The following is a 53723-nucleotide window of genomic DNA, read 5'->3' on the forward strand; positions in this document are numbered from 1 at the left end:
AGGAGCATCCGCGCGCGTTCGACCCGGCTCGCCGGTTCTGTCCGCGAACGCGCAAGCCTCATTAACTCCGCCAGGTCGCTCTCCGTAAACGCCAACTCGATCACTCGACGTGGAGCCGCCATGATCAACCTATCTCGTTCAGCAAATCGCTGAACAAGTGTATAAACGCAGCAGTGCTCCGACGGAATCCACCGCATATGAGCGGATTCAAGGAATCTGAGCACTAGGTCGAGGAGAGTGACGATGCGCCGCTACACGATTGCGCTTGTTTTGAGCGCTGTGCTGCTTTCGCCGGCAACGCGCGCCGACGAATTTACGACGACGGACATCGACCGCTGGCAGGGCGAATTTGATTCCGTCGCGAAGAAAGGCCGCGAGCTTTGGACCAGTGGAGCTGTAGGCACGAACGGCGTGGCCTGCGCGCAGTGCCATCCCAACGCCGCAAACACCCATCCGGAGACTTATCCGAAATTCCAAAAGCAGCTTGGCAAGGTCGCGCAGCTGTTCGAAATGGTGAACTGGTGCATCAGAAACCCGCTGCAGGGAGCCGCGCTTCCGGCCGACGATCCGAAGATGACGGCGTTCATCGCCTATATCCATAAGGAGCGCAAAGGGGTCGCGATCGACGCCGGCAGGCACTAGAGCGCGCCGCGAAAAAGTGGAATCCGGTTTTTCGCAGAAGAGCGCGCTCTGAACTTTTGGAATCGATCACCGCGCCAATAGGGCGGCCGGCTGGAACCATCTCGCCGGCCGCACGTTTGCATAGGAATTATTTCGAGCGCTCGCGCCTTTAGCGTGGCCGTCCAACAAGAGATTTTGAGGATGGTTCAGGAACTCATCGACCGCATTTACGAATGTTCATTTGCGCCGGACATGTGGCCGGATGTCCTCGACGAGCTTTCACATCTGGCCGAAGCGCAGGGAGGCGTGCTGTTCGCGGCGCGCGAACGAGTCTCACGATGGACGGCGTCTCCAGCGATTTGCGAGCATGTCGAGAACTTCATGCGCGGCGACTGGTTGAGCAATTGCACGCGCGGCGGCAAGCTGTTCAGCCGGCGCCATCCGGGCTTTCTCACCGATGATGACGTCTATACGGCGGAGGAGCTCGAACGCGATCCCAACTACTCTGAATTCCTGCGGCCGCGCGGGCTCGGATTCAGCGCCGCGACGGCGATCTCGCTGCCGACCGGCGACACCGGCATCATCTGCCTCGAGCGCGCGCATAATCGCGGACCGGTCGAGCCCTCGATCATCCGCCAGCTCGACGAACTGCGCCCGCATCTGGCGCGCGCCGCGTTCCTCGCCACGCGGCTACAGCTCGAGCGCGCGCGAGTCGCCGGCGAAACCTTCGCGCTCATCGGCCTTCCTGCGCTCGTGCTAGACGACGACGGGCGCGTCATTTCGGCCAACGACCCGAGCGGCGGACTGAGCAATTATGTCCGCTGGCGCGCGCATGACCGCGTGTCGCTCATCGACGCCGCCGCCGACGGTCTCCTGCGTCAAGCGATGAATGCGCTCGATCACGACCGCGTCGGCGCGCCGAGATCCTTCGCGGCCCGCTCAGGCGACGGCGCAAGTCCGATGATCGCCAATCTTGTGCCGATCCGCGGCGCAGCGCGGGACATTTTCGTGCGCTGCGCGGCGGTTCTGGTGATGACGCCGGTCGGCTCGCCCCAAGCCCCGGCGACCGAGCTGGTTCAGTCGCTCTACGATCTCACGCCCGCCGAGGCGCGCGTCGCCCGCGGCCTTGTCGCCGGCAAGAACCTCGAAGACATCGCGGCCGAGCAGTCCGTGTCGCGCAACACTGTGCGCACCCATCTGCGCGGCGTGATGGAAAAAACCGGCTGCAACCGGCAGGCGGAAGTGGTCGCGCTTCTTAGCGGACTGGCCGCGCTCGGCGGGCCAAAGGACGAATAAGCGTATACAATTGATTTAAATTAATTTTAGACCGGTCTCATCCATTTGGATGATGCCGGCCCGTTTTCTTTGTCTTAACGTTTTCCTTGAACGTCGGGGGGGCGGACGAAATTTCCGCGGACGCTTCAAAAACTCGGGGTTCCATACTACGCGCTCAATTTTCAACCCGCCATTTGAGTAATTCTACGAACAGCCCTTTCTGACTCAAATTTGGTGGGCCCTTGCGAGGCCCTTCTTCGCGCCTCTAAAAAAAGTACCCGTCATCATCAATTCGAATGACGCGCAGGAACGAATTTTATCGTAACTTTTTAATGAACGTTGAGAGGCTCAAGCCCTTGGACGAGGGAGCCCGCTCTCATTGTTCTCTTATCTGGCGCTCACTTTTAAGCTGTTTTGCATTCCAGACGTTTCCTCCTTCACTTTTCTCCCATGGCTTAGGGGCCGTTGCGCGGCCCCTTTTTTTTGCCCGTCTCAAACGCCTGTCGGATAGTTCGGGCTTTCGCGCGTGATCGCTACGTCATGCACATGGCTTTCGCGCAATCCGGCGTTGGTGATGCGAACAAATTGCGCGCGCTCCTGAAACTCCTTGATCGTCGGGGCGCCGACATAGCCCATCGCGGCGCGCAGGCCGCCCGCCAACTGGTAAAGAATTGGCGCGATCGGGCCGCGATAAGGCACCTGCCCTTCGATCCCCTCAGGCACCAGTTTGAGCTGTTCCTTCACATCGCCCTGAAAATAGCGTGTCGCCGACCCGGCGGTCATCGCGCCCACCGATCCCATGCCGCGATAGGCTTTGAACGAGCGGCCCTGATACAAAAACACCTCGCCGGGCGATTCCTCGGCGCCGGCGAAGAGCGAGCCGATCATGACGACGTCCGCCCCCGCCGCGATCGCCTTCGCAAGGTCGCCTGAATATTTGACGCCGCCGTCGGCGATCACCGGCACGTCGGCTCTACGCGCCTCTTCAGCCGCCTCCATGATTGCAGTGAGCTGCGGCACACCCACGCCAGCGACAATTCTTGTCGTGCAGATCGAACCGGGTCCGATGCCAACCTTGATGGCGTCGGCCCCGGCGCCGATCAGCGCCTTGGCGGCTTCGGCGGTGGCGATGTTGCCGGCGATGATCGACACCTTGTTCGACGCTTTCTTCACCCGCGCCACCTGATCGATCACCGCCTGCGAATGCCCATGCGCCGTGTCGATCACCACGCAGTCGACGCCGGCGTCGATCAGCTGAAGCGCGCGCTCGAAGCCGTGGTCGCCGACGGTCGATGCTGCAGCGACGCGCAGCCGTCCCTCGTGATCCTTGCAGGCGTATGGGTGAAGCGTCGCCTTCTCGATGTCCTTGACGGTGACGAGCCCGACGCAGCGATAATCTTCATCGACGACGAGGAGTTTCTCGATGCGATGTTCGTGCAGCAGCCGTTGGGCTTCCGCCTGCCCCACGCCTTCCCGCACCGTGACGAGCCTTTTCGTCATCAGTTCAGCCACCGGTTGGCTGCGGTCCTGGGCGAAGCGCACATCGCGATTGGTGAGAATGCCGACGAGCCTACCCATGCCGCCGTCGCCGGCGCGCTCCACGACCGGAATTCCGGAAATGCCGTGGCCCGCCATCAGGGCGAGCGCATCGGCGAGGGTTTCGTCGGGGAAGATGGTGATCGGATCGATCACCATGCCGCTTTCGTAGCGCTTGACCTTGCGCACTTCCGCCGCCTGCGCGGCCGGCGACAGGTTTTGGTGGAGGACGCCGATGCCGCCCGCCTGCGCCATGGCGATGGCGAGACGCGCCTCGGTGACCGTGTCCATGGCCGCCGAGACGATCGGCAGATTGAGCGAGATTTCGCGGGTCAAGCGGGTCGTAACATCGACGCCGGACGGCATCACCCTCGAATGGCCTGGCCGCAGCAGCACGTCATCGAAGGTGAGCGCTTCGGTCAACGTGATGGGCGATATGGCCATAGGCGCCAACTCCTTTGCGCGGCGGCGCGAGCGCGTCAGCCGTGAATGGAAAAATGACGGCCTGCGCCGTCAGGGGTTGGCGGGTGCTCATAGCATTATTCAGGCCGAAGGCAAATGACAGGCGCCACGGGCGGATTGGAGGGCCAAGAGCGGATCATCGTCGGCGCGATTCTGATAAGCCTTGTTTATGCGCTCCATGGCGCCCTAAAAAGCGCCCGACGTCCTCCTCGCGCCCGATTTCGCCAATGCTCTTCCTGCGCTCGCTCGTTTTTCAGATTCTGTTTTTCCTGAACATGTTCGGGCTGATGATCATTTGGCTGCCGGCGATGCCGATGCGGCGCCAGATCAATCAGGAGCTCGGGCGCACTTGGGGGCGCGCCAATCTCTGGCTGCTCGACAAAATCTGCGGACTGAAGATCGATTGGCGGGGACTCGAAAACATCCCGAAAGGAGCGGTGATCGTCGCTTGCAAGCACCAGTCGATCTGGGAAACCTTCGTCCTGCCGATCAAATTTCCCGACTTCAGCTACATCTTGAAGCACGAGCTGATCTGGCTGCCTTTTTTCGGTTGGTATCTGCTGGCCGCCGAGCAGATCGCCATCGATCGCGCCAAAGGCGGCAAGCTCATGCCGCAGCTGATCGCCAAATCGAAGAAAATCTTCACACAGGGACGTCAGCTCTTCATTTTCCCTGAAGGCACCCGCCGTCCGGCCGGAGCGCCGCCGCAATACAGATTCGGCGTCGCCCAGCTTTACGCCGCGACCGACACGCCGGTGTTGCCGGTTGCGGTGAATTCGGGGCTCTTTTGGCCGCGCCGGTCGTTCATCGTCCGGCCGGGAACGGTGGTGATCGAATTCCTGCCGCTGATCGCGCCAGGAATGGTGGCGCGCGATTTTTTCAATCGGCTGACGGGGGAGATCGAGGAAACGTCCAATCGGCTGATCGATGAGGCGGTGGCGAAGGACCCGTCGCTCGCGGCGATCGTTGAAAAGGGTCGCGCGAAAGAGGCGACCGCGCGAATGGTGAAGGAGGCGCCGGAAAGTTGACCGGCCCTTCCGCTTCGTCAAGCCGGCGCGCCACCGTCTTCGCGCGGTGATGATTTTCGCCGCGAAAGCGATTGAGCAAAAATGAGCCGCCGAAATGAAATTCTCAAACATGCCGACAAAGACGCCAGAGGCATCGAGCTCGGCCCCTATTTCTCGCCCCTCGCCTCGAAGCGCGACGGCTATAATTGCCTCTATCTCGATGTTTTCGACACGGAGACTATTAGGCGTCGCGCCGCCGCCGATCCTTTTCTTTCGGCCGAGCAGGCCGCTCAGGTCGAATCCTCGATCTCGTCGGCGACGCCATGCGCATCGACGAAATATGCCGCGACGCGGGGGAGACCGAGCCTTTCGACTACATCATCTCCGCGAATAATTTCGAGCATCTTCCCAATCCGATAAAATTTCTGCAGGCCTGCGGGCGCGTCCTCAACTCGGGCGGCTTTCTCTCCATCGTTGTTCCCGACAAAAGCGGATGCCTTGATTTCTACCGGCCGCGGACGAGCCTGACCGCCTGGATCGAAGCGTTTTTCGAGGAAAGGGAGCGTCCGACCTGCGCTCAGATCTTCGAGCAGGTCAGCATGATCGCGAGAGGCGCCGGCGAGGAGGCGTCCGCCGCCTCGTTCAGCTTTGTCGCCGAACGGAATTTGCGCGAGGCTTTCGAAGACTGGGCGCGACAGCGAGTGGAAAACGACGAAACCTATTTCGACGTTCATTGCTCCGCCTTCACGCCAAACAGCTTCAGACTGCTCCTGACCGACGCCTATTTCCTCGGCCTGTCGCCCTTCATCGTCGAAGAAGTGATCGACGATAAAGTGCAAGGCGGATCTTACGCGCATTTGCGCCTCGACTCATACAAGACCTTCTCCGAGCCGGAGACCGCCGCGCATTACGCGCGCCGCCAGGACATTCTTCAAAAGGTCATCGAGGACGAGGCGAGCGTCATCGAGAACGAGCGCAGCTGTCAGATTTTCGAGAGCATGTCGCAGCGTTACGGACGCGCCCGACTCGACCGCGCCTTTGCGATGGCGAGAGCCTTCGAATTATTGCTGCGCAGGCGCGACGTGAAGCTCGTCAAGCCCTATCTCGCCCTGAAGACTTCCGTCCTGTTCGATCCTGCCTTCTATGCCGAGCGCGTTTGGTTCGCGGGCGACGCCGCCATGCATTATCTCCTGCATGGGGCGAATGAGGGCCTCGATCCGGGACCCTTTTTCTCGACGAACGGATATTTGCGACAAAACCCGGACGTGGCGCAAAGCGGGATGAATCCGCTCGCCCATTACGAACTCTTCGGTCGCAAGGAAGGCCGCAAGCCCGCGCTGCGGTAGTTCCCCGCCGAGAACACGCCCTGCGCTTATCCCCCCGCCGTCCCTGTCAGCGCTTGCGGCGCCGCGCTCAGCGGGTATTCCGCCTCGACGATATAGGGACCGCCGCCGACTGAATCGCGCGACGAATAGAGCACGAAGCGCTCGGCGGTGAAGCGCAGCGGCGGGAAATAGCCGCGCGTCCCGAGATAGGCGGCGACGGCGCCGGCGCTGGCGCCGCGCAGCCGCGCCAGCGTCACATGCGGGATGAATTTGCGCGGCTCCGGCGGCGCGCCGATCCGGCGCAGCAGGCGCTCCTGTTCGGCCTGCATCTCGATCAGCGCCGGCTCCGGTCTTGCGCGCGCGACGATGGCGCGCGGCTTGTCGCCGCCAAAGGACGTCAATTGGTCGAAAGTTACCGTGACTTCCGGTCGACGGATGAACGAAAGCGCATTCGCCGCGTCGCGCGCGAAAGCGTCATCCACATCGCCGATGAAGCGCAAGGTGACATGATAATTCTCAACGTCGATCCAGCGGGCGCCGGGGATTCCGCCGCGCAGCCGCGCAATGCTTTCCGCGATTGGTCGGGGAATCTCCAAGGCCGTGAACAGTCTGGGCATGACATCCTCCCCAAACGGAATCGCGCCGTCTCATTGTGCGCGCGAACTCTTGCTCGCCCCCATCGAGATGAGCGTTTTTTCGACATAGGGCGCAAGCTTTTTCACGATTTTCGCCACGCCGGCGCCGTTTGGATGAACGCCGTCGGAAATGAGCAGTGCGGGCGAACCCCAGACGCCTTCCAAGATGAAGGGCACGAGCGGCACCTGATGTTTGGCGGCAAGCTCCGGAAACATCGAATCGAAATCCCGCTTGTAAGCTTGCCCGTGATTGGCGCTCGACGCCATCGCCGTCAGGATCGGACGAACGCCTTTCTGCTGTAGCACGGTAAGAATTTGATCAAGATTGGCCCGCGCCGTCTTGGGGTCGTGCCCGTTGAGCATGTCGTTTGCGCCCAGTTCGACGATGGCGATGTCGAACGGGCCGGCGCCCAGCGTATAGTCGAGGCGCGCCAACCCCGTCGTCGTGGTGTCGCCGGAAACGCCTCCTTGCACGACTTCGACGTCGAACCCATCGTCGCTCAAGCGCCTCTTGAGCTGCGCCGGAAGCGAATCCTCGGCGGCGATGCCGGCGCCAGCCGTCAGACTGTCGCCGAACGCCAGAATCCGGACCGGCTGGGCCTGCGCCGGCGCAACCGCGAGCGTGAAGAGCGTCAGAACGGCGAGAGCCGCGGCTTGGAGAGGACGGCGGAAAGCGCCATAAGGCGAGTGGACCAAGGGCGTCGAATGCGGCGCATCAATCAAGGTTTTGCTCCGTGCGGCGACAAATTATCGAGGTTGAGGGCGTCGATCTCACTTTAGGCGAAGGCGCCGCCCGCGTGCATGTGCTCAAGAATGTCAGCCTGAGCGTGGCGCAGGGCGAGACGGTCGCTCTTTTGGGACCCTCCGGCTCCGGCAAATCGACGTTGCTCATGACCCTCGCCGGACTGGAGCGACCCGACGCCGGAAGCGTCAGGATCGACGGGCGCGATCTGGGCGCGCTTTCGGAGGACGCGCTGGCACGTTTCCGCGGAGCAAACATAGGAATCGTTTTCCAGTCTTTCCAGTTGATCCCGACCATGACGGCGCTGGAGAACGTCGCCGTTCCGTTGGAATTAGCCGGCAAATCCGACGCTTTCCAGCGCGCCGAGGCCGAGCTTGCGGCGGTCGGACTCGCTGAGCGCCTGTCCCACTATCCGGCGCAGCTTTCGGGCGGCGAGCAGCAGCGCGTGGCGCTCGCTCGGGCGCTGGCTCCCGACCCGCTTATACTTGCGGCGGACGAGCCTACCGGCAATCTCGATTCCGAAACCGGCGCCGCGGTGATCGACCTGATTTTTGCGCAGCAACGGCGCCGCGGCGCGACGCTGGTGCTCGTCACCCATGATCCCGCGCTCGCCGACCGTTGCAACCGTCGCGTGCTGCTGCGTTCGGGCCGCGTCGAGGCGAACGAGCGGGCTGCATCATGAGCGCGCTACGCTTCAGCGCCCTGCCCTTCGCCCTGCGCTTCGCGCTGCGCGACCTGCTCGGCGATCCGCGCGGCTTTGGCGTCTTCATCGCCTGCATCGTCATCGGCGTCGCCGCAATTTCCGGCGTGTCGGGCCTGTCGCGGTCGCTGGCGCAGGGGCTCGCGCGCGAGGGCCGAACGATTTTGGGCGGCGACGCCTCGTTCAGCCTCGTTTCCCGGGCGTTTTCGCCAGAGCAGCGCGCGTTTTTCGAGGCGCGGGGACGGCTGTCCGAAGTCTCGCTGATGCGGGCGATGGCGAGGCGCGACGACGGCGAAGCGGCGCTGGTGGAAATCAAGGCCGTCGATCCGCAGACTTATCCCGCCTTCGGCGCAGTCGCGCTCGAACCCGAGATGCCTTTGGCCGAAGCGTTGGCGGAGCGGGATGGGCTGCCCGGCGTCGCCGTCGATCCCACGCTGCTCGCGCGCCTCGACGCCAAGCTCGGCGAGACGGTGACGATCGGCGTTTCGCGCTTTTTGCTGCGGACGATGCTGCGCAGCGAACCCGACAAGCTCGCCGGCGGGGTCGGCTTCGGTCCGCGCGTGATGATGAGCCGCGCGGCGCTCTCGGGCGCGCAATTGGCCTCGCCGGGCGCGATCGTCAGAAATGTCATCCGGGTCACTCTCAATGGCGCAGGCGATGCGGACGCGAAAGCTTTCGCCGCCGACGCCGCGGCCGCCTTTCCGCAAGCCGGATGGGAAGCGCGCACCCGCGACGCCGTCTCGCCGCAGTTCTCGCGCAATCTCGACCGCTTCGCGCAATTGCTGACGCTCGTCGCGCTCACCGCCCTTGTCGCCGGCGGCGCGGGCGTGGCGAACGCCGTGCAGGGCTTCGTCGAACGCAAGCGGGCGCAATTCGCGATTCTCAAGGCGCTCGGCGCGGAAGGGTCGCGCGTGTTTAAGATCGCCCTCGCCCAGGTTCTGGTGGCGGCGGCCTTCGCCATTTTGATCGGGCTCGCCATCGGCGCGCTCATTCCCTGGGCCGGGGCGCAGGCGCTGCGCGAACTCGCCGATCTGCCGGTATCCGCCGCGCTCGACGCACAGGGGGCGTTCTTTGGCGCGCTCTACGGATTGCTCGTTGTGTTGATCTTCGCGCTCGTCCCGCTGGGCCGCGCGCATGCAACGCCTGTCGCGGCGCTGCTGCGCGACGATTCCAGGGGCGCGACTCTCACGCGCTATCGCCTGGGCGCGGCGGCGGCGGCGATCGCGCTTGCCGCTTTGGTCATGACCGCATCCTTCGACGTGAAGCTCGGCGCGGCCTATGTCGCCGCCGCCGTTGCGGCCTTCGCCGCGCTGCGCGGCGCCGCATGGCTCGCCATGCGACTGGCGCGCGCGCTCCCCCGTGCGCGAGATGCGCGGCTGCGGTTCGCGCTGGCCAACATCTGGAGGCCGAAAAGCCTGACGCCGGCGCTGATGATCTCCATCGGCCTGACGCAAACGCTGCTCATTGCGCTCGCGCTCGTCGAAGGCGCCATTCACAACGAGCTGGCGCGCGCTGACGCCGGAGAAATTCCCAACTTCTTCTTCATCGACATTCCGAAGGCGCAGACCCAGGCCTTCGCCGATTTCGTTTTGGCCAAAGCGCCCGGCGCGCGCGTCGAACATGTGCCGATGATGCGCGGGCGCATCGTCGCCGTGAAAGATAAGCCCGTCGACAAGATCGCCGTCGCCGACGACGCCAAATGGGCGCTCGAAGGCGACCGCGGCGTGACGTTTTCCGCGACTGTTCCGGCGAACTCTACGCTGGCGGAAGGGGAATGGTGGCCGGCTGATTACGCCGGGCCGCCGCTCGTCTCGCTGGAGCAGAGAATCGCCGAGGGTTTGGGATTGACCATCGGCGACGCGATCCGGGTCAATGTGCTCGGCCGAGAGATTACCGCGAAGATCGCCAGTCTGCGCAAAGTCGACTGGCGCAGCTACGCCATCAATTTCGTCATGGTGTTTTCACCCAATGTCTTCGACGGCGCGCCATACACCGAACTCTTCACCGTCGCTTACGGCGCGCCGACGGTCGAGGCGCGCGACGCCAGCGACGCCCGCCTCACGCGCGAAGCGGCCAAACGCTTTCCGAGCGTCGTTTCGGTGCGCGTCAAGGATGCGCTCGCGGCGATCGACAAGATCGCCGGGCAGTTGGCGCTGGCGGCGCGCGCCGCGGCGGGACTCGCCATCGTCACGGCGATCCTGGCGCTGGCGAGCGCGCTTGCAAGCGGCCAACGCGCGAGGGTCCACGACGCAGTTGTGCTGAAAACCCTCGGCGCAACCCGGCTCTGGCTCGCCACAGCCTATGCGCTGGAATTCGGGCTGGTGGGTCTCGCCGCCTCGCTGATCGCGCTCGCCGCCGGCGCAGGCGCCGCCTACGCCATGACGACGATCGTGATGAAGATCGATTTCGCCTTCCTGCCCGGAACCGTGGCGGCGACGACGCTGGCGGCGCTCGGCGTCACGATCGGCCTTGGCCTCGCCGGGACTTGGCGCGTACTGTCGCGAAGGCCGGGGCCGGAATTGCGCGAGTTGTGATGGCGATGCGCAATGAACGCATATCATCGCGGCAATATGAGCGCTTAATCGAAGTCCGCGTCAGGCGTCTACGAGACGGAATTTGAATTCGAGGACCGCCGCGCAGCTCAATGTTTCATCCGGCCCTTTGCGCGTCACGCTGATCCCGGCGTCCTGCATGGCGATGATCTCATCGACCTTAAAGGCGCGGCGGGGGTAGCCTTCGGCGGCTTTGGTCAAGGCGGACGGCATGGTCGGCTCCTTTAGGCGATGATATCCAGTCGGCTCCTGGCGGAGAACGCAGCGTCCCCCAAGGCTTGCCCTCCCGGCCCGTCCGGCCTAAAAGCAAGCGCGCGCCGACGTCTCCGCATGTCTGGCGCTTCTTGGCTTGCCGCGCGCCTTTCCGCGCCCAGCCATGTCAACCCGAAAGCCCGATCGCCCGTGCCCGAAAAGAGCGTTCTCTCCTGGCCGAATTTCGCCGTGTCGATTCTCGGCGGCGTCGCCGCGGCCGTGATCTTCGCCGTGGTGGCGCGGGGCGGCCTCGGCGGAATCCTTCTGGCGCATCTTGCGCCTTTGACGATCATGATCGTCGCCTTCGCTTTCGGTCTCATCCATGGTGCGACGTCGGCGATCCTCGCCTCGGTGATCCTGTCCCTGTGGCTCAATCCGGTGATCGGAATGGCCTATGCGCTGTTGATCGCGGCGCCGGCCTGGAGCGCCGTTTATGCGGCGTCGGGAGCGCCGCGCGGCGGCCGGGACAGGCTGACGAGCAATCTGCCGGGCTGGGCGGCGCTCGCGCCGGCGGCCTTTCTGGCGACGGCGATCATCTTCTGGCTGATTGTCGCAAGCGTCATCTTCGGCTCGCTTGACGAGGCGCTCAACCCGATCCGGGCGCGCGCCTTCATCTTGCTCGACCTCATGGTCAAGGAACGCGACCTTGGCGATAAGATCGATCCGACGACGCTTTCCGCTTCGGTGGCGCGCGCCGTTCCAGCGTTTCTCGCCGGCTACGGCCTCTTGATCCACGTCGTCAATTTGTGGCTCGCCGCACGGATCGCTCAAGCCTCCAAGCTGCTCGGCCGCCCCTGGCCGGACATCGCCAAGGAATTCCGCGTTCCAAAGGCGATTGGCGGCCTCTTCCTGAGCGGGATCGCGCTAACCTTCTTCGATGGGCCCGCCGGACCGATCGGGATGGTGCTGGCGACGACCACGGGATTGCTTCTCGCGTTCCAGGGACTCGCCGTCGCGCATATTTTCCTGCGCGGTTCGCGCTCGAGCGCCCTTGTCCTGGCGATTATCTATTTCACCCTCGGATTCCTGGGCTGGCCGATCCTGTTTTTCGCCGCGCTGGGATTAGCCGACCTCATCTTCAACTATCGGGCCCGGATGAACGACGCCGGCCCGGCCGCCATGCAAAAACCGGATTGACTTTCACCCGGTTTTTCTCGACATAGCCCGCAATCCCGGAGATATAGGACAGATGGACGTCATTCTGCTTGAACGCGTGGCCAAGCTTGGCCAGATGGGCGACACCGTGCGCGTGCGCGACGGCTATGCCCGCAATTTCTTGCTGGCGCGCGGCAAGGCGCTGCGGGCGACGGAAAACAACAAGAAGCATTTCGAGACGCAGCGGGCCCAGATCGAGGCGCGCAATCTCGAAGCCAAGAAGGAAGCCGCCGCCGTCGCCGAGAAACTGAACGGCCAGAGCTTCACGATCATTCGCCAGGCGGGCGAGAGCGGCCAGCTCTATGGTTCGGTTTCAGCGCGCGATATCGCCGAAGCGGCCACCGCCGGCGGGTTCTCGGTTAACCGCGATCAGATCGTCCTGGTGCACCCGATCAAGACATTGGGTCTTCATCAGATGCCCGTGCATCTGCACCCGGAAGTCGACGTGAGCGTCACCATCAACGTCGCCCGTTCGGAAGAAGAGGCCGAGCGTCAGTCGCGCGGCGAGAGCGTCACGCTCAAGGAAGAGACGTCGATGGACGATCTCGGCCTTGAAGTTGGCGCGGCTCTGGCCGAAGCCGGCGACGTCGAGATGTAAGCTTTCGCAAATTGAAACTGTCAATCGGCGGCCCTTTCGGCCGCCGTTTTTCTTTCGGCCAGCCTCACCTCCGATTCTCGCGTCAGCGCAAGCGCGATGCTTCGCACAGTCGAAGATTATTTTTCTCGTGTGGATATGACTCGTAACGCCGCGCTTTGGAGAGACGCGCGCAAATGGATGTGGCGACGCCAGCACGTTAATGTATTGTTAACTTCCCCCCGACGAGTCGCGCGTCGCGTTCGCGACCAAGGGCTGTCTCGCAAAGTCAACAAAGACCGATGCCACCAATCGAACAATTGGCGGGCCGGCGTGCGATTCAGATCGCGCAGCCGGATGCGCCCGCCTATCGCGCGCCGCCACACAATATCGAAGCCGAACAGGCGCTGCTCGGCGCCATTCTCGTCAACAATGACGCTTTCGACAGAGTCTCGGACTTTTTAAAGCCCGAGCATTTCTCGGAGGAACTGCACCGCCGCATCTATGAAGTCGCAGCGCAACTCATTCGCGCCGGCAAGCTCGCGACTGTCGTCACGCTCAAGACGTTCCTCCCCGAGATCGAACTGCCGGCAGGCGTGACGATCCAGGCCTATTTGGCGCGACTCGCCGCAGAGGCGACGACGATCATCAACGCCGAAGACTATGGCCGCACCGTGCATGACCTTGCGGTTCGCCGCGAGCTCATCGTCATCGGCCAGGACATCGTCAATACTGCCTATGATTCGCCGATCGATTCGCCGCCGCGCGCGCAGATCGAGGAGGCCGAGCGCCAACTCTATTCGATCGCCGAGACCGGCCGCTACGACGGCGGCTTTCAGCGCTTCGCCGACGCGCTCACCACCGCGCTCGATATGGCGAGCAGCGCCTATATGCGCGACGGCCATCTGTCGGGCGTCGCCACCGGCCTTCTCGATCTCGACGACAAGATGGGCGGCCTGCAGAAATCCGATCTTATCATCGTCGCCGGGCGTCCCGGCATGGGCAAGACGGCGCTCGCCACCAACGTCGCCTTCAATGTCGCGAGCGCCTATCAATTCGAAACCGAACCCGACGGAACGCACAAGACCGTCAATGGCGGGATCGTCGGGTTCTTCTCTTTGGAAATGTCGGCCGAACAGCTGGCGACCCGCGTCATCGCCGAACAGTCCGGCGTCGCGAGCTATAAAATCCGGCGCGGCGACATCAACGAGGACGACTTTCGCCGCATCGCCGACGCCGCACGGCACATGCAGAGCATTCCCTTCTACATCGACCAGAGCGGCGGCATCTCGATCGCGCAGCTCACGGCGCGGGCGCGGCGTCTGAAGCGACAGAAAGGACTCGATCTCTTGGTCGTCGACTACATTCAACTGCTTTCTGGCTCGCGCTCACGCAACGACAATCGCGTGCAAGAGCTCACCGAAATCACCACCGGCCTCAAGGCGCTCGCCAAAGAATTGAACGTGCCGATCATCGCGCTGTCGCAACTCTCCCGTCAGGTCGAGAACCGCGACGACAAGCGTCCGCAGCTGTCTGATCTGCGCGAGTCGGGCTCGATCGAGCAGGACGCCGACGTCGTCATCTTCGTGTTTCGAGAAGAATATTACCTGCGCAACCGCGAACCGCGCGAAGGCACCGAAGAACATATCCAATGGATGGCTGAGATGGAGCGCGCGCATGGCCGCGCCGAAGCGATCATCGGCAAGCAGCGTCACGGGCCGACAGGCACCGTGCAACTCGCCTTCGAGGCGGAAGTGACGCGCTTTTCGAATCTCGCGGACGAAGACAAGCTGCCGGCGCAAAGGTAAAGAAAGGCCTCGCCGCCAGCGGCGAGACCTTCGCTTCGTACTAAAGGCTTTTTTTGAGCGGGCGGTTACTTCTCGGCGCTGCCGAGCGTCCACAGGCCCTTGTTCTTGTCGAAACGGAAGCCCGTCGCGTTCTTCAATTCGTCTTTGGTGGCGTTCATCGTCAGCCACCATTTGTTATTGCGCTCAGCGGCCTTGATATTGTCGAAGGCGACTGCGACATCCTTTTCGCCAATGCCAAGGAAGCCGCCGACCGAAACGATCGCCGCAGTGATCTTGCCACTGCGATCCAGCACGAGATCCTTGATTTCGCCGATCTTATTCTCCTGCGGATCGTAAACATTCTGCTCGTGAATGTTCGAGACGAGCAGCGCGTTCTGCGGAAGCGTGGTCAGGAAGTCCGGCCGACCCATCGCAGCGCCGCCCGTCGTGCGATTCATCGTCTGTTCGGCCAAAGCAGCGCCTGAAAGCGCCGCTGCGATGGCGCCGGCAAGAACGTAAGACTTGAGCATGATGGTCTCCGTGCATGTGTTATCGCGTCACAGCGAACAAATGTTCCTGTGCGCTTAGAACAAGCATCGAAGATCGATGTTCCAAGCTTCGCCGCAGATATCCAGCGCGCCCTGAGCGCTGCCGCAGGCGTTTGAAACAAGATTCAACCGATCAGATCGGATCCCAAAGGCCGGTGGCTTTGTCGAACTTATACGCGAGGGCTTTCTTCAGCAGTTCCTTCGTCGTATTGAGCGTCAGCCAGGTCTTGTTGTTCTTCTGGGTGATGGTGATCGCGGAGACCGGAATCGCAATATGCTTAACGCCCAGCCCCAGGAATCCGCCGACGTTCAGCATCACCGCATTGATCGAGCCGTCAGCCGAAAACAGCATGTCGGCGATCGTGCCGAGCTTCTTTTCGTTGGGATCGTAAACCGGCTGCTTGTACCACGCGGAGACCACCGAACCATAGACCGGTAGCCGTTCGAGCGGCACGATGACCATGGTTTCGGTTTGGGCTTGTTGCGCGCCGGCCGGCAGCGCCGCGCAGGCGACAAGGGCCAGCGAGGCTGCGAAGACCACATGTTTCAGCATGAAAAAATCCTCTTTGACAAAGCGCCTGACGCAACGCGGAAAACGACCTCAGCGAACCCTTCGCCGCGGCGTTTGCTACATCTGCTTCCAGGCATGTTCCTTCGCGTCATATTTGTAGCCGGTGGCCTTCTTCACGACGTCCTTCGTCGTATTGATGGTCAACCAGCTTTTGTTGTTCTTCTCGGTGATGGTGATCGATTCCGCCGGAATGGCGACATGCTTGGCGCCAATGCCGAGAAAGCCGCCGACATCGAGCATGACGGCATTGATCTCGCCGCCGGAAAACAGCATGTCGGTAATCACGCCGACTTTCTTCTCATTGGTGTCGTAAACCGGCTTTTTGTACCAGGCGGAAACGAGCGAGCCATAGCGCGGCAACGCCTCCATGGGCACGACGATCTTGCTTCCCGGCGCGGCCGTCTCGGCGAAGACGGGCTGCGCCACCGCCATGGCCACGCCCAAAGAAAGCGCAACGAGCAACGTTTTGTTCATCCGACCATTCCCCCAAGATCGCTGACAGGACCCTGCATCATAGCTGATTCACCGCGGCAGCACGCCCCAATAATCAAGATCAAGCAGCACCGACGGGTCGGGCTTGCCGTCGGCGCCCTGGAGCGGAAAGTCGGCGCAGGGTCTGTCCTTGGCGGCGACAAGCCGCAGGCGCAGCGAGCCAATATCTTTCCGCCCGGGAATCTCCGCTTTATCCAGCACTTCCGACCACGCGAAAACAGTTCCTCCGGCAAACAGCGGATTGACATGGCGCCCGCCGTTCACCGCCGAGATATGAAAGACATTCTCCAGCCCGTTGAAGGATAGAGCCCGGGCGAGCGATATGACATGGCCGCCGTAGATGATGCGTTTCCCGAACCGGCCTTGTGCTTCATAATATTGATTGAAATGAACTTTCGAGTTGTTCTGATAAAGCCGCGTCGCGAGCTGGTGCTCCGCCTCCTCGACCGTCATGCCGTCGATATGGTCGATCTTCTCGCCCTTTTCGTAATCGCCCCAGAAATGGGGCGAGCCGGCAAGCGCCGTGTCATAAGCGGCGGCGTTAATCAGCGGCGCCGCCTTGCCGAGCTGTGACGGATCGACGGACTTGGGCAGATCAGGAACGACATCCGGCCCAACGGCGGCGTCCTTGTCGCGCTTCTTCACCATGACCCATCGCGCATAGCTCAGCACGGTCTCGCCGCGCTGATTCGCGCCTGTCGTGCGCACATAGACGACGCCCGTTTCCTTGTTGGAGTTTTCCTTAAGGCCGATGACCTCTGAGGTCGCCGACAGCGTGTCGCCAGGATAGACCGGAACAAGAAATTTGAAATCGGCGTAGCCGAGATTGGCGATGGCGTTGAGCGAGACGTCCGGCACCGTCTTGCCGAGCACGAGATGAAATACCAAGAGATCGTCGATCGGCGCGCGCTCATAGCCGATCGCCTGCGCAAAGGCCGTCGACGACTGGACGGCGAAACGCGGCAGATAAAGCGCCGTATAGAGCGCAACCTCGCCGACCGTGACCGTGCGCGGCGCGGCGTGGCGAATGATCTGGCCGATCTTGAAGTCCTCAAAGAAATTGCCGACGTTGATCTTCGACTTGCTCATGTCCTAACCGTCCGTTGGCGCCAGCTTCGCCAGCGCGTCGAGATAAAGCGCGGGCGCTCCCGCAACGAAGATTGTTTTGACGCGGCTTGTCGCGCCGGCGCGGATCGAGACCGCGCTCTTGGGAACGCGCAGCACAGAGGCGATCAGCGCGATCAGCGCCTCATTCGCCCGGCCGTTCTCCGGCGCGACGCGCACCCGCGCCTTCAGCACGCTGCGACCATCGGCGAGCGCCTCGACGCCTTCGACCGCGTCGCGTCCGCCCTTAGGCGTCAGCCGCACGTAAAGCGCGACGCCTCCCGACTCCGCCGCCCATGGGGAAGATGCTTTCTCCGCGCCTCCCTCACCCAAATGCGGCGCCGGCGCTGCTGGCGATGGCGTCGCGCAGGAACTGCATCAGCAGCAGCAGAATGAGCGGCGAAATGTCGAGGCCGCCGACGCTCGGCAGCACCGAGCGGATCGGTCCGAGCAGCGGTTCGGTCATGGCGTTCAGCCATTTCCAGATCGAATAGGCGGCGTTCGAGCGCATATTGATGACATCGAAAGCCGTCAGCCAGGACACGATCACCGTGGCGAGCAGAATCCACCAGTAAATATCGATGATCGTGAGAAGAAGTTTGACCATTGCGTAGGACATGAGGCGAGTTCCAGCGGATGAAGCTGCCGACTGTCTAGCCTCCCCGCCGCGCCGCGGCAATCCTTGGCCGGGCCGCTCCCGTCGGTCCTGCATGGATCCACCGCCGGCGTGGCACGCCGTCAGAGCCCGGGCAGCAGCCGGTAATCGAGCAGCGCCGTCCATCCGAGGCCGCCGATCGGCAAAAGCAGCGCGCGAATGGGCGGCTGTTGCGAAAGCGGCACGAACGAGCCTTCCCGCAGTCCATCGACGAGTTTGAGCAGCGTTTCCAGCTGCGCGGCCTTCCTATCCGAACCCTCCAGCGCTTTGACCGCGACAAGCCTTTTCGTCAGACGTGTCTTTGCAGTCTCGCGGGCCTTTTCGGCATTGAAGCAAAGCGCCATAGCGCAGCCAAAGATAATAATGAAGCCTACGATTTGTGTTGCCAGAATTGGCACGCTCGACGCAAACTCCGCAAAAGCAGTGCTGCGGGACATGATCATCAAAGCAAAAATAGCAAAGGGAAAATAGATCAGTTTACTAATACAGTTTGTGCGGCTCGCTATGAAATTGAGGTCAATCCACTCGTCGATTAGTGGATCTTGAAGCTCGAGCTTTTTCTCGAAGGCGAGATGCGTTTCGGGCGGCCAGAGGGTCTTGTGCTTTCGTAAGGCGCTTACAAAGCGCAGGCAAAGCAATGTGGAATCCACGACCAAGAAAATCAGGATGAGCATTAGAAATACGACGGGAACCGTCACGTCGGAGTACACTTTCCTCAGTTCGCCGCGCCAGGGCACGTTGGGCGTGCCGAAGATAAACGTCAGAAACGTAAATAGCATCAGCATCAAAACCACGTATACGGCTATGCGATACGTGCTTGGCCAAAGCGCACTTTTCTTCACATACGCATTCCAGATTTGCCTGATGTGAACTCTCCCGTTCTTGTCTTCCGTTTCGGGCAGATGATAGCAAAGCATCCCCCATGTAATCGGAAACGATCCCCCCTGGGTACGAACGGACTTTTCGTCAGTCTTCCCAGTGGGATTTTCGCCGAAGAATCTGGCTTGAACCTGCGCAAGATTGTTCCGAAGCTCCCTTCGAGCATCGAAGATCAGGCAAAATGCGAGTATGGCGGCAATGACGCGCAGCGCGATCGACGGCCAGACGGATATGCCCTGAGTCCAAGCTATAGGCTCGCCCAATCCATGTTCCGTGGCCGCCTCAGCAAAGAAATCCCATCTCGCAATAACTCCGGCGCCAAGCACCAGTATCGCCGCGAGGCCAATGCAAGACGCACGAAGAAATGGAAATATCATTCTATTCCAATAGAAGGCCGAAACTACTGCAGTCAAAAGAGCAAGTATCCCAACAAGCCCGGCTGTGCTTTTTGGTGAAAGCTTAGTATATAGCGCGGGTATGGTTGGATGGATTTCATCGCTTGCCCGCTGCGCCTCTCCGCTCACTTCTATTTTTGTGGGTAATGCGATCACTCCTCCGCGCCGATCAATCTCAAACATTCGTGGGTACGAAATCCCATCCCTGATTTTTTTGCGTAAGCCTCTGTTCTCTTTCGCATCTTCTTCTTGCGCCGCCAAACGGGCTGCGAGAAAAGCGGCTGTCTGGTACGTGGATCGAAATGGCGGGATGTCTTGCTGGAGCTCTTCTGACAGCGTGGGTCCGTAGCTTGACGCGATGATCAGATTGCGGGTCCATTGGAGGTCCTCCTGACCAGCGAGCGCAGCGTCATAGTCGGTCGTGAAAAAAACCGCCTCGGGAAACAGCGGTCTAAGCGCGCGCAGGACGAGTAGCTTGTCGAATACATCATTGCCCAACACCCCAATCGCCGCTATGCCTTCCTCGCCTTGGGCTCGGAGATCATTATCCTTCTCTTTGAGGCTCGCCGCCAACCTGCGCAGATAATCGAATTGGTCCTGCCCAAAAGGACGCTCAAGCGCTTTAGTGTCCTCTCGAGCCTTCAAACTCTCGTTCGCGCCGTTCTTGTCCGCGTTTTCGAATTTTGACTTCCCGCCCGTGCTGGTTGGGGGCAGCATGCCATCGAGGCCCCGATGATAGGTTCTCGTGTAAATCCACGCTGGCGGCCCATTCCTTGCAAATTCTTCCAGACACTTCTGAGTATCCTTGCCGAACACACGCGGACATTGGAACTCTCGAGCGAGAGCTTGTATCATGGCGCGTCCATATAGCGTGTCACGATCTGATATCAATACGATCTGCTGTTCCTTGCGTGCATTGAGAAATCCAGCCGAGCCGGGGTTTACGCCTCTTTGATTCAATTCGGCCGTTATAGCCCGCGCTAAGGAATCGTCCTGCCCATTGGTACGGAAGACCCGCTCAGGAATGTTCTTGATCCCGAGCTGTTCGTCGCTCACTGTCGCGCCAAATACGTAGAACTGAGCGTCATCAGATCTTCCATCTTTCTCTGAAGGGTAAGTTAGGGGCGACAATGACGCAGTCCTTGTTCTGCTTCGAACGGGGGTCGGCGCCTTTAGCGCTTCTGGCTTACGCACTTTCGCGATGGCGATCTGCCGAAGAATGCCGGAAGAGTATGGGCCCAAGACTTGGTAACTCATCGCGGCGCATTGGGTGGCGCTTGCTGATGCGCAAAGCATCGTCTTAAGAGCCAATATCCTTTGCAACGGGTCACTCGTATCGGACAGCACGTCCTCATCGATCCATAAAAGAAGTATCCGCCTCGATTTTTGTGTCTCGTGATCAAACCATTCATAGGGAATGGCGACCGGAAAGCCGTTCATCTCATGGTCGCGAGGTCGGAAGTAGCCCATATGCTGCTCGCTACGCGGCTCATAGCCTTCGAGATGCAGCCCGCTGAGCACGGCATACCGGAGTCGACGACGCGTTTCGCTGTCCTCGAAATAGGAGGCGCCTGGCGCAGTTACGGCGATGATGCGCGTGCCGCCGACTTCGGCGCGCAATTTGCCGCCTTCATCGACGAACGGCGGACGACAATGTAGCGGAATCGTCAGAACTTTCCTTGTCCAGGCGTCCTCGCATTCCTTCCTCTCTTCAGGGTCTACTTTCTTGATTTGGCGCGCGATGGTATCAAAGGGATCCTGCCAGAGCCGCGCCTCCACGTCCTCTGAGTGAAATTTCTCTTCTATCCGGGATTCCATTGGTGGCGGGCGTAATACGGTAAACGGCGCCTGCTGCGCATAAAAGTATGCGCCTGTAGCGAAAAGAGCGACGACGATTGCGCTGTTCGAGCCAATGCCTCCAGAGGCTTTTTTCTCATCGTCAGACATAGCCGTACTCCAAAATCACTTTTGCGCCTTCGCAGCGCCAACATCAGAAAGAGGGTGCCACGCCGCGCAGCGACTGGCATTCGATAGGCCAAACGCCCCTATTAAAATTCGCAAGCATCTCGGCGCTTGCGTAAACCATAATGCTCAAGCAACGAGTTTGGCTTTTTTTTATCAGCCAATACCTATTACCAATACCTAGCGTTGGCTTCGCATTAACGACGACCCGCGCCCAACGTATTATTATGCGGCAAGAATTTCCCATGGCAAGCGTAGGCTGCAGTTCGGCCGCGAGGCCAAATGCAATTGACAGGAAATCGCCCCCCGTGTACCCCACGCGCCGGAGCGGGGCTGTAGCTCAGATGGGAGAGCGCTGCAATCGCACTGCAGAGGTCGGGGGTTCGAATCCCCCCAGCTCCACCATATCCCCGGCGAATGATCGAAGCCGCATTCCGCGAAGCGGGCGGGCCTGCCATGCGCGCGTCGGATACTCAATTGCTATCGATTGTTTCGTGTGGATGCTGCGCCATATCCGGTAGGAGAATCTCCCCGGAGCGCGCCGATGTATCGCAAAATTCTTCTACCGATCGATATCACCGAACGCGCTATGACCGACAGCACGATCGCCGTCGCACAGGGATTGGCGAAGGCGTTCGACAGCGACATGCGCCTCGTCAACGTGCAATCGCTCCTGCCGATCTCCTTTCTCGACTACGTGCCCGAGAATTTTGACCTTCAGGTGCGTCAAGGCCTCGAGAAGGAAATAGCGGCGGTCGCCGCCAGGATCGACTGCGCGCCGGAGCGCGTGTCCACAACGCTTCTGTTCGGTCCGGTCTATCAAAAGGTCTTGGCCGAAGCCGAGGAATGGGGCGCCGATCTCATCGTGTTGTGCTCGCATCGGCCCGGGATGGATCGTTTTCTCATCGGCTCCAACGCCACGACGATCGTCAATCACGCAAATTGTTCGGTGCTGGTGGTGCGCGGCGCGTCGCCGTAACGACGTCGGCGCGCGCATCTGCCGGCGCTGGTTCAACAATCGCCTGCGGAAACGCCGACAGGCCCCGCGCGATGATGAAGCTAAAATGGCGCCGCAATGACGACGCCTTCACGAAACTCTCATCACGCTCTCACGTGACTTTGCTAACGACCCGTCGATGCGGCGATCACGTGTTTTCGCGGGAGGATGCCATGTCGAAAGAGGCCATGCACAGCGCCGACGGTTCGGCGACGGAAAAGGCTGAGAGCCACACCGGCAAGATCGTCGGCGGCGTCATCGCAGCGGCGATCGGCGGCGTGATCGGCGCGCTGCTGATGGGCGGCTATGCGGTGTTTCCGGCGGCGGTCGTCGTCGGTCTGCTTGGGGTCGCGCTGGGATCGGTTTTCGACTGAGCGGGAGTTCGCGCCGGGCGCCGCGTTTATAAAGGGGTCCGGCCCGGAGCGTGCGTTTTTGAGTTTCGCGCGTGAAAAACTTGGCGGCTTGCGTCTTCCTTGAAGGCGAAGCCGCCTTTTTCATGTGGAAAGTTCGCGGCGTCCGTTCTATCGCCGAGCGGCTAACCTTAAATCGAACTGGTTCTGGCGCTCTCGGCCACGGCTTGGCTAAATCGAAGCGTGGGAATATGAGAATTGCTTACGAGGATTGTGGCCTTGGGCGGAACCGTTTCGTTCTGTTTTCGTTACTCCTGAAGAGCCAGAGCCTCGCGCTGATAAGGCCAAATTTTGTAACTGGGAGGTAGAAAATGAATAAAATACTTGGACTCGCCGCAGCCGCCGCCGTTCTGTTCGGGGGAGCAGCGGTCGCCGATCCGGTGACCAGCCCCGCCAATGTCCGGTCCGGCCCCAGCCCGAAATGGCGCGTCATCGCCACCTTGCCCGCCGGCACCGATGTGACGGTGATCGATTGCGGAGGCGGCTGGAAGCGTGATTGGTGCGAGATTCAGGCCGGCCCGGTGCACGGCTTCGTCGCCGCGGGCGTGCTCGGGACGCAGGGAAATAATGTCCTCGTCGCGCCGGTCGTTACGAATAATGTCGTTGCGATCTACAAGGGCCCCGGCGTCAACTACAAGATCCTCGGCAGCATCCCCGAGAATCAGACGGTCAATATGGGCGGATGCGTCGCCGGCACGGGCGGCGTCACCTGGTGCAAGGTCACGTTCGGCGGCAAATCTGGCTACGCCATCCAGTCCGAGCTACAGCGCCAGAACTCGCTTTTCCCGATGTGATTGCGCGGCGCGGCTATGGCCCCTCCGCCTTCGCCGCGCCGCTCTTTCGGAGCCTCCTTCGACGCCCTATGATGACTTTTGGCCATCGGCCGCATTTGAGGGCGCCGTCATTCGAGTCGAGACCTCCCGACCCGCTACAGCGCGCGTTTCGCCGCTGACGCGGCGCGCGCTCGCGCCTAATCCCGGTCCATTCACCCATACGGGAACGTGCAGTTATGTCGTCGGAGCCGGCGATGTGGCGATCATCGATCCCGGGCCTGACGACCCGCGTCATATCGAAGCGCTGCTTACCGCGATTGCCGGCGAAAGACTGCGCTATGTGCTCGTCACCCATACGCATCGCGACCACTCGCCGGCTGCGCGAGCCTTGCGGCAGGCCACGGGCGCGACGATCGCCGGATGCGCTCCCTACACGCCTCGTGAGCCGCCAGGCGCCGGCGGCCCCAATCTCGACGCGGCCCACGATCTGACCTACGCGCCGGACATTGTGCTGACAGACGGCGACGAACTTGTAATCGGCGGCGGTTCGCTCGTCGCCGTGGCGACCCCGGGTCACACCGCGAACCATCTGTGCTTCGCGCTCGCCGAGGAGCGGGCGCTCTTCACCGGCGACCATGTCATGGCCTGGGCGACGACCGTGATCGCGCCGCCCGACGGTTCAATGAGCAACTATTTGGCCTCGATTGAGCGGCTGCTTGCGCGACCTGACCGCATCTACTGGCCGGCGCACGGCGGTCCGGTGTGCGATCCTCCTCGTTTTCTGCGCGCCCTGGTTCATCATCGGCGCGGACGCGAAACCGCGATCTTACGGCGTCTCGAAACGGGAGACGAGACGATTGCCGAGATCGTCGCGCACATCTACGCCGGCGTCGACGAACGCCTCCATCCGGCTGCGGCGATGACCGCGCTCGCGCATCTTGAAGATCTGATCGCGCGCGGTCTTGTCGATTGCGCGGGACGGCCTGTCCTACAGGCGCGCTTCTGGCGCCGCGAGGGTTAAGGCGCCTTCGTAGCCGGCAGAAATATCACAACGTCGTTCTTATGCGCGCGCCCAAGCCGCTTGCGGGCTTCTTCATCCAGAATGTCGGCGTCGACGGTCTGGCCCTTGATAAGCGCCAGACGGCTTTCCCAAAGCATGCGTTGAAGCTTGAGAATATTGCGCTCCAGGCGCAGCTGTTCGAGCTTCTGCTCATATTCCTCGCCGGTCTTCAGCCCGCGCTGGCCGTGAACGCCGTGCCAGACGAAATATGCCGCCGTGACGCCGGCCACAGAGTAGAGGCTGAGCGGAAGCACAAGCGCGCGAACGAGAACTCGAAGGCGATGCATGACCGCCACCCTAGCTCTGACGCGTTTATGCGCCGTTAAGGCTCGTTCGATTTGGCGGTTGCGGCCGGAAATCGGCTTCCTGCCCGCGTGATCCGGTCAATTTCGCCGCGCACGAGCCGCTCCACGAGCGACGGAAGATTCTCGTTGAGCCATTGCTCGACCATCGGCCGCAGCATTTCTTGAGCGCATCGGTCGAGAATGTCGCTTTCGCGGAACGCCACGCCAGCGGCAAGCGCCTGAAACTGCGACGCGACTTTCGCAGCCGATTCGGCCGACAGCAGCGGACGTTCTTGGCTGGGGGTCGAATCGGCGATCTTTGTGCCGGGATTTGCCTCTTCGGTCACCCTTTCGCCTTCTGACGTTTCTCCGGCTTGCGACGAAGGGTCCGCTAACGCCCGCCCCGCACCGTCGGCGACATACAACAGCCGAACCGCCCCCGCGTCCTCCATCTCGCCATTAAACGCGTCGGCAGGCGACAGTGGTGGCTCGTCCTGGCGGCGCTCGAGCACCGGCGTCGGATAGGCGCTGTGCGCCGTGGGTCCTTCGTCGATGTCGGCGCGCCCGCGGCGGCGAACGTCGCGACGCATGCCCGGCATATTGTCGTCGTCGGCGATGATGCGACGGATGGAAGCGAGAATTTCCTCCATTGACGGCTCGTTCGCACGCGCTTCGTCCTGAATCGGGCGCGAAGGAGCGGATGCGTTGGCTGCGCTCATGGAATTCTGTCGCTTTGCGCGGAAAGTCCGCGCATGAGGGTGGCCGGATCTCCGATTGCGCCAAGACGGCGAATCAACTCGGTCCGACTGAATTCGACACTTTTCGCGTTATGATGTCACCCGCATTCGCGAAATTCTTATTGGCCGTCGGGCGTGTCGACACCGAACCACTTCTCCTGCACCTGATCGAGATGAACGCTCGGATCATAGAGCGCAACGGCGAGGTCGAGCTCTTGCGCCGACAGGCGGCCGATCGAACCCAGCGCAGCGTAGGAAGCGACAACGCGATCCCGCTGGGAGGTGAGGAGATTGACTCTGGCGTTAAGGAGCGACTGCTGGGCATTCAATACGTCGAGGGTCGTGCGCTGGCCGACCTTGGCTTCTTCGCGCACGCCGGCGAGCGCCGTCTCCGCGGCCTTGACCGCCGCCTGGCCAGAAGCGATCGAAGCCTTCGCGGTTTCGAGGAGTCCGTAGCTCGAAACGACGCTGGCGCGCACGCTGTCGCGCTGCACGTCCGCATTGAGCCTTGCCTGCCCAAGTTGCTCTTTCGCCTGTCGGATCGAGGCGTATTCTGAGCCGCCCTGATAGAGCGGCACATTCAGTTGTCCGATCGCGGAAGCGGTGAACTGCTTGGAGCCCGGCAGTCCCAAAAATGAATCGTACTGATTCGAAACCTGGGTGTTGACCGAGAGATTAGGCATCAAGGCGGCTTCCGCGACCTTGACCGCAAGCGCCGCGGCGTCGACCTGATGCAGCGCCGCCGTCACGCCGGGATGCTCCACGATTGCGATGGCGATCGCCGCCTCAAGCGACTTTGGCAGCAAAGGCTCGAGGCTGCGCCCAGGCTCCAGACGTTTCGGCTCGACGCCGATGATCTGGCGATAATTCGCCATGCTGTTTTTCAGCTGCGCCTGCGAGGCGTAAAATTCCGAACGGGCCAAAGAGACCGAGGCTTCCGCCTGGGCTACGTCGGTTCGCGTCACCTCGCCAACCTGGAAACGGTCGCGGGTCTGCTTGAGCTGCTCGTCCAGCACCGCAATGTTGTTCTTGCGCAAGGATACGACCGCCGTGTCGCGCAGCACGTTCATATAGGCGGTCGCGCCGTTCTGAAGGGTCGCCTGTTCGGTCAGCCGCATCGTCGATCGCGCCGCGAACACGCCCGATTCTGCCTGCCGCACGGAATTTTCGGTCTTGAAGCCGTCGAACAACGTCTGCGACAGGTTGAGCGTCGCGCCGCGCGGATAGCCCACATATGTATCTTGGAAATCGCCGCTGGCGCCCGATGCGGCGCCGGCCTGTTGGCTGGAGCTGCCGCCAAACGGAATCTTGATTGCGGCGTATTGCGCGCCGGCCTGAGCCGTGATGCTCGCCTTCGGCCGGAGGCCCGCCTTGGCTTTCGGCGCGTCCTCGTCGCGCACCCGCACATTGGCGCGGCTCTGGTTGAGGTCGGGATTGACGTAATAGGCGCGAGCCAGAGCCGAGAGCAGACTTTCGGCTGCAGCCTGATCGGTCGCGACCGAGACGAATGCAAACGCCAGGACGGCGACCGCGCAGTACGGGAAGCAGGCTGATCGCCGCCCTCCGAGACCACCTCCGTCAGTCGCCATTGTTCTTCAACCTATCCTCGCGCGCCCGTTTTGCGGCCGGTGAGTTGCAACGATGAACGCCGAACGCAACGCTGGACGATGTGAATTTGGCCGGCGCTATAGACTGAATCCAGGGGCCTGACCGAATCCTTCGAGAACCGGCGCGCTGGCCGAGAAAAGCGGCCGTTCTCCCGCGGCGCGACCGGCTTGGCGCTCGAAACGCACGACTTGCTGGCCGCCGCGCGGCTCCGGCGTGACGATCGCCAGCAATCGGCCGTCGGGCGTCAGCTGCTCAAACAAGCCGTCGAGGCCTGCCTCCGCATGTCCCTGGACGATGATCACGTCGTAAGGCGCAGCGCTGCGGCAGCCCATTTCCAGCGGCCCCAACTCCAACTGCACGTTTTCGCAGCCCAGCGCGTCGAGCCCTGCTTGGGCGCGCGCAAATAGATCAGGATCGCACTCGAGCGCGACGACCTTCTCCGCAAGTCCGGAGAGCAACGCGGCGGAATAGCCGGCGCCGCCAATGTCGAGCGCCTTGTCGGTCTCTTTGATGCCGGCGGCCTGAAGCATTCGCGCCAGCACGAGCGGCGGCAGCAGACTGCGCCGGCGCCCGCCGGCCGACTTCACGGCGACCGCGAGATCCGAATAGGCGAGCGGCGCGAGCGAATCGGAAAGGAAAAGTTCTCGCGGAACGCTAAGGAAGCGCTCGAGCAAGGGAACATCCGTAACGTCGAAAGGACGGAGCTGGCGCTCAACCATCGTATGCCGAAGCGTCGCCGTCGCCTTGCCAGTTTTCGCCACTCGCGCCACCACGTCCAACATTCGATTTCCGGCCACGCGCCGGCCCCTCGAGGGAGATGCTGCAGCGCAGGAAACGCCGTCGCAGCTTTATAGGCGCCGTCTTGCGGCAAGTCCATGGCTACTCCATGGCCTCACAGCTCCGCGCCGACGAGCAGACGGACGCTGTCGTCGCCCGCCCCCAATCGGCGCATTTGTTCGAGCGACGTCTTGTCGAGAACATCGGCGATCGCTTCTCGCGCGCGCAGCATGACGAGACGAACCGCGCATCGCGTCTCGTCGGCGCAATCGTCGCATCGACGATAAACGGTCTTGCTCGCGCATTGAATCGGCGCCAGCGGCCCATCGAGCGTGCGCACGATATTGCCGACGCCGATATCCTCTGGCGGGCGCGCCAACATATAGCCGCCGCCCTTGCCCTTTTTCGAATGCACGAAGCCCGCGTTCCGCAGTTCGCCCAAAATTGCGTCGAGAAACTTTTTTGGAATTTGGTTCGCGGCGGCGATCTCAGCAACCAGAGCGGTCTCCCCCGGCCGCACCCCGGCGAGGTGAACCATGGCCTTGAGGCCATATTTGGCTTTTTTCGTCAGCATTCCCTTGGACCTTAGGGTCAGCGCCGATCGCGCGATTCCCTCTTCGTCGCCATATTAGTGCAACTCTGCAGGTTTTTATAATTGATCGCGGGACAGCCCATAGCCTCGAATTGACAAAGTTGACTATCTTTATAGAGTAAAATTTAGGTCACCTGTCGGGTAAAGGAAGAATGGCGGAAATTTTCGACGCTTTGAGCGCAATTAATCCGCTCTATTCCGTTTCTGGCTTCGCTGTTGGCGCGCTTGTTGGGTTCACCGGCGTCGGCGGCGGCTCGCTGATGACGCCGATTCTGATGCTGGGCTTCGGCATCGCCCCCACGACCGCCGTCGGCACCGACCTGCTCTATGCCGCCATCACCAAGACAAACGGCACGCTCGTTCACGCCCTGCATGGCACGGTCGATTGGCGCATCACCCGCCGGCTGGCCTATGGCAGCGTGCCGGCGACCATTGCGAGCCTGATCCTTCTCTCCTGGCTCGGCAAGTCGAGCGGCCACGCGGCCAATGGTCTGATCACCTCGGCCCTGGGATTCGCCCTCATTCTCACCGCCTTCTCCATCCTTTTTCGTCGCTGGCTTCTCGATCATATCGCGAAACACACCAACAACATGAGCGACAATCGCCTGCTCGGCCTGACCGTGACTCTCGGCGTCTTTCTCGGGGTGCTGGTTTCGATTTCCTCGGTCGGCGCCGGCGCGATCGGCATGACCGTGCTGCTGGCGCTCTATTCGCATACGCCGACCGCGCGTCTCGTCGGCTCCGACATCGCCCATGCCGTGCCGCTGACGCTGATCGCCGGCTTCGGGCACTGGCTGATGGGCGGCGTCGATTGGGTGCTGCTGCTCTCGCTGCTGATCGGCTCAATTCCTGGCATCGCCATTGGCGCGCATTTCGCCGCGCGCGTGCCAGATCGCTATTTGCGCCCGGCGCTGGCGAGCGTCATGGCGCTCGTCGGAATCAAACTCTCGATTTAGTCCCGACTTCGCTCAGGAGTGCGACATGTTGCAGACCGCGCCAAAGTTCACCCCGCCGTCGAAACCCGGCCGAGGCCGAATCTACGATTCGATCACCCAGACGATCGGCGATACGCCGCTGGTTCGGCTCGACCGGCTGGCGCGAGAGCGCGGCGTGGAGGCCAATCTCCTCGCCAAGCTCGAATTCTTCAATCCGATCGCGAGCGTGAAAGATCGTATCGGCGTCAGCATGATCGAGTCGCTCGAGAACAGCGGCCGGATCACGCCAGGCAAATCGGTGCTGATCGAACCGACCTCGGGCAACACCGGCATCGCCCTTGCCTTCGTCGCGGCGGCGCGCGGCTATCGACTCATTCTCGTCATGCCCGAGTCGATGTCGCTGGAGCGGCGCAAGATGCTGGCGCTGCTCGGCGCCGAACTGGTGCTCACCCCGGCCTCGCAGGGCATGAAGGGCGCGCTGTCCAAAGCCAACGAACTCGCCGCCGAGAACCCCGACGCCGTCATCCCGCAGCAGTTCGAGAACCCCGCCAATCCCGAGATTCACCGCGCGACGACGGCGGAGGAAATCTGGAACGACACCAACGGCGAAGTCGACTATTTCGTTTCCGGCGTCGGCACCGGCGGCACGATCACCGGCGTCGGCCAGGCGCTCAAGGCGCGCCGGCCCGGCGTGCGCATCGTGGCGGTGGAGCCGGAAGATTCGGCGGTGCTTTCCGGCCGCCCGCCGGGTCCGCACAAGATACAGGGCATCGGCGCGGGCTTCGTGCCGCCGATTCTCGATCGAAGCGTCATCGACGAGATCGTCACCATCGGCAATCAGACGGCGTTCGAAACGGCGCGCCTGCTTGCGCGAATCGAAGGCATTCCGGTCGGCATCTCTTCGGGCGCGGCGGTCGCCGCCGCGCTGGAAATCGCGAACCGCCCCGAGGCCGCCGGCAAGAATATCGTCGTGATAATCCCCTCCTTCGCCGAACGCTATCTTTCGACGGCGCTCTTCGAGGGGCTGTAAGGCGCTGGCGCGCGAGCGCTTGCGTATTCTTCAGCCTTTCGACGATCCGCCTCTCTTGCGCTTTTGCGGCTGCTTTGGCGCAGGGCTCGGCTGTGGCGCGGGCGTCGGCGCCGTCGGCGCCGCCTGCGCGATCTTGCGGCGCTGAAGCATCTGTCGCGAATAGCCGCCGACGACATAGCCGACCGCGACGATCACGATATAGACGATCACCAAAAAACCGCCCCGCATATTCGCCGACGCCGCCTTCTCCAGAATGCCGACAACTTCGCTTTGATCGATGAATTTGTCGGCGATGACGCCACAGATGATGCCGACGATCGGCACGAGCCAGGACGGCAATCGGAAATAGCCAAGCGCCATCGCGATGAGGAAAGCGACAAGCCCGAAAACGTGCAAGAATTGGATGAGGATCGACTGTATGACGAGTCCTACAAAACGGACGAGTCTGACCATTTCACTCCCCTGGCGTCATTGATTTTTGGCAAGCTTACACATTCGGCAAATGCTGCGCGAGCGCTTCGAGCACCGCCATCCGCACCGCAACGCCCATTTCGACCTGTTCGCGAATGAGCGAGCGCGCGCTGTCCGCTACGGCAGAGTCGATCTCGACGCCGCGGTTCATCGGCCCGGGATGCATCACCACCGCATCCGGCGCGGCGCAAGCAAGCTTCTCCTCATCGAGTCCGAAGAAATGGAAATATTCGCGAGCGCTCGGCGTCAGCGCGCCGGCCATGCGTTCGCGCTGAAGCCGCAGCATCATGACAATGTCGGCGCTCTCGAGCCCGCGCCGCATGTCGTGAAACACCTCGACGCCGAGCCGCGAGAGACTGTCCGGCGCCAGCGTCGAGGGCCCGATCACCCGCACGCGGGCGCCGAGCGCGCCGAGAAGCAGAATGTTCGACCGGGCGACGCGGGAGTGCAGAATGTCGCCGCAGATCGCCACTGTCAGCCCTTCGATGCGGCCCTTGTTGCGCCTGATCGTCAGCGCGTCGAGCAGCGCCTGGGTCGGGTGTTCATGCGCGCCGTCGCCGGCGTTCACCACCGAGCAGTCTACCTTCCGCGCCAGAAGCAGCGCCGCCCCGGCATGAGCATGGCGGACCACGATGATGTCCGGCCGCATCGCGTTGAGCGTCACTGCCGTGTCGATCAGCGTCTCGCCCTTTGATTCCGAGGAGCGCGCGACCGACATGTTCATCACGTCGGCGCCCAGACGCTTTCCCGCGATCTCGAAGGACGCCTGCGTGCGGGTCGAGGGCTCATAAAACAGATTTATGAGCGTGCGCCCGCGCAAATTCGAACGCTTCTTGTCAACGCGCCGGGACACTTCGATCGCCTCCTCGGCCATGTCGAGAAGAACCTCAATGTCGGGACGGGCCAGACCCTCGATCCCGAGAAGGTGCCGGTGCGGAAAAGAAGCCTGCGTCGCCCCTGTTTGCATGCGCCGTCTATAGCAGCTTTGCCCAGCGCCGGAAGCGCCTGTCGCCGCCGCGCTGCAGTTGTCGATCGCGGCTCGCGTCCTTGACATATGCTCGGCCCGAGCACATTTCTTGCGCGACGAAGGTTGCGTGAATTTAAGCCGCAGCTTAGTCTGCAAAGCTTGAACGCTCCGAGCGGGGATCCGTCTCGGAGATTTTATCGGGTCTACTTATACTCATTTTGAGTATAAGTAGGAGGCGTTGAAACCATGACCCACCTGACTGCCGATAGGCGCGGCGTTTCGAGCGCTGCGCGCGAGCCTCCGGCGAACGCGCTCGGCGTTGGCCCTGGCGGCCGGTTTCCGGCCCTGCCCCGCCCCGTTCTGGAATGGACTCCGGAGGTGCAGGCCGCAACCGCGCATCTTTACGAACGCGTGGCGAGGGTCATCCCGCCCGTCGAGTGGCCGTTCCACGCCCCCTATGTGAAGGCGATCAACGATCTCAAGCATGTGCGCAACGCCACCATACTCGCGCACAACTACATGACGCCGGAAATCTACCATTGCGTCGCCGATCATATCGGCGACAGCCTGCAGCTCGCCAAGCTCGCCGCGAAATCCGACGCCGACATCATCGTTCAGGGCGGCGTGCATTTCATGGCCGAAACGTCGAAGCTGCTCAATGCTGACAAGCTGGTGCTCATGCCCGACCTTAAAGCGGGCTGCTCCCTTGCAGAGTCGATCGCCGGCGCCGACGTGCGCGCCTTGCGCAAGCGATATCCCGGCGTTCCCGTCGTCGCCTATGTGAACACCTCGGCCGACGTGAAGGAGGAAGTGGACATCTGCTGCACCTCGTCGAACGCGGTCAAAGTCGTCGAGAGCCTCGGCGCCGATCGCGTGATCATGGTCCCGGACCGCTACTTGGCGCAGAACGTCGCCGCGCAGACGAAGGTGAAGATCATCGCCTGGCATGGCGCCTGCGAGGTGCATGAGCGCTTCACCGCCGAAGAGATCGAAAATTATCGCGCCGATCATCCCGGCGTGCAGGTGCTGGCGCATCCCGAATGTCCCCGCGAAGTGGTTGAGGTCGCCGATTTCGCCGGCTCGACAGCCGCAATGATCGATTTTGTGCGCAGCAAGAAGCCGGCCCGCGTGCTGCTCGTCACCGAATGCTCAATGGCCGACAATGTCGCGGCCGAAACGCCGGACGTCGAATTCGTGCGGCCCTGCAACTTCTGCCCGCATATGAAGCGGATCACTCTGCCGAAAATCCTCGACAGCCTGCTTTACCTCCGGGAAGAAGTAACGGTCGATCCCGCAGTGGCCGAGCGCGCGCGCCGCAGCGTGCAACGGATGATCGATCTGGGCTAAGCTGGGGGCCGTTTTGGCCTCACCTCAACAGGGCGGACCATGCCGGCGCTCGATGCGACGATTGCGGCCATCGACGCCGCCAATGCCGACGACCCCCGCCTGATTGAGGGCCGCGTCTTCGAGCTGGTCTACGCCGAGCGCATGAGCGCACGGCTCGCCGCGCTCTATCCCGACGCCTCGGATCTCCTCATTATTGCAACACGCGCGCAGCACCTGCGCCGCTGGGAGATCGACCGCGCGACATATGAGGAAGGGCGTCGCGGCTATAACGACTGGCGGCGCGCCTGCCGCATCCACCACGCTAAACTGGTCGAGGAGATCATGCGCGCGCATGGCTATGACGCGCCGGCGATCGCGCATGTCGGCGCGCTGATCCGCAAGGAACAGCTCAAGAAGGACCCCGAGTCGCAAGCGCTCGAAAATATCGCCGCGATCGTCTTTCTCGAGCATTACTTCGACGACTTTCTCGAAAAGCATCGAGATTACGCCGACGACAAGCTCGTCGACATTCTCGGCAAGACCTTGTGCAAAATGTCGCCCAAGGGCCATGCGGCGGCAGTGGCCCTGCCCTTGGCCCCGCGCGCTCGCGAGCTTGTCGAAGCCGCGATCGCCCGCGAAGCCGCGGCTCTCGCGCGGCTCGCGGCGGTCGCCGTCGACTAGACGGTCGATGCGCGAAAATCAGCCTTCCATCATTATCGTCGGCGGCGGGCTCGCGGGCGTGTTCTGCGCGCTCAAACTGGCGCCGACGCCGGTGACGATCTTCGCGCCGACGCCGATAGGATACAGCGGCGCTTCCTTTTGGGCGCAGGGCGGCATCGCCGCCGCCGTCGAACAGGGCGACACGCCCGAAAAACACGCCGACGACACGGTGGCGGCGGGCGGCGGCATCGTCGAGCGCGACATCGCGCTCGGCATGGCGCAAGAAGCGCGCGCCCGCATCGAAGACCTCGCGGCGATGGGAACGCCGTTCGATCGGTCCGCACTCGGCGACTTCATGCCGTCGCAGGAGGCGGCGCATTCAGCCCGGCGCATCGTTCGCGTCAAAGGCGACGTCGCCGGACGGGCGATCATGGAGATTCTGGCGAAGGAAGTCGCCAGAACGCCGTCGATTCACATCGTCGAGGGCTATTCGGCGCAGGAGATTGTGCTGCGCGCCGGCCGCGCGGTCGGCGTCCGCGCCCGCGACAATGCCGGCGTGATCCGCGAAACGCCCTGCACGGCGCTCATTCTCGCGACCGGCGGGATTGGCCATCTTTACAGGGTCACGACCAATCCTTTGGAGGCGCGGGGAATCGGCCTCGCCATGGCGGCGCGCGCCGGCGCGCTGATCGCCGACGCGGAATTCGTTCAGTTTCACCCGACGGCGATCGACATCGACGCCGATCCCGCGCCGCTCGCGACCGAAGCGCTCCGAGGCGAAGGCGCGACGATTGTGGACCGCAGCGGCCGACGCTTTATGCTCGACATCGATCCAAGCGGCGAACTCGCGCCCCGCGACATCGTCGCACGAGGCGTGTTCGCCAGCATCGAGGCCGGAAATGGCGCTTTCCTTGACGCCCGTTCGGCGGTCGGCGCCGAATTCGCGACGCGCTTTCCCACGGTTTACGGAAGCTGCATGAGGGCGGGAATCGATCCCTCGCGCGAACTGATCCCGATCGCGCCCGCGGCGCATTACCATATGGGGGGCGTCTGCACCGACGCGCGCGGACGCACCAGCCTCGATGGCCTTTGGGCCGTCGGCGAAGTGGCATCGACCGGCGTTCACGGCGCGAATCGGCTCGCGTCGAACTCTCTCCTCGAAGCGATCGTGTTCGGCGCCCGCGTGGCGGCGGATGTGCGCGCGACACCGCTCTCGCCCGTCGACTGGCGACCGCAGGCGGATCGGATGGAGCCGCCCGCGCGCGATCGCGACTTTGCGGTGATCGAGGAGCTGCGCGACCTGATGTCCGCCAATGTCGGCGTCATCCGCAATGGCGCGGGACTGGCCGTCGCGTTACGATCGATCCGCCGCATGATGTCGCGCACGAATGACATCGAGGCGCATAACATGTTGACGACAAGCCTTTTCATCGCGGCGGCGGCGCTGGCGCGCCGAGAGAGCAGGGGCGCGCATTTCCGCTCGGACTATCCCCAACCCGACGCTGCGTTCGCGCGACGCTCGCTGATGACGCTCGAGGCCATCCTGCGCATCGCCGACGAGGCCGACTCATGAGTTACGAATTGCCGCCGCTGCTGGTCGAGGAGGCGGTCCGCGCCGCGCTCGCCGAAGATCTGGGGCGCGCCGGAGACGTTACGACGCAGGCGATCATCCCGGCGAGCGCGCAGGCGCGCGCGGCCATCATCGCGCGCGACTCCGGCGTCGTCGCTGGGCTTGCGGCGGCGCGCGCCGCCTTCGCGCTGACGGATCGGGCAATCTTGTTCGAGGCGCGTTCGACCGACGGCGCCCGCGTCGAGCCGGGAACGCCGATCGCGCTCGTGTCCGGCCCCGCTCGCACGATACTGTCCGCTGAGCGCGTCGCGCTCAACTTTCTTGGCCGTCTTTCGGGCGTCGCCACCCTCACCGCCCGCTATGTCAGCGCGGTCGCCGGCACGTCCGCGCGGATTTGCGATACGCGCAAAACCACGCCCTTGCTGCGCGCCTTTGAGAAATACGCCGTGCGCTGCGGCGGCGGCGTCAATCACCGCTTCGGCCTCGACGACGCCGTGCTCATCAAGGACAATCACCTCGCCGTCGCCGGCGGCGTCATTCCGGCGCTCCGGGCGGCGAAGGCGAATGTCGGCCATCTGGTGAAGGTGGAAATCGAGGTCGATACGCTCGACCAACTGCGGGAAGTTCTCGACGAAGGGGCGGACGCCGTGCTGCTCGACAATATGACGCCCGACGATCTGGGCCGCGCCGTCACGCTGGTCGGCGGTCGGATGATCTGCGAAGCCTCGGGCGGCGTTACGCTCTCGAGCGTCGCCGAAATCGCAAAAACCGGGGTCGACTTGATCTCCGTCGGCGCCCTGACGCACTCCGCCCCGGCGTTTGATGTGGGCTTAGATATCGAAATAATTTGATTATTTTGAGCATTCCGGCTTTCGCGGCGCACAGCCGCCGCGCGCTTTCGTGGCGGCGCGCGCGCTGCTATAACCCCCTTCCCAAGCTCGAAAACCCTTAGGAGCCATGCCTTCCTTCGTTCGCAAGCTGATCAGCCGAGCACGGCGAAGGCTTTGGAGCTCCCCGATCTCGTCAATGCCGGGCCCGCTGCGGGCCGAGGCGACGCGCGACAAAACCATTGCGGCCGAAATCGGCGCCTATGAGCGGGACTTCGGCTTCGCTCACAGCGCAGGATCGATGCCGCTGCGCACCTTGCTACGCATCGAGCGGCTGCTGAATGGATCGTCGATCGTGTCGGCCGAAACCGGCTGCGGCAAGTCGACAATATTTCTGTCGCGCATCGCCGATCGACACAAGGTCTTCTGCTATGACGATCGCGGGCAGAAAAACTCCAGCGTCGACTATTTCCTGAATTGTCCGGCGACGCGTCAAGATCACCTTGACCTTGTCTTTGGTCCGACTCAGTCCACGCTGCCGCGCTACACGGACCATCTTCCCTACGATCTCGTCCTGATCGACGGGCCGCACGGCTTTCCGTTCCCCGATCTCGAATATTACTACTTCTATCCGCACCTGAAGACCGACAGTTTGCTCGTCGTCGATGACATCCATATTCCGACCATCAGCCGGCTCGCGGACTTCCTGAGCGAGGACCGCATGTTCGAGAAGGTGGAGTTCGTTGGCTCAACCGCCATATTTCGTCGCACCGACGCGCCGGTCTTCGATCCGCTGGGCGATGGCTGGTGGCTTCAGGACTTCAACCGCCGGCGGGCGTCTTTCCTGAAGGATATCTATCTCAAGGACGGCAAGAAACGGACGCCGATTTCCTTCGAGGGGATCTACTGAGCCGCGGCCGCCTGCGGCGCGGACGGCCTTCGGTCCGCTTGCGACAATCGGGCCAGCCGGAGGCCGCGCCGCTCCAGCATTTCCGGCAGCTTCGACGACAGAAGGAACGCGAGTTCCTGCTCGCGGGTGATCGTCACCGTATCGAGCTTGCGCAGGTCTTCGTCCACATGGCCTGGATGGCACATGATGAGGTGTCTGCGGCCAGGCGCTCGAAGATAGCTTTGAAAGATTCTCGCGTAGTCAAAGCTCGGGTGGAAATCCGAAAATCCCGCGAAGCCGTCGTTGACGCTGAACCCGCGCCTGCGGACTTCCCGGCGAAAGCCGCTGGCCAACGACAGAGCGGAGAGCGCTTTGCGGGCGTTGGCGCCGCGCGCAAGAATTCGATGCACGCCGTCCCCCGCGTCGCGAACCCAGACCCGGCCGCCAAGCCTTCGCGCCGCCATCGCGTCAAGCAGCGCCGTTCGAATGCCCGGAAGAACGTGAATATGCTGGTGGCCATCGACATGGTCCGGCGGGCGATCCGTTACGGCTTCGAACCTGTCGAACTGCCGATCGATTTCCACGCGGATTTCATCCATTGGCAACCGTCCGCCATAGGCCATCCGGACAACCTGGGAGAGCGGCGGGAACTCGCCATTGGGCGCGAATTTCGGCATCGAAGAGAGCGGCCGCCCCAAGGTGAGATTGAAATGCAGGCCAATGTCGGCGTCTCGTCCGCGCCGAACCAGCTCCAAGCCCATTGCCGGCCAGCGAGGACCGTTCACCAGCGCCGAAACCGCGGTAATCCTTCCTGCGTCGAGCGCCTCCAAAATGCCGGCGCTCACCCCATAAGACAGGCCATAATCGTCCGCGCACAGCGCAACAATCTGCTCCTTAGCCATCGGCCCGCCTCTCCGAATCCGGCAATCATCCCTATGCCGCTCCAATAAATATTGGTTTAACCCACCCATGAACAGCCCAGACGTCTCGCTTGTCATCCCTCTTTTTAACGAAGCACAAAATCTTCGGCCGCTGGCGGCCCGAATAGAGGCCGCCCTCGACGCCTGCGACGTCTCCTACGAGGCTGTTTTTGTCGATGACGGGTCGGCCGACGAGAGCCTGGACATTTTGCGCGACCTTTGCGCCGAGGAGCCACGCTTTTACGCCCTGTCGCTTTCGCGCAATTTCGGCAAGGAGGTTGCGATCGCCGCCGGGCTCGATCACGCCAGCGGACGCGCTGTCGTGATCATGGACGCCGACTTGCAGCACCCGCCGGAAGTCATCGCGCAATTCATCGAAAAATGGCGAGAAGGCTACAAGAACGTCTATGGCCAGCGCGTCGATCGTGCGACAGATCCAAAACTGCGCGTCGCCCTTACCGGCGTCTTCTATCGCCTGCTGGAGAAATTTGGCGACGTGCGGCTGCCGCCCGGCGCAGGCGACTTCCGTCTCCTTGACCGGCAGGCGGTCGACGCGCTGCTGACGATGCGCGAGCGCGCGCGCTTCAATAAGGGCCTTTTTGCCTGGATCGGCTTCAAATCGATCGGCGTGCCTTTCGACGTCGACCAACGCGCGGGCGGGATGTCGAAATTCAACTTCGCTCGTCTGGTGCGTTTCGCGCTCGACGGGATGATGTCCTTCTCGTCAATTCCGCTCAAGGTGTGGACCTATGTCGGACTCTTGATTTCGGCCTTCGCCCTCGCCCTGGCGGGCTACTATTGGGTCCGCACGATGCTCTTTGGCGTTGATACGCCGGGCTTTCCCACGCTCGTGGTCTCGATCGCGTTCTTTTCCGGCATTCAGCTGATTTCGCTCGGCGTGCTCGGCGAGTATGTCGCGCGCATCTTTAATGAGGTAAAGGGAAGGCCGCTCTATCTCGTCGCCGAGAGGTTGGGCGCGAGGGAAACCCAGCCAAAGGCGGGCGACCGGTCGTAAAGTCCGCAGATAACGTGATTGGTCTAAAAAGTTTAGGATACGCTCGACGCAAAGGCGGGATTCGGCTTTTCGCTGCGCGTTCTATCCGCACATCGTTGAGAAAGCGCAAATTCATGAGTTCCGACGCCAGCCCTTCGCTATTTCGCGGCAGAAACCTCATCATCGCGGCGACGCTCATCGCGCTGTTCGCGGCCTTCGGCGTTCGCATATGGCGCTTTGCGACCGCCAGCGGCGTGCCGAGCCTGCTTGAAGGACTGCCCGAGTCAAAAACCGAGGCCGACCAGCAAATCTTCCAGTCGCGGCTCGTCAAACGCTTCCATGCTGGATCGACCGAGATCGACGATATCATCGACGAATTGCGCGATGAAGGATTTACGGTCGACGCCGACAAGGACATCGCGACATATGAACGTGGCGCGAGCATTTCCGACAAGTGCCGCCGCAGCGCCAATATTCACTGGTCACGCGGCGAAGGCGACGAACTCGCGACGATAACCGGCGGCTATTCCTTGCACTGTCCCGAGCACTGAGGAGAGCGCAGGCTTAACGGAATCCTGTTAGGACGATTGCGATGATTCGCAATCTGCTCTCGGTCGGCGGCTTTACCCTGCTCTCGCGCGTGACGGGATTCCTGTCGCTCGCCATGCAGTCGGCGATCATGGGCGCCGGCGCCGTCTCCGACGCGTTTTTTATCGCGCAGCGATTGCCCAATAGTTTTCGAGCGATTTTCGGCGAAGGCGCCTTCAATGCCGCCTTCGTTCCGTCCTATTCGATGGCGATCGAGCGGGAGGGCGACGCGGCGGCCGAGGAGTTCGCCGGCGAAGTCTACACGCTGCTTCTCGCTTCGCAGATCATATTGCTCGCCATCGTCTGGACGCTCACGCCGCAATTCGTCTCGCTGCTCGCGCCAGGCCTCGACGACCGTCCGGAAAAATTCGCGCTGGCCGTCAATCTGACCCGCATCACTTTTCCCTATCTGCTGTTCATCACGCTCTTCGTTCTGCACCAGGGCGCGCTGAACGCGCACGGCCGTTTCGCGCTTCCGGCCTTCGCCCCCAATCTGATGAATTTCTCGGTGATGGCCGCGCTCGCCGTCGCCTTTCTTTTTCCGAACGCCGGCTATGCGGCGAGTTGGGGCGTCACCGTCTCCGGCGCGCTGGAACTCGGATTGCTGATGTGGCAGGCGCGGCGCATCGGCGTTCTGCAGCGCTTACGAAAGCCGCATTGGCCGCGCGTACGCGACTTCTTCATCCGCCTCGGGCCGGCGATCATCGGCTCGGCAAGTCCTCAGATCGCCGTTCTCGCCGATACGATTCTCTCTTCGATGCTTCCAGACGGCGGCGTTTCCTCGATCTCCTATGCGGAGCGGCTCTATCAGCTTCCCGTCGGCGTGATCGGCATCGCCGCCGGCACTGTGCTCTTGCCGGAAATGAGCCGACGCCTCGCGTCGGGCGACGAGGCGGGCGCCCATCACGCGCAGAGCCGAACCATGGCGCTCACCGTCGCGCTCGCGGCGCCGTTCTTCATCGCCTTCGACACCATCCCGGAATTGATCGTCGCAGGCCTTTTCCAGCGCGGCAAGTTTTCAGCCGCCGATGCTTACGCCGCTGGCGACGTGCTCGCTGCCTATGGCGCCGGTCTGATGGCGCTTGTGCTGATCGCCTCGGCCCGCGCGAGTTTCCAGGCGCGCGGCGATACGAGGACGCCGATGCTCATCGCGCTCGCGGCGCTGGCCGCCAATGTCGCCTTGAAAGTCGTACTGTTCCAGCCCCTTGGCGCCGTCGGACTCGCGACGGCGACGTCGGTCGGATTGTGGATCAACCTCGCCGCCCTCGTCGGGATCGCGCTGGCGCAGGACTCAATGCGTTTCGACGCCATTTTCGTAAAGACGCTCGGCGCGACATTCGTCGCCTGCTTCTTTCTGACCGCGGTCGCGATTTTCGGCCGATCGCCTGCGTTGGCGATCGGCGGACATTTTGGCGCGCTCGCCAATCTCGTCGCGCTTGCAGCGCTCGGCGTTGCCGGCGCGCTCGTCTATGCCGGCGCGCTCGTTGGGGCGCTACGCGCGCTCGGCGTGACGATCAGAAGCCTCAGACGTTAAACGAACTGAGCGAGGCCGGGGACTGAATCGATGATCTCCCGGAGCTTTTCCGGGCCGAGCTCGGCTTCAGCGTAAGCGAAAATCTCATGACCGAGCTTGGGGATTTGGCTCATTTCAACGCCGGCGCCATTGAGCTTGGCGCCAAGTCCCATCAGCCCGCCCATGCCGCCCATCAATCCTGCGAGACCACCCCCGCCGCCGGCGGATTGAGCAGATTCGATCGCCTCGCGCGCGCCGGGAAGCTTGTGGAGTAATTCGGCGACGGCGCCGTCGGGCGACTCCTTTTCAAGGAAGCCCAGAACGAGGCCGATAGCGGTCCGCGCCACTTCGGCCTCAACGCCAAGGGCCGCCGAAACGCGCGCTGCCAATTCATCCATATCCGGCCTCTCTCGCTTCGATGTTTGAAAAACGCGAGGACTGTCGCCGCGACGGGGACGAAAATCAAGCGCCGCTACGCGCGCGCTTCCCGCGCGGCAGCCAGACAGGGAAAGGCTGGCGCGCGATTGGCGCGCCAGCTGGAGCCCTACGCCGACTGGCGCAAATCTGTCGGCGAGTCGGTGCGCTCGCGCAGGGCCGGCAGGATGCTCTTGATCTTCTCGGCACCCTCGGTGCCGATGACATTCTCGGCACGCTTCAGGACCTGGCGCACCAAAGCGTCAGTTTGAGCTTCGCTGACCCCCAGTTTTTCGAGCTGTCCGGCAAGAATATTTAAGTCAGCGCGGCCGTGGCCAATGAAGCTTGACATGCCTTCGATGACCTGAGTGACGCCGCCGTCGCCGACAAACTGCGACGCGTCGATGACCTCCTGGGCGCGGGGCATCTTGGCGATCATAACCTCCATATTGCCGGTCGTATCCTTGTCCCGCAGGAAACCAAGCACCAGGCCGAGCGCAGCCTTGGCGATCGTCGGATCGAGCTTCGTATCGGCGATGACATTCGTGGTGAGTTCTTCCATTGGACGTCCTCCCCGCAAGCATTGCGGTTGCGGGGAAAGATGTCGCGGCGACGCTCGGCTTCAAGCGTGGCCATGCGAGCGCCACTATGCGGCGTCGAGGCCGTAGAGCGAGTGCAGCGTGCGGACGGCGAGTTCGGTGTAAGCCTCGTCGATCAGCACGGAAAATTTAATCTCCGACGTGGTGATTGCGCGGATATTGACGCCCTTTTCGGAGAGGGCGCGGAACGCCTGGGCGGCGACGCCGGCATGGCTGCGCATGCCAATGCCGATCGCCGATATCTTGGCGACGTCCTTTTCGCCCGTCATATGCGCGAAACCGACCGCGTCCTTGACCTTTTCGATGATCGCGAAGGCGCGTTCATAGTCAGCCGTTCCCACCGTGAACGTCATGTCGGTCATGCCCTCTTCGGAGACGACCTGCACGATCATGTCGACGTTGATCCCCGCCTCGGCCAGCGGCATAAAAACCGCGGCCGCGACGCCCGGCTTGTCGGCGACGCGCCGAAGCGTGATTTGCGCCTCGTCGCGCGAGAAGGCGATGCCTGTGACGACCTGGGCTTCCACAATGTCCTCCTCGTTGCAGATCAGCGTGCCCTGCCCCGGATTCTCTGGATCGTCGAAGGACGAGCGCACATAGGTCGGCACGCCATGCACCATGGCGACTTCGACCGAGCGCACTTGCAGAACCTTCGCGCCAAGCGACGCCATCTCCAGCATTTCTTCAAAGGCGACCTTGTCCATGCGGCGCGCCTTCGGCACGACGCGGGGATCGGTCGTGTAGACGCCGTCGACGTCGGTGTAGATGTCGCAGCGATCCGCTCTGATCGCTGCGGCAAGCGCAACGGCGCTTGTATCCGAGCCGCCGCGCCCGAGCGTCGTGATCCGTCCGCTTTCGCGGTGCACGCCTTGAAAGCCGGCGACGACGGCGACTTCTCCACGGGTGAAACCATCGACGATACCCGAGCCGTCAATCGACTCGATGCGCGCCGCTCCATGCGTGGCGTTGGTGCAGATCGGCGCCTGCCAGCCGAGCCAGGAGCGCGCGGGCACGCCCGCCTTCTGCAACGCCATCGCGAGAAGCCCGGCCGTGACCTGTTCTCCTGACGCGACGACGGCGTCATATTCGCGCTGGTCGTAAAGCGGCGCCGCCTCCTTGCACCAAGTCACAAGTTCATTGGTCTTGCCGGCCATCGCCGAAACGACGACCGCGACCTCGCGCCCGGCGTCGACCTCGCGTTTGACGTGGCGCGCGACATTGTGGATGCGTTCGACAGTGGCGACCGATGTGCCGCCGAATTTCATGACCAGGCGCGACATGAAGACCGGGAAATGGGCGGGACGCTCGCGTCCCACAGGAAGCGGCGCTATATGTGTCCGCGCCGGCGGGCCTGTCAACGCCAGCCCGCCGCCAAGGGAATTATCAATATCTCCGCATCTTCGCGAGGCTCCACTTGCCCCAACAGTCATCGCCCCACTCCGCCAGCGTCGATCCCGAAGATGTCGCGCGGTTCAACCGGTTGGCCGAGCTTTGGTGGGACAAGACCGGCAAAATGGGGATTCTCCACGAGATCAACCCCGTTCGGGTCGCCTACATCCGCGATCATGTGCGCCGTTTCATCCGCCATGACGCCGGCGCGCTGAATGCGCCGGGCGACCGGCCGCTCGAAGGCGTGCGCATCGCCGATATCGGCTGCGGCGGCGGCATTTTGAGCGAGTCGCTGGCGCAGCTCGGCGCCGATGTGACCGGCGTCGATCCGGCGCCCAACAACATCGCCATCGCAAAACGGCACGCCGAAAAGTCCGGACTGAACATCGATTACCGCAATATCACCGCCGAAGACCTCGCCGAAGCCGGCGCGCAATTCGACGCAGTGGCGGCGCTCGAAGTCATCGAGCACGTCGAGGGACCGCGGGAGTTCATCGCCACGCTCGGGCGGCTGCTGAAGCCAGGCGGCCTGCTCTTCCTAGCGACGATCGACCGGACGTTGAAGAGCTATCTACTCGCCATCGTCGCCGCGGAATATGTAATCGGCTGGGTGCCGAAAGGCACCCACAACCACGACAAATTCATCCGCCCGGACGAGCTGTCGTCATGGCTGCGCCAGGGCGGCATGCGGGAAATCGACCGCGCCGGGATGAGCTTCCAGCCGCTGACCAGACGGTGGCGAAAGAGTCATGACACAGACGTCAATTACTTGATGACGGCCCGGAAAGAGGGCTAGGCTCGGACGCGCTGAACGGGTGAGAACGGCGCTGAAGCCCTTGTTCGCGCCCGCCGCCGCCGTTAGAATCTTTGCCTATGGATAGAACATCTCGCACGCGCTCCCGACTTCTCCTCACTCTCGCCGCCGCCGGACTGGCCATCGCCTTCGCGTTCGACGCAGCGGAAGGAAAGCCCAAGCCAGCGGAAGAAGCTCCGGCTCAGGACGCCGGATCGAAAACCGCCAACAAGCGCAAACCGGCGAAGAACGAAAAGATCGAAAAGCCGGAAAAGCCGGAAAAGACCACCGCCGAAAAAGGCTCCGAGAAGCCCGAGCAGCTTGGCAGCTACGGAGAATGGGGCGCCTATGCCGCCCAGAGCGGACGCAATAGGACCTGCTATGCGCTCGCGCAGCCGAAAGAGCGGACGCCAAAAGCGAAGCTCAAAGACGCTTCCGCCTACATTTTTATCTCGACGCGGCCGGCGGAAAATATCCACAACGAGGTCGCGATCAATTTGGGCTATGCGACGAAGGACGGCTCAGCCGCAGTGGCTGACATCGACGGCGACAGCTACGAGCTGATCACCAAGGGAACGAACGCCTGGGTGAAGGATCAGTCGCGGGAGCGGGAATTCGTCGGCGCGCTGCGCGGCGGCTCCAAACTCGTCGTGAAGGCCTCTTCGTTAAAAGGCACAAGCACCACCGACAGCTATTCGCTCAGGGGATTGTCGGAAGCGCTCTCCCGCGCCGTGCAGGAATGCAAATAGCTATCGCGGGCCGCCGCCCGCTGTCAGAGCGTCTCTGACCGACGCCGCTATGGCCCGGATCTCAGGCGCGACGCTGAGATATTTCGTCGCCAGTCGATCGACATCGCCGATTTCGACATCCTGCGGCGTGACGCCCGGCCATTCGGTGCTGGCGCCGAAAAACCAGCGTCCGCTCCCCAGAAGCCGCGCCGTATGAAAAGTGTCGCCGGGAATGAGCAGCTGCACGCGCTGACCCGCGCGCAGATCAGGCCCCACCACCACGCGCTCGACCGAGCCGTCGCCATGGAGCAGAAATAGCTCCAGCGGATCGCCGAGATAATAATGGTAAAGCTGGTCATTGCGGATGCGGTGCAGCCGAACCGGCGCATGCGGCGTCACCAGAAAATAAAGCGCCGAACCCACTGGCCCGCTGCGCGCGAAGGGCGGCGGCAAAGCGTTGGCGCCGAATGACAACTTGCTCGTGTAGGTGATGCGGACAAAGCCGCACGTCGCGTTCGCCTCGAGCTCCAGCAGATCGATGATGTCTTCATAGCTCAAAGCGTCGGACATGGCGCGGGCTCCTGGGTCCAGAAAGTATAAATCTCATGATACCAAGTATTTGACCAAGATAAATACTCTCTGTGGTCCTTGTTCTTCGTGACCGCCTCCACAAACTGCGCGTTAGCCACGGCAGTCCCCCTGTAGCTGTCCTGGCGGACGGCGGCGGCTTTTACCGCTGCATCACCCGTCGCCGTCCCTATCCTTCCGGCAAAGGCCGGACAACAATGGGAGAGGCAAATGCCAGTTAACGTTCATGACGGCGAAGTCGGCAAAATCCTGATCTATCTGGTTGGGCTCACGGCTTTTGTCGTCGTCGGCCTGACCTGGGCGCCGCACTGGATTTCGCCCGACACCGCAAACTTCACCGGAGACACCGGCAGCACGGCGCGCATGATCCAATGACGCGGCGACGCTCCGGAAGAGCCCGCCCCTTCCGGAGCGTCGCGGTCAAGCTCCATCGCCCAGTTGCAAAGCAAATTCGTTTCCGGCATAACGGCGCCGCGACGGTTCTTCGACACGCTTTGCCGGCGCAACGGATGCGGGTGTAGCTCAGGGGTAGAGCACAACCTTGCCAAGGTTGGGGTCGAGGGTTCGAATCCCTTCGCCCGCTCCAAAAATCAGCAAAAAAATCAAAGAATTAAAGCTCGCCCTTAGGGGCGTTTTCTTTTTGGTGCGCAGCGGGGAAGCATGGGGGAAGCAAACGCGCCCTGCTCTACCGCCGCCCTACACACGAAAAAGCCCGGCCATTTCTGACCGGGCTGCTAAGTGAGGGCGGCGTCGACCCATAGGGCCGACGGCCTGCGGCTCAATTAGGCGTCCATGCCCCGAATACAAGCCGATCGCTCATGAAAAATCCCGGTCGTCGCCGGCCCTAATCCGCAATTTTCAAGTTGTCTGCTGACGATTTGCCGCTGCGCCGATCGACGACGATTTCGTAATTTAGCTTCTGACCTTCATTGAGGGCATGCATCCCTGCGCGCTCGACTGCGCTGATATGAACGAATACGTCCGGTTCGCCTGATTCCGGCTGAATAAAGCCGAAGCCTTTTTGGGCGTTAAACCACTTCACGGTTCCGGTTGGCATGACATGTCCTTTCAAGAACAAGCTATCGGGTCCCCGCGGGTTTGCGAGAGCGCGAAAATCGAAGTTCTGGATAGGAAGTCAGATGCCGACGCGGCCAAATTCGCGAAAGCAAGATCGTTCGGCCGAATTTCGATAGAGTCCATATAGCGCCAAACCTGGGTGAAGCCAAAAGCGTCGCAACTTGAGAAGCGAGAGGCCGTCTGGACGAATTGCCGGGCAACATCTGTGACTGTTGCTTGAGACTGTCGGGCATCAAGAGAAGCAAAAACGCCAACATCCGCGGTCGGGGCCGCGCCCAGCCTATCTCTTCCTCAGCCGCACGCCCGGCCCGCCGCCGTTCTCTTCGATGAACTCGACACCGGCCGCTTCGAGCGCCGATCGGATGGCGGCTATCGTCCGTGCTTGAGCGGCAAGCGGTCCAGGCTTCGTTTCGAGTCGCTGGATTGATGGGAGTGAAACCGTAGACGCCTCGGCCAATTCCCGTTGTTCCCAGCGCAGCAGCGCCCGCGCCGCTCTTACCTGTTCGCTCGTCATCATTAATGGTTCACCAATTGTTTAATAGCTCAGACATTGACAACAGACTGACCATCATTTAATTGGTGAACTATCCCAAGCCGCTCGCGAGAGCAACGCCGAAACCACCCGTTTCGGCGAACGCCCTCGGCTTATCCAAAGGAGGAAGATTGCATGAAAACCCAAACCACCCGCCGCGCCGTGATGGCCGGCCTCGCCGCTGCGCCCGTCGCCGGGCTTCCCGCCATTGCTGGCGCCGCGCCTATTTCAGAAGCGCTCGCAGGGGCAATCGAGCGCCACAAGGCGGCCCATCTTGCTTACAGGTCGAAACCGTCGCCCGACTACAAGACGGTCGATGCGCTCTACTTCGCATTGGTGGCGGCTTGGGATGAACTGTCGCTGGCGCCTTGCGCATCCGACGCCGAGCTGCTTGTGAAGCTGAAATATCTCTTCCGGTTCGAGTGTGACTTTCTCGGCTGTCGGCCGGAACTGAGCGACGAATTCGGGAATGTCCTGCGCGCGCTGGACCTGCATCTGAACGGGGCGGAGTCGCTGTCATGAGCACAGCCAATGACAACGCCGCCGCCCCTCTCTTCATCGAACTGCGCCCCGGCATGCGCAAGGCGCTCGCCGACGCCGTGGATGCATTCTTGAACCTGTTGGACCAGATCGACGCCGACGCCGATCTTGAGGACGCCGACGCGCCGGAAGACGACGCGCCCTGCGAAGATGTGGGCGACGACGAGCCGAGTCTGGGAGCGCCCGGAGCATCCAGCTTTCCCCCTCAAACGCTATGGGCGCTCGGCGCCGCCGACGACGACCGGGAAGTAGAGGACGAACACGACGAACCAGCGGCGACGACGAGCCGGCGCTCGGCGCGACGATGGCCGTCAATCAGCAGCACGCCTGGCGGGCGAATGCGGACGCCTGGGGCTCATGTGACGAAGCTGAGCCTTCGCTCGGCTGGACAGGCCACGGCCACGGCCATCCCGAGATGGCGCTGCGCGGCTACGACAACGATCGCGAGCACGATGACGAGCGCGAGGAAGATCACGACTTCGAGGAGGATTACGGCCGATGACCGACGCGACCAACGGTAAAATTCTGGAGGAGAACCTCAGAGAGGCGGAGTATCTTTCGCGCGCGCTGTGGATGCTGATGGTTGGACTGACTGGAAACTACCCGCATCAGGTCGGAGAAAGAGATCTATCGGCGATTTACCAGCTTGCGGAAGAAGTCCGAGAGCGAACCGAAGCAGCGAACCATCAATGGCATGAGGAGGAGTAGCAGTCATGACTGACCTCTCCCAGGCCACCATTCCGCAATTGTGGATCCGCATACAGCGCATTCGCTTGGCACGATGGGCCATGCGTGCTTGCCGGGCCTTCGCCGACCTTGCCGAATGGCTCATGCCCGAGGATTTGCGCACGCGGCTCTGAGCCCTACATCTTGCCAAGCGCCGGCTTCGATCTCCTCTTTGCCGGCGCAGAGACGCCCCGACCGTGGATGTAACGGCGGGGCGTTTTGCGTTGCGAATCAGCCACTATGCCGGCCCCCACGTCGAGGCGGTGACGATGACAAACGGTGCTGAAATAGCGTTAGCCGAGCATTCCGAAAATTCAATCACAGTGGAAATAGAGCGTCCAATTGAGCCACAAATCGGTATTCCGTTCGTTGCGCTACGCGAGGGGCAATGCAAATTCCCACTGGGACACAATAATGATCCGCCGACGCGGTTTTACGGCGACTCCACGCCGATCGGCTCTCCCTATTGCTTCGCACATAGACAGCTCGCTTATCGGCCAGTCCCGCGCCGATAAGTCTAGCGCGGCTGGTTCGCGCTTGCTCCCGACGCGCCGCGCGCCTTCGGATCAGCCTGTCGCCCGCCAATAGGCGACGATCCTTTCTACCGCAAAACTCCAGCCCGGCAGGCGACGACCGGGCTATTTCATGCGCCGCAAGCGCACAGCGGCAAAATTTGCTCAGCCCTGAACCTTGATCAACAATTTATCGGCCCAGTGTCTAAGAGCGCGGTCCCGTGGGCGCGACGGCTGTGCGCTCCAAAGGGAAAGCGTGCGCCTTCAGGCGTCGCGGAGCGTGGTCTTGCTCGGTCCTCGCTTGCCGAAGGCGTAAGCATACCAACTCGCGCCCAAAGCTATCACGACGAGGGTGGCGACGGCGATGGCAGTCCAAGCGCGTTGAAACTCCTCGCCGACCGAGAAGACGAAACGAGCGTTGTATTCCTTGCGGCCGTCCTCGCTCCGCGCCCGCACCAAAGCGACATAGTCTCCTTTTTCCCTAAAGTCATGTTCGAGCTGGATAACTCCAGTCTGGAAGCGCGCTGGCGGAAGATAGGCCTCGGCTAGCGCAGCGCTTTCCTGCTCCGTCGAATCCATCTCCTTAACGATGCGCATCTCCACCATCATGTCCCTCAATTCGTCCTGCATGGTGTCGACGACGATGATCGTCGGACCCGTTTCGGGAACGTCCTCGCAGAACTGGCTTCTCGACTTTGTCGGCTGATAGAAGCTGAAGGTTATGACGTTCGGGCCCATCTGGGCCGTGCATTGCTGAACTTTCTGGATAGCCTTGGCGGAATCCCTGCGCACTGCCTGCGCGTCCGCGCGCCCGATCAAGCCGATCGCCGCGACGAAAATGAATAGGAGTCTCATCATGAGCATGTCTCCGCACGCGTGCAGCACATTGGCGAATTCGCCACTCCCGACCTTGAGCAGATCGTGCCGCCGTGGGGGCAGGAACGGATGATACGCGCCAAAAAAAGACCGCGACCGTGAAGCCGGCAAGGGACTTACAGGAGCTGCTCTGCTGCACGCCGAGCGACGCCGGTCAGTTAGTCCTGAAGCGAGCCGAGGCAAGCGTGGCAGGCGAAGCGTCGCAAGGACGCCTATGAGGCGCTGCACCCGGAGACGAAGCACGGCAATCCCTCCGTAAGTCGCCAAGTTGGCGACACACGGGAGCGGAGTGAGACCGACCGCTTCACCGCCGACACTGCCGCAAAGACCGGACAGTCAGAGCGGGCCGCATTGCGCGTCGGTGCGCTTGGCGCTGCCCGCGACTCGGCGAGCGTGTGCCTGCTGTGAATAAAACTGATTTGCGAAGCGCAGGAAGCGCCGCCTTTTTTCGTTGTCAGCAAAAACGAAGTCGACACGTTCGGTCGAGGTCAAATAAAGCCGAACCATGCGATTATCGATTGCATCGATCCGAGAGAGGCTCCTTCCCGGGATTTTTCTGCGCCACAGAACGGGAAAACCGACATGCGGAAAGATGCGACGTGGGATGGAAAAACCATTTTCGTCGGCCCACAGCCCCAACGCTTCCGCCAGAAAGCCTTGCAGTACCAAGAGAGCCATGAGCCCGAGCGACAGGCGCATTTCCGGCGCCAGATTGAATTCTTCACAATTAGTTTTGTCGCAATAAATTAAGCCCAGAACAAAGGCTGCGCCGAACACGAACCACGAGACGCAACTTCTCCAAGACCGAATGACCATCGCAGCTCCCCCAAGCTGTAGCTGAACTTATTCCAATGAACCTAAAATTGCCTTAAGTTTGAGCATCTGGCAACAGCCTGTGGCAGTAACTTTGTATAATCATGTGATTTTTTGGATGGCTTCACGGCCGCCATGGAGGCCGCTGGCGTCGAGTTCACGAATGGCGACGAGCCGGGCGGTGAAGTTGAAAAAAGGCCCGCGGCTGTGAGCCGCGGGCGAGGTCGCTGACAAGTGCCGCTCTATGTGAGGCGACGCCGGTCAACTAGGGCTGGAGCGCGCCAAGGCAAGCGTGACGGCGCGCGGCTCGCCAATTGGCGAAGCGAATAGACGCCTGGGCGGCTCGCCAATAGGACGCGCCGAGCGTTCGCTGATGTGGTGGATTGGAGATTGGTGGGCGTTCGGGGAGACGAAATACGGCGCGCGAAAATCTATCGTCGATGCTGATGATTGGACTGGCCCGGCATTCCAAACATGCCGCAATGCAGCAAGCGTTTGCCGTAGTTTTGAAACGTCCCGCCGGCGGGACGCTCTCTCATTTAGTCATCATGCTGAGGTTGCTAAGCGCTCCCCACCTGTGCCGCCTCGACTTCGGCGATGCGCTTTTCGAGCCTCTGCGCCAGCGCGTCGGCGACTGCGTTGAGGTCCTTGCCGGCAAATTCCTCTTCGCCTGAAAGCCCGTCGATCAGTTCTTGACGAAACCATGCAACAGCCGCGGCGAGCAACGCCGTCGTATCGATCACGCGCCGAATTGACGCTTCGACGCCATCGAGGCCGAGCAAATCGGCGACGGGATCACTTTCCGCCATGTCAACGCCTATTGTTCCGGTCGGCGAGGATCGATGGAAGGTCGCGATTATTGGCCGCGAGGCGCTTCTCGATATGCAGCATAATCTGACCGTCGCTCATGACGCGCGGCGTCACTTCAACGGGAGCATTGTTGTGGATCGTGATGCGCGGCGCGCCGCCGCCGCTCATCGCCACCGGAATTGAGCGGCCATCGGGAAGCGGGACGAAAGCTTCCGGAGTGCGCCCTTCGCCGAACATGGCGAGCTGTGGCGAGTCCGCGATACCGCCTCCGGCATAGCGGCGCAGAGGCAACGGGCCTGCGCTCGTCATGATCCCGCCATCGGCGAAGTGGAACGGCTTCCCGGAAAAAAGCGCTCCGCCGCTGAAATAGCCCGCGCCTTTAGACGCGCCTCCGAAGAAGCCACCGAGCGCGCTGGCGCCGCCCGTAATGAGACCGCCAAGCAAGCCGCTCGTCCCGCCCTTGCCAGTTGAGCCGAACAGCGCATCGGTCAGGCTGCGCGACGCGATATCGATGGTTTTGCTCTTAATCTGATCGAGGACCGATGCGAAGGCATGTCCCGCAGTCTCGCCCCGGCGCAGATCATTGGCAAACGACGAAAATGCGCTCCGCGCCACATCGCTGGTTTCTTTTAGACGCTCGGCGATACTGTCGATCTGCGTCAACTCGTCGTCACCGGGCTTTTTTTTCGCCGCGCGTGAAACCCGGCGCCGGGACGCGGCTTTGGCCGCCTCGGCGCGCTGTTCGAAACGCGCCCTCGATGCGCCAGCCGCTTCCGGCTGGGCGATCCCCGACTCGCTTAACGGAATGAGCCGGCCCTTGAAGGGCGTCTCGCCGGTCACAAGCTCGCGCACCGTATCGAACGGATGCAGAAAGCCGCGCATGACGGCTTGCAGATTTTGCGACTCGGACACCGCCTGCGCAATCGAGCCGACGATTTCATACCAGCCGAGCTTTAGCGACGCGACCGGGTCGCCCAAATCCTGAAACGCCTTCAAGAGCTTGTCGCTGGCGATCTGCGCCGCCATGTCGATTTGCAATTGCGTTTCATGCGCGGCGCGTGCCGCCTGGTCGAGATGGTCGCCAGTGCGGCCAGTCGCCTCCGCGAGCCCGCGCATGGACGCCGCGCCGCTTTCGATGGCGTCGAACAGCCGCCGGCCGGCGTCTTCGCCAAACAACGATTGCGCCAGATTAATCCCCTCGGCGCGCGGCAAATCCTGAATCTTGCGCTCAACGATATCGATGAATTCGCCGGCGGTCCTGGCCCGGTCGGCGACCTTGAGGAAGCCAGCGTCGATCTTCTCCAACGCGCTTTTGACCGCACCTTCATTGCGCGCGAACTGCTCGAATTGCTGCGAGGCGTTGGCGAAGGCGCCGACCGCGCTCTTTTCGTCGAGGCCAGCGCCTGCGCCGACTATCTTCGCGCCCTGAATTTGCTCGGCGGACAGACCGGATAATTTTGCCGTTTCGCCGATCTTGGCGAGAGCGCTTTCCGCTTTCAGCGCAGCGACTTCGATACCCGCGACGGCGGCCGTGAGTTGGACGGCAATTCCGATCGGCGAAGTGAGAGCGCGCACCGCGCCAGCACCGAATGAGCGCAGCGCGCCGGCTGCGCCGGCCCCGCTTGACCCAAAAATATCGGCGATTTGGCTGCCTTGCTGGAATAGGACCGTCAACGGCGACTGGCCGCCGGCGAGCGATACGCCAACGTCCTGAAATTGGCGGGAGAGATTGATCCATTCGTGCCGCGCCAAGCCCGCCGCCCGAGCGTTGTCATTGACCGCGCCGGTTAGGCGCCGGTGGCGGTCGGTCGCAAGATCAAGCACCCGCTGCGCGTCCTGTTGGGTGCGCACGCCAGTTGCGACAGCGGCGTTGGCCTTGACATAGGTCGACGCCACTTGCGCTGCAGAACGCGCCTGGCCGTCGAGGCTCTTTTCCAGCCGATCGAAGTCGCGCGCGGCGTTCTTGGCCTCGCGGGAGAGGCCCTGCATCGCAGCGTCGCCAGTCTCGCCGATCTTTTTCAGCGCGGCGATGATCTTGTCGTCGCCTTCCGCGCCGAGGCGCAGTGTGACGCTAGCTTTCGCGGCCATTGGTCAGTCCTTCCCGTTCAATACGGTGATGCAAACGACAAATTGTCGTTTGCAGACAGTCGGCGATGCGCCCACGTCGCT

At 62.2% G+C, this 53723-nt stretch carries 60 protein-coding genes and 2 tRNA genes; 33 read left to right on the forward strand and 29 right to left on the reverse strand.

Features of this window, described 5'->3' with window-relative positions; translation table 11 throughout:
• The first annotated feature begins 243 nt into the window (after positions 1–243).
• Both QZ964_RS13800 and QZ964_RS13805 read left to right on the forward strand, forming a co-directional pair.
• The gene (locus QZ964_RS13800) at positions 244–642 is read left to right on the forward strand and encodes a cytochrome C (RefSeq protein ID WP_292532226.1); all 399 of its coding nucleotides are present in this window, start codon (positions 244–246) and stop codon (positions 640–642) included.
• Positions 643–822: 180 nt separating this feature from the next.
• Complete coding sequence (locus tag QZ964_RS13805; protein ID WP_292532227.1) at positions 823–1917, forward strand: helix-turn-helix transcriptional regulator; 1095 nt, start codon at positions 823–825, stop codon at positions 1915–1917.
• A 471-nt stretch (positions 1918–2388) separates the two neighbouring features.
• On the opposite strand, the gene guaB is transcribed toward QZ964_RS13805, so the two are convergent.
• Positions 2389–3876 (reverse strand): IMP dehydrogenase, encoded by a 1488-nt coding sequence (gene guaB / locus QZ964_RS13810; RefSeq protein ID WP_292532228.1) that lies wholly within the window; start codon positions 3874–3876, stop codon positions 2389–2391.
• A gap of 245 nt (positions 3877–4121) precedes the next feature.
• On the opposite strand from guaB, the gene QZ964_RS13815 reads away from it, so the two are divergent.
• On the forward strand, positions 4122–4922 hold the full coding sequence (locus tag QZ964_RS13815) for a 1-acyl-sn-glycerol-3-phosphate acyltransferase (RefSeq protein WP_292532229.1): 801 nt from the start codon (positions 4122–4124) through the stop codon (positions 4920–4922).
• Between the two features lie 302 nt (positions 4923–5224).
• Positions 5225–6247, forward strand: coding sequence for a class I SAM-dependent methyltransferase (locus QZ964_RS13820; RefSeq protein WP_292532230.1), 1023 nt, complete (start codon positions 5225–5227; stop codon positions 6245–6247).
• 26 nt (positions 6248–6273) lie between these two features.
• Here QZ964_RS13820 and thpR read toward each other — a convergent pair whose 3' ends face one another.
• The gene (gene thpR, locus QZ964_RS13825) at positions 6274–6843 is read right to left on the reverse strand and encodes an RNA 2',3'-cyclic phosphodiesterase (RefSeq protein ID WP_292532231.1); all 570 of its coding nucleotides are present in this window, start codon (positions 6841–6843) and stop codon (positions 6274–6276) included.
• Positions 6844–6873: 30 nt separating this feature from the next.
• Positions 6874–7584, reverse strand: coding sequence for an arylesterase (locus QZ964_RS13830; protein WP_292532232.1), 711 nt, complete (start codon positions 7582–7584; stop codon positions 6874–6876).
• 11 nt (positions 7585–7595) lie between these two features.
• Between QZ964_RS13830 and QZ964_RS13835 the strand changes: the two genes are divergently transcribed.
• Together QZ964_RS13835 and QZ964_RS13840 are read left to right on the forward strand one after the other, a co-directional pair.
• The gene (locus QZ964_RS13835) at positions 7596–8285 is read left to right on the forward strand and encodes an ABC transporter ATP-binding protein (protein WP_292532233.1); all 690 of its coding nucleotides are present in this window, start codon (positions 7596–7598) and stop codon (positions 8283–8285) included.
• Entirely contained in the window at positions 8282–10837 is a 2556-nt protein-coding gene (locus tag QZ964_RS13840) for an FtsX-like permease family protein (RefSeq protein WP_292532234.1), read from the forward strand. The genes QZ964_RS13835 and QZ964_RS13840 overlap by 4 nt, the downstream gene beginning before the upstream one ends.
• A 60-nt stretch (positions 10838–10897) precedes the next feature.
• Here QZ964_RS13840 and QZ964_RS13845 read toward each other — a convergent pair whose 3' ends face one another.
• Entirely contained in the window at positions 10898–11068 is a 171-nt protein-coding gene (locus tag QZ964_RS13845) for a hypothetical protein (protein WP_292532235.1), read from the reverse strand.
• 117 nt (positions 11069–11185) lie between these two features.
• Here QZ964_RS13845 and QZ964_RS13850 point away from each other — a divergent pair, with 117 nt between their 5' ends.
• The 3 genes from QZ964_RS13850 (at position 11186) to QZ964_RS13860 (ending at position 14644) form a co-directional block, all read left to right on the forward strand.
• Positions 11186–12244, forward strand: coding sequence for a DUF2232 domain-containing protein (locus QZ964_RS13850; protein ID WP_292532236.1), 1059 nt, complete (start codon positions 11186–11188; stop codon positions 12242–12244).
• A 52-nt stretch (positions 12245–12296) separates the two neighbouring features.
• Positions 12297–12860 (forward strand): 50S ribosomal protein L9, encoded by a 564-nt coding sequence (rplI, locus tag QZ964_RS13855; RefSeq protein ID WP_292532237.1) that lies wholly within the window; start codon positions 12297–12299, stop codon positions 12858–12860.
• Between the two features lie 278 nt (positions 12861–13138).
• Positions 13139–14644 carry a replicative DNA helicase gene (locus tag QZ964_RS13860; protein WP_292532238.1) on the forward strand — a complete coding sequence of 502 codons (1506 nt, stop codon included), beginning with the start codon at positions 13139–13141 and terminating at the stop codon, positions 14642–14644.
• 65 nt (positions 14645–14709) lie between these two features.
• Here the strand turns inward: QZ964_RS13860 and QZ964_RS13865 are convergent, their stop codons facing one another.
• From QZ964_RS13865 to QZ964_RS13895, 7 genes are all read right to left on the reverse strand, one after another.
• Positions 14710–15153 (reverse strand): PRC-barrel domain-containing protein, encoded by a 444-nt coding sequence (locus tag QZ964_RS13865; protein ID WP_292532239.1) that lies wholly within the window; start codon positions 15151–15153, stop codon positions 14710–14712.
• A 151-nt stretch (positions 15154–15304) separates the two neighbouring features.
• The gene (locus tag QZ964_RS13870; protein WP_292532240.1) at positions 15305–15724 is read right to left on the reverse strand and encodes a PRC-barrel domain-containing protein; all 420 of its coding nucleotides are present in this window, start codon (positions 15722–15724) and stop codon (positions 15305–15307) included.
• Between the two features lie 75 nt (positions 15725–15799).
• Positions 15800–16216, reverse strand: a complete 417-nt coding sequence (locus tag QZ964_RS13875; RefSeq protein WP_292532241.1) for a PRC-barrel domain-containing protein — start codon at positions 16214–16216, stop codon at positions 15800–15802.
• 48 nt (positions 16217–16264) lie between these two features.
• Positions 16265–17323 carry a MaoC family dehydratase gene (locus QZ964_RS13880; RefSeq protein WP_292532242.1) on the reverse strand — a complete coding sequence of 353 codons (1059 nt, stop codon included), beginning with the start codon at positions 17321–17323 and terminating at the stop codon, positions 16265–16267.
• A gap of 3 nt (positions 17324–17326) precedes the next feature.
• Positions 17327–17671 carry a DUF167 family protein gene (locus QZ964_RS13885; protein WP_292532243.1) on the reverse strand — a complete coding sequence of 115 codons (345 nt, stop codon included), beginning with the start codon at positions 17669–17671 and terminating at the stop codon, positions 17327–17329.
• Positions 17664–17957 carry a YggT family protein gene (locus QZ964_RS13890; RefSeq protein ID WP_292532244.1) on the reverse strand — a complete coding sequence of 98 codons (294 nt, stop codon included), beginning with the start codon at positions 17955–17957 and terminating at the stop codon, positions 17664–17666. Before QZ964_RS13890 ends, QZ964_RS13885 begins: the two co-directional genes overlap by 8 nt.
• A gap of 119 nt (positions 17958–18076) precedes the next feature.
• The gene (locus QZ964_RS13895) at positions 18077–21214 is read right to left on the reverse strand and encodes a hypothetical protein (RefSeq protein ID WP_292532245.1); all 3138 of its coding nucleotides are present in this window, start codon (positions 21212–21214) and stop codon (positions 18077–18079) included.
• Positions 21215–21558: 344 nt separating this feature from the next.
• Between QZ964_RS13895 and QZ964_RS13900 the strand changes: the two genes are divergently transcribed.
• The 5 genes from QZ964_RS13900 to QZ964_RS13920 all read left to right on the forward strand — a co-directional run bounded on the left by QZ964_RS13900 (position 21559) and on the right by QZ964_RS13920 (position 24430).
• Positions 21559–21634, forward strand: a tRNA-Ala gene (locus QZ964_RS13900).
• 139 nt (positions 21635–21773) lie between these two features.
• Positions 21774–22208, forward strand: a complete 435-nt coding sequence (locus QZ964_RS13905) for a universal stress protein (protein ID WP_292532246.1) — start codon at positions 21774–21776, stop codon at positions 22206–22208.
• Between the two features lie 191 nt (positions 22209–22399).
• Positions 22400–22600 (forward strand): hypothetical protein, encoded by a 201-nt coding sequence (locus tag QZ964_RS13910; protein WP_292532247.1) that lies wholly within the window; start codon positions 22400–22402, stop codon positions 22598–22600.
• Positions 22601–22947: 347 nt separating this feature from the next.
• Entirely contained in the window at positions 22948–23430 is a 483-nt protein-coding gene (locus QZ964_RS13915) for an SH3 domain-containing protein (protein WP_292532248.1), read from the forward strand.
• Between the two features lie 109 nt (positions 23431–23539).
• Complete coding sequence (locus QZ964_RS13920) at positions 23540–24430, forward strand: MBL fold metallo-hydrolase (protein WP_292532300.1); 891 nt, start codon at positions 23540–23542, stop codon at positions 24428–24430.
• Here the strand turns inward: QZ964_RS13920 and QZ964_RS13925 are convergent.
• The 5 genes from QZ964_RS13925 to QZ964_RS13945 form a co-directional block, all read right to left on the reverse strand.
• On the reverse strand, positions 24427–24756 hold the full coding sequence (locus QZ964_RS13925; RefSeq protein ID WP_292532249.1) for a septum formation initiator family protein: 330 nt from the start codon (positions 24754–24756) through the stop codon (positions 24427–24429). The two genes, QZ964_RS13920 and QZ964_RS13925, sit on opposite strands and share 4 nt — an antisense overlap.
• 35 nt (positions 24757–24791) lie before the next feature.
• A complete protein-coding gene (locus QZ964_RS13930; RefSeq protein WP_292532250.1) occupies positions 24792–25403 on the reverse strand; it encodes a PopZ family protein in 612 nt (203 codons plus the stop codon).
• A gap of 206 nt (positions 25404–25609) precedes the next feature.
• On the reverse strand, positions 25610–27079 hold the full coding sequence (locus tag QZ964_RS13935) for a TolC family outer membrane protein (protein WP_292532251.1): 1470 nt from the start codon (positions 27077–27079) through the stop codon (positions 25610–25612).
• A gap of 96 nt (positions 27080–27175) precedes the next feature.
• Positions 27176–27880, reverse strand: a complete 705-nt coding sequence (locus tag QZ964_RS13940; RefSeq protein WP_292532252.1) for a protein-L-isoaspartate O-methyltransferase — start codon at positions 27878–27880, stop codon at positions 27176–27178.
• Between the two features lie 110 nt (positions 27881–27990).
• Positions 27991–28449 carry an Rrf2 family transcriptional regulator gene (locus tag QZ964_RS13945; RefSeq protein ID WP_292532253.1) on the reverse strand — a complete coding sequence of 153 codons (459 nt, stop codon included), beginning with the start codon at positions 28447–28449 and terminating at the stop codon, positions 27991–27993.
• Between the two features lie 170 nt (positions 28450–28619).
• Between QZ964_RS13945 and QZ964_RS13950 the strand changes: the two genes are divergently transcribed.
• Positions 28620–29423, forward strand: a complete 804-nt coding sequence (locus QZ964_RS13950) for a sulfite exporter TauE/SafE family protein (protein WP_292532254.1) — start codon at positions 28620–28622, stop codon at positions 29421–29423.
• A 25-nt stretch (positions 29424–29448) separates the two neighbouring features.
• Positions 29449–30432, forward strand: coding sequence for a cysteine synthase A (cysK, locus tag QZ964_RS13955; protein ID WP_292532255.1), 984 nt, complete (start codon positions 29449–29451; stop codon positions 30430–30432).
• A 30-nt stretch (positions 30433–30462) separates the two neighbouring features.
• On the opposite strand, the gene QZ964_RS13960 is transcribed toward cysK, so the two are convergent.
• Positions 30463–30885, reverse strand: coding sequence for a hypothetical protein (locus tag QZ964_RS13960; RefSeq protein WP_292532256.1), 423 nt, complete (start codon positions 30883–30885; stop codon positions 30463–30465).
• A 34-nt stretch (positions 30886–30919) separates the two neighbouring features.
• Positions 30920–31870 carry an aspartate carbamoyltransferase catalytic subunit gene (locus QZ964_RS13965; protein WP_292532257.1) on the reverse strand — a complete coding sequence of 317 codons (951 nt, stop codon included), beginning with the start codon at positions 31868–31870 and terminating at the stop codon, positions 30920–30922.
• Positions 31871–32116: 246 nt separating this feature from the next.
• On the opposite strand from QZ964_RS13965, the gene nadA reads away from it, so the two are divergent.
• The 5 genes from nadA to QZ964_RS13990 all read left to right on the forward strand — a co-directional run bounded on the left by nadA (position 32117) and on the right by QZ964_RS13990 (position 37163).
• Positions 32117–33217: a quinolinate synthase NadA gene (nadA, locus tag QZ964_RS13970; RefSeq protein ID WP_292532258.1), complete on the forward strand. Its 1101-nt coding sequence runs from the start codon at positions 32117–32119 to the stop codon at positions 33215–33217.
• Positions 33218–33256: 39 nt separating this feature from the next.
• Positions 33257–33877 (forward strand): DUF4202 domain-containing protein, encoded by a 621-nt coding sequence (locus tag QZ964_RS13975; protein ID WP_292532259.1) that lies wholly within the window; start codon positions 33257–33259, stop codon positions 33875–33877.
• 7 nt (positions 33878–33884) lie between these two features.
• Positions 33885–35429 carry an L-aspartate oxidase gene (locus tag QZ964_RS13980; RefSeq protein ID WP_292532260.1) on the forward strand — a complete coding sequence of 515 codons (1545 nt, stop codon included), beginning with the start codon at positions 33885–33887 and terminating at the stop codon, positions 35427–35429.
• Positions 35426–36277 (forward strand): carboxylating nicotinate-nucleotide diphosphorylase, encoded by an 852-nt coding sequence (gene nadC, locus QZ964_RS13985; RefSeq protein WP_292532261.1) that lies wholly within the window; start codon positions 35426–35428, stop codon positions 36275–36277. Before QZ964_RS13980 ends, nadC begins: the two co-directional genes overlap by 4 nt.
• A 175-nt stretch (positions 36278–36452) precedes the next feature.
• A complete protein-coding gene (locus tag QZ964_RS13990) occupies positions 36453–37163 on the forward strand; it encodes a class I SAM-dependent methyltransferase (RefSeq protein ID WP_292532262.1) in 711 nt (236 codons plus the stop codon).
• On the opposite strand, the gene QZ964_RS13995 is transcribed toward QZ964_RS13990, so the two are convergent.
• Positions 37157–38044, reverse strand: a complete 888-nt coding sequence (locus QZ964_RS13995) for a ChbG/HpnK family deacetylase (protein ID WP_292532263.1) — start codon at positions 38042–38044, stop codon at positions 37157–37159. The two genes, QZ964_RS13990 and QZ964_RS13995, sit on opposite strands and share 7 nt — an antisense overlap.
• 67 nt (positions 38045–38111) lie before the next feature.
• Here QZ964_RS13995 and QZ964_RS14000 point away from each other — a divergent pair, with 67 nt between their 5' ends.
• The 3 genes from QZ964_RS14000 to murJ all read left to right on the forward strand — a co-directional run bounded on the left by QZ964_RS14000 (position 38112) and on the right by murJ (position 41178).
• Positions 38112–39077, forward strand: coding sequence for a glycosyltransferase family 2 protein (locus QZ964_RS14000; protein WP_292532264.1), 966 nt, complete (start codon positions 38112–38114; stop codon positions 39075–39077).
• Between the two features lie 113 nt (positions 39078–39190).
• A complete protein-coding gene (locus QZ964_RS14005; protein WP_292532265.1) occupies positions 39191–39607 on the forward strand; it encodes a hypothetical protein in 417 nt (138 codons plus the stop codon).
• A 41-nt stretch (positions 39608–39648) separates the two neighbouring features.
• Positions 39649–41178, forward strand: coding sequence for a murein biosynthesis integral membrane protein MurJ (gene murJ, locus QZ964_RS14010; protein ID WP_292532266.1), 1530 nt, complete (start codon positions 39649–39651; stop codon positions 41176–41178).
• Here murJ and QZ964_RS14015 read toward each other — a convergent pair.
• From QZ964_RS14015 to QZ964_RS14025, 3 genes are all read right to left on the reverse strand, one after another.
• Positions 41175–41555: a DUF2267 domain-containing protein gene (locus QZ964_RS14015; RefSeq protein ID WP_292532267.1), complete on the reverse strand. Its 381-nt coding sequence runs from the start codon at positions 41553–41555 to the stop codon at positions 41175–41177. The two genes, murJ and QZ964_RS14015, sit on opposite strands and share 4 nt — an antisense overlap.
• Before the next feature lie 146 nt (positions 41556–41701).
• Complete coding sequence (locus QZ964_RS14020; RefSeq protein ID WP_292532268.1) at positions 41702–42133, reverse strand: hypothetical protein; 432 nt, start codon at positions 42131–42133, stop codon at positions 41702–41704.
• An 84-nt stretch (positions 42134–42217) separates the two neighbouring features.
• Positions 42218–43450, reverse strand: coding sequence for an aspartate kinase (locus QZ964_RS14025; RefSeq protein WP_292532301.1), 1233 nt, complete (start codon positions 43448–43450; stop codon positions 42218–42220).
• 134 nt (positions 43451–43584) lie between these two features.
• Here QZ964_RS14025 and ubiG point away from each other — a divergent pair, with 134 nt between their 5' ends.
• Positions 43585–44355: a bifunctional 2-polyprenyl-6-hydroxyphenol methylase/3-demethylubiquinol 3-O-methyltransferase UbiG gene (gene ubiG, locus QZ964_RS14030; protein ID WP_292532269.1), complete on the forward strand. Its 771-nt coding sequence runs from the start codon at positions 43585–43587 to the stop codon at positions 44353–44355.
• 77 nt (positions 44356–44432) lie between these two features.
• Positions 44433–45101, forward strand: coding sequence for an invasion associated locus B family protein (locus QZ964_RS14035; protein WP_292532270.1), 669 nt, complete (start codon positions 44433–44435; stop codon positions 45099–45101).
• Here QZ964_RS14035 and QZ964_RS14040 read toward each other — a convergent pair whose 3' ends face one another.
• The gene (locus tag QZ964_RS14040; RefSeq protein ID WP_292532271.1) at positions 45102–45650 is read right to left on the reverse strand and encodes a cupin domain-containing protein; all 549 of its coding nucleotides are present in this window, start codon (positions 45648–45650) and stop codon (positions 45102–45104) included.
• A 228-nt stretch (positions 45651–45878) separates the two neighbouring features.
• Between QZ964_RS14040 and QZ964_RS14045 the strand changes: the two genes are divergently transcribed.
• Entirely contained in the window at positions 45879–46043 is a 165-nt protein-coding gene (locus QZ964_RS14045) for a hypothetical protein (RefSeq protein ID WP_292532272.1), read from the forward strand.
• 136 nt (positions 46044–46179) lie between these two features.
• Positions 46180–46254, forward strand: a tRNA-Gly gene (locus QZ964_RS14050).
• Positions 46255–46512: 258 nt separating this feature from the next.
• Here QZ964_RS14050 and QZ964_RS14055 read toward each other — a convergent pair.
• Positions 46513–46725 (reverse strand): cold-shock protein, encoded by a 213-nt coding sequence (locus tag QZ964_RS14055; protein ID WP_292532273.1) that lies wholly within the window; start codon positions 46723–46725, stop codon positions 46513–46515.
• Between the two features lie 300 nt (positions 46726–47025).
• Positions 47026–47262 carry a transcriptional regulator gene (locus QZ964_RS14060; protein ID WP_292532274.1) on the reverse strand — a complete coding sequence of 79 codons (237 nt, stop codon included), beginning with the start codon at positions 47260–47262 and terminating at the stop codon, positions 47026–47028.
• A 150-nt stretch (positions 47263–47412) separates the two neighbouring features.
• Between QZ964_RS14060 and QZ964_RS14065 the strand changes: the two genes are divergently transcribed.
• From QZ964_RS14065 to QZ964_RS21550, 5 genes are all read left to right on the forward strand, one after another.
• Positions 47413–47799, forward strand: coding sequence for a hypothetical protein (locus tag QZ964_RS14065; protein ID WP_292532275.1), 387 nt, complete (start codon positions 47413–47415; stop codon positions 47797–47799).
• A 322-nt stretch (positions 47800–48121) separates the two neighbouring features.
• Positions 48122–48319 carry a hypothetical protein gene (locus QZ964_RS14070; protein WP_292532276.1) on the forward strand — a complete coding sequence of 66 codons (198 nt, stop codon included), beginning with the start codon at positions 48122–48124 and terminating at the stop codon, positions 48317–48319.
• The gene (locus QZ964_RS14075; protein WP_292532277.1) at positions 48316–48525 is read left to right on the forward strand and encodes a hypothetical protein; all 210 of its coding nucleotides are present in this window, start codon (positions 48316–48318) and stop codon (positions 48523–48525) included. Before QZ964_RS14070 ends, QZ964_RS14075 begins: the two co-directional genes overlap by 4 nt.
• 5 nt (positions 48526–48530) lie before the next feature.
• Positions 48531–48677 carry a hypothetical protein gene (locus QZ964_RS14080; RefSeq protein WP_292532278.1) on the forward strand — a complete coding sequence of 49 codons (147 nt, stop codon included), beginning with the start codon at positions 48531–48533 and terminating at the stop codon, positions 48675–48677.
• Between the two features lie 135 nt (positions 48678–48812).
• Positions 48813–49058 (forward strand): GcrA family cell cycle regulator, encoded by a 246-nt coding sequence (locus QZ964_RS21550; protein ID WP_367119276.1) that lies wholly within the window; start codon positions 48813–48815, stop codon positions 49056–49058.
• A gap of 261 nt (positions 49059–49319) precedes the next feature.
• Here QZ964_RS21550 and QZ964_RS14085 read toward each other — a convergent pair whose 3' ends face one another.
• From QZ964_RS14085 to QZ964_RS14100, 4 genes are all read right to left on the reverse strand, one after another.
• Positions 49320–49913, reverse strand: coding sequence for a hypothetical protein (locus tag QZ964_RS14085; protein WP_292532279.1), 594 nt, complete (start codon positions 49911–49913; stop codon positions 49320–49322).
• A 354-nt stretch (positions 49914–50267) separates the two neighbouring features.
• Positions 50268–50747, reverse strand: a complete 480-nt coding sequence (locus tag QZ964_RS14090) for a hypothetical protein (protein ID WP_292532280.1) — start codon at positions 50745–50747, stop codon at positions 50268–50270.
• A 557-nt stretch (positions 50748–51304) separates the two neighbouring features.
• Complete coding sequence (locus QZ964_RS14095) at positions 51305–51553, reverse strand: hypothetical protein (protein ID WP_292532281.1); 249 nt, start codon at positions 51551–51553, stop codon at positions 51305–51307.
• Between the two features lies 1 nt (position 51554).
• Entirely contained in the window at positions 51555–53642 is a 2088-nt protein-coding gene (locus tag QZ964_RS14100) for a phage tail length tape measure family protein (protein ID WP_292532282.1), read from the reverse strand.
• Positions 53643–53723: the final 81 nt, after the last annotated feature.

The organism is Methylocystis sp. (assembly GCF_021731785.1).
Lineage (GTDB): Bacteria > Pseudomonadota > Alphaproteobacteria > Rhizobiales > Beijerinckiaceae > Methylocystis.

Excerpts from the sequence above, each read along its gene's own strand:
- QZ964_RS13800 (WP_292532226.1), top strand. The coding sequence starts at position 244 with ATGCGCCGCTACACGATTGCGCTTGTTTTGAGCGCTGTGCTGCTTTCG.
- QZ964_RS13805 (WP_292532227.1), top strand. The coding sequence starts at position 823 with ATGGTTCAGGAACTCATCGACCGCATTTACGAATGTTCATTTGCGCCG.
- guaB (WP_292532228.1), bottom strand. The coding sequence starts at position 3,876 with ATGGCCATATCGCCCATCACGTTGACCGAAGCGCTCACCTTCGATGAC.
- QZ964_RS13815 (WP_292532229.1), top strand. The coding sequence starts at position 4,122 with ATGCTCTTCCTGCGCTCGCTCGTTTTTCAGATTCTGTTTTTCCTGAAC.
- QZ964_RS13820 (WP_292532230.1), top strand. The coding sequence starts at position 5,225 with ATGCGCATCGACGAAATATGCCGCGACGCGGGGGAGACCGAGCCTTTC.
- thpR (WP_292532231.1), bottom strand. The coding sequence starts at position 6,843 with ATGCCCAGACTGTTCACGGCCTTGGAGATTCCCCGACCAATCGCGGAA.
- QZ964_RS13840 (WP_292532234.1), top strand. The coding sequence starts at position 8,282 with ATGAGCGCGCTACGCTTCAGCGCCCTGCCCTTCGCCCTGCGCTTCGCG.
- QZ964_RS13845 (WP_292532235.1), bottom strand. The coding sequence starts at position 11,068 with ATGCCGTCCGCCTTGACCAAAGCCGCCGAAGGCTACCCCCGCCGCGCC.
- QZ964_RS13850 (WP_292532236.1), top strand. The coding sequence starts at position 11,186 with ATGTCTGGCGCTTCTTGGCTTGCCGCGCGCCTTTCCGCGCCCAGCCAT.
- rplI (WP_292532237.1), top strand. The coding sequence starts at position 12,297 with ATGGACGTCATTCTGCTTGAACGCGTGGCCAAGCTTGGCCAGATGGGC.
- QZ964_RS13860 (WP_292532238.1), top strand. The coding sequence starts at position 13,139 with ATGCCACCAATCGAACAATTGGCGGGCCGGCGTGCGATTCAGATCGCG.
- QZ964_RS13865 (WP_292532239.1), bottom strand. The coding sequence starts at position 15,153 with ATGCTCAAGTCTTACGTTCTTGCCGGCGCCATCGCAGCGGCGCTTTCA.
- QZ964_RS13870 (WP_292532240.1), bottom strand. The coding sequence starts at position 15,724 with ATGCTGAAACATGTGGTCTTCGCAGCCTCGCTGGCCCTTGTCGCCTGC.
- QZ964_RS13875 (WP_292532241.1), bottom strand. The coding sequence starts at position 16,216 with ATGAACAAAACGTTGCTCGTTGCGCTTTCTTTGGGCGTGGCCATGGCG.
- QZ964_RS13880 (WP_292532242.1), bottom strand. The coding sequence starts at position 17,323 with ATGAGCAAGTCGAAGATCAACGTCGGCAATTTCTTTGAGGACTTCAAG.
- QZ964_RS13890 (WP_292532244.1), bottom strand. The coding sequence starts at position 17,957 with ATGTCCTACGCAATGGTCAAACTTCTTCTCACGATCATCGATATTTAC.
- QZ964_RS13895 (WP_292532245.1), bottom strand. The coding sequence starts at position 21,214 with ATGTCTGACGATGAGAAAAAAGCCTCTGGAGGCATTGGCTCGAACAGC.
- QZ964_RS13905 (WP_292532246.1), top strand. The coding sequence starts at position 21,774 with ATGTATCGCAAAATTCTTCTACCGATCGATATCACCGAACGCGCTATG.
- QZ964_RS13910 (WP_292532247.1), top strand. The coding sequence starts at position 22,400 with ATGTCGAAAGAGGCCATGCACAGCGCCGACGGTTCGGCGACGGAAAAG.
- QZ964_RS13915 (WP_292532248.1), top strand. The coding sequence starts at position 22,948 with ATGAATAAAATACTTGGACTCGCCGCAGCCGCCGCCGTTCTGTTCGGG.
- QZ964_RS13925 (WP_292532249.1), bottom strand. The coding sequence starts at position 24,756 with ATGCATCGCCTTCGAGTTCTCGTTCGCGCGCTTGTGCTTCCGCTCAGC.
- QZ964_RS13930 (WP_292532250.1), bottom strand. The coding sequence starts at position 25,403 with ATGGAGGAAATTCTCGCTTCCATCCGTCGCATCATCGCCGACGACGAC.
- QZ964_RS13935 (WP_292532251.1), bottom strand. The coding sequence starts at position 27,079 with ATGGCGACTGACGGAGGTGGTCTCGGAGGGCGGCGATCAGCCTGCTTC.
- QZ964_RS13940 (WP_292532252.1), bottom strand. The coding sequence starts at position 27,880 with ATGTTGGACGTGGTGGCGCGAGTGGCGAAAACTGGCAAGGCGACGGCG.
- QZ964_RS13945 (WP_292532253.1), bottom strand. The coding sequence starts at position 28,449 with ATGCTGACGAAAAAAGCCAAATATGGCCTCAAGGCCATGGTTCACCTC.
- QZ964_RS13950 (WP_292532254.1), top strand. The coding sequence starts at position 28,620 with ATGGCGGAAATTTTCGACGCTTTGAGCGCAATTAATCCGCTCTATTCC.
- cysK (WP_292532255.1), top strand. The coding sequence starts at position 29,449 with ATGTTGCAGACCGCGCCAAAGTTCACCCCGCCGTCGAAACCCGGCCGA.
- QZ964_RS13960 (WP_292532256.1), bottom strand. The coding sequence starts at position 30,885 with ATGGTCAGACTCGTCCGTTTTGTAGGACTCGTCATACAGTCGATCCTC.
- QZ964_RS13965 (WP_292532257.1), bottom strand. The coding sequence starts at position 31,870 with ATGCAAACAGGGGCGACGCAGGCTTCTTTTCCGCACCGGCACCTTCTC.
- nadA (WP_292532258.1), top strand. The coding sequence starts at position 32,117 with ATGACCCACCTGACTGCCGATAGGCGCGGCGTTTCGAGCGCTGCGCGC.
- QZ964_RS13975 (WP_292532259.1), top strand. The coding sequence starts at position 33,257 with ATGCCGGCGCTCGATGCGACGATTGCGGCCATCGACGCCGCCAATGCC.
- QZ964_RS13980 (WP_292532260.1), top strand. The coding sequence starts at position 33,885 with ATGCGCGAAAATCAGCCTTCCATCATTATCGTCGGCGGCGGGCTCGCG.
- nadC (WP_292532261.1), top strand. The coding sequence starts at position 35,426 with ATGAGTTACGAATTGCCGCCGCTGCTGGTCGAGGAGGCGGTCCGCGCC.
- QZ964_RS13990 (WP_292532262.1), top strand. The coding sequence starts at position 36,453 with ATGCCGGGCCCGCTGCGGGCCGAGGCGACGCGCGACAAAACCATTGCG.
- QZ964_RS13995 (WP_292532263.1), bottom strand. The coding sequence starts at position 38,044 with ATGGCTAAGGAGCAGATTGTTGCGCTGTGCGCGGACGATTATGGCCTG.
- QZ964_RS14000 (WP_292532264.1), top strand. The coding sequence starts at position 38,112 with ATGAACAGCCCAGACGTCTCGCTTGTCATCCCTCTTTTTAACGAAGCA.
- QZ964_RS14005 (WP_292532265.1), top strand. The coding sequence starts at position 39,191 with ATGAGTTCCGACGCCAGCCCTTCGCTATTTCGCGGCAGAAACCTCATC.
- murJ (WP_292532266.1), top strand. The coding sequence starts at position 39,649 with ATGATTCGCAATCTGCTCTCGGTCGGCGGCTTTACCCTGCTCTCGCGC.
- QZ964_RS14015 (WP_292532267.1), bottom strand. The coding sequence starts at position 41,555 with ATGGATGAATTGGCAGCGCGCGTTTCGGCGGCCCTTGGCGTTGAGGCC.
- QZ964_RS14020 (WP_292532268.1), bottom strand. The coding sequence starts at position 42,133 with ATGGAAGAACTCACCACGAATGTCATCGCCGATACGAAGCTCGATCCG.
- QZ964_RS14025 (WP_292532301.1), bottom strand. The coding sequence starts at position 43,450 with ATGTCGCGCCTGGTCATGAAATTCGGCGGCACATCGGTCGCCACTGTC.
- QZ964_RS14035 (WP_292532270.1), top strand. The coding sequence starts at position 44,433 with ATGGATAGAACATCTCGCACGCGCTCCCGACTTCTCCTCACTCTCGCC.
- QZ964_RS14040 (WP_292532271.1), bottom strand. The coding sequence starts at position 45,650 with ATGTCCGACGCTTTGAGCTATGAAGACATCATCGATCTGCTGGAGCTC.
- QZ964_RS14045 (WP_292532272.1), top strand. The coding sequence starts at position 45,879 with ATGCCAGTTAACGTTCATGACGGCGAAGTCGGCAAAATCCTGATCTAT.
- QZ964_RS14055 (WP_292532273.1), bottom strand. The coding sequence starts at position 46,725 with ATGCCAACCGGAACCGTGAAGTGGTTTAACGCCCAAAAAGGCTTCGGC.
- QZ964_RS14060 (WP_292532274.1), bottom strand. The coding sequence starts at position 47,262 with ATGATGACGAGCGAACAGGTAAGAGCGGCGCGGGCGCTGCTGCGCTGG.
- QZ964_RS14065 (WP_292532275.1), top strand. The coding sequence starts at position 47,413 with ATGAAAACCCAAACCACCCGCCGCGCCGTGATGGCCGGCCTCGCCGCT.
- QZ964_RS14070 (WP_292532276.1), top strand. The coding sequence starts at position 48,122 with ATGGCCGTCAATCAGCAGCACGCCTGGCGGGCGAATGCGGACGCCTGG.
- QZ964_RS14075 (WP_292532277.1), top strand. The coding sequence starts at position 48,316 with ATGACCGACGCGACCAACGGTAAAATTCTGGAGGAGAACCTCAGAGAG.
- QZ964_RS14080 (WP_292532278.1), top strand. The coding sequence starts at position 48,531 with ATGACTGACCTCTCCCAGGCCACCATTCCGCAATTGTGGATCCGCATA.
- QZ964_RS21550 (WP_367119276.1), top strand. The coding sequence starts at position 48,813 with ATGACAAACGGTGCTGAAATAGCGTTAGCCGAGCATTCCGAAAATTCA.
- QZ964_RS14085 (WP_292532279.1), bottom strand. The coding sequence starts at position 49,913 with ATGATGAGACTCCTATTCATTTTCGTCGCGGCGATCGGCTTGATCGGG.
- QZ964_RS14090 (WP_292532280.1), bottom strand. The coding sequence starts at position 50,747 with ATGGTCATTCGGTCTTGGAGAAGTTGCGTCTCGTGGTTCGTGTTCGGC.
- QZ964_RS14095 (WP_292532281.1), bottom strand. The coding sequence starts at position 51,553 with ATGGCGGAAAGTGATCCCGTCGCCGATTTGCTCGGCCTCGATGGCGTC.
- QZ964_RS14100 (WP_292532282.1), bottom strand. The coding sequence starts at position 53,642 with ATGGCCGCGAAAGCTAGCGTCACACTGCGCCTCGGCGCGGAAGGCGAC.